The organism is Streptomyces sp. NPDC057854 (assembly GCF_042797055.1).
Classification (GTDB): Bacteria; Actinomycetota; Actinomycetes; order Streptomycetales; family Streptomycetaceae; genus Streptomyces.
Genome location: NZ_JBHVMF010000030.1, coordinates 1 through 54161, shown reverse-complemented (window position 1 = coordinate 54161; position 54161 = coordinate 1). Strand labels below are relative to the sequence as shown.

Sequence of the window (54161 nt, the reverse complement as noted above, 5' to 3'; positions counted from 1 at the left end):
CGCCGCCCGCGAGGACGGCGAGGGCGGCGGTCAGCCGGGCGCCGGGCCAGCCGGCCAGGTCGTCGAGGCGGGCCGACGCCCAGCCGTAGCGGCGGTACCGGGGCGACCGGTGGCCGACCATCGCGTCCAGGGTGTTGACGGCCCGGAAGCCGAGCAGCCCCGGCACGCCGGCGACCGCGCCCCAGACGAGGGCGCCGACGACGGCGTCGGAGGTGTTCTCGGCGACGGACTCGACCACCGCGCGGGCCATCGCGGGACCGTCCAGGGCCTCCGGGTCGCGCCCGACCAGGTGCGGCATCCGCTCCCGGGCGACCTCCAGGTCGCCGGCGGCGAGCGCCCCGCCGATGGCCCGCGCCTCCCGGCCCAGCGTCGTGCCGCCGACGACGGCCCACACGGCGGCGGCGGTCAGCGCGGCGGAGCCGGTACGGCTGCCCCGGACGGCGCGGGCGGCCAGCGCCCCGGCGGCGGCGGCGCCTCCGGCGCAGACGGCGGTGTGCAGGGCGCCGTGGCCGCGGTGGTCGCGGTAGAGGCGTTTCTCGACGGCGGCGGCGGCCCGGCCGAAGGCGGCGACGGGGTGGCCGCGGCGGGGGTCGCCGAGGACCAGGTCGACGGCGAGGCCGGCGGCCGCTCCGTACGCGAAGACTGCGGTGGCTCGGGAAGCCACGGGGGTGCGGCCGGGCATGGCGGCGTGTCCTCACTCAGGGTCCGCGCCCTGGGTCGACGTGACGGGCGGCGAGAGTTCCTGGCTTCCGGCCCGGGCTGTTCACCGGGGCCGGTCACAGTGGCGGGACCGCGCCGGAATCGCACCGGGCTTCCTCTCCATTGCCGCCGTACTGGCTCCGGCAGTCCACCACGCCCCGCGAACGGCCGTCAACTCACCTTGACCTGCGACGGGTCACTGTGCGGAGCGCCACAGACACGAGGGCCGGGCCCGCCCTCGTGCGAGGTGCGGGCCCGGCCCCGGGGGTGTCGCGGGTCAGGCGACGATGAGGTAGATGCCGTACGCGACGGCCGCCGCGCACAGCGCGAAGCAGGCGTACGCGCCGGTGCGGGCCAGGACGGCGGAGCCGCCCGCGGCGGCGGCCTTCTCCTGCTTGCCGAGGCCGACGATCCCGAGGGTGAAGAGGCCCACGAGGGCGACGGTCGCCACGAGGCTGACTCCGAAGACGGAGCCGAGAGCTGCCCAGTCGATCTTCATGGCTGGTTCCGGTTTCCTTAGGGGGTGCGCGGGAGGGGGCTCAGACCGCGGCGGCGGGGGCCGGGGGAGCGGCGGGGTCGTTCGGACCCGGCGCGGGGATGGTGGTCTTGAGGCCCTCGTCCGCGACGGCGGCGACGGAGCCGGCCGGCGGCGGGGTGACGGCGGCGATGGCCGTGGTCACGACGCCCGCGGACTGGCCCGGCGTGTCGTCGTCGTTGACGTTGGTGTGGTCGACGACCTGGCGGCGGGAGTAGAGCCAGATGCCGAGGCAGGAGGCGACCAGGAAGCCGGCGACGAGGAAGACGCCCCAGTCGCCCTGGCGGGCGACGAACTCGGCGCCGGCGGCGACGAGGCCGGCGGCCGGCAGGGTGAGGCCCCAGGCGGCGAACATGCGGGTGGCGGTCGACCAGCGGACGACGCCGCCCTTGCGGCCGAGGCCCGCGCCCATCACGCCGCCGGAGCAGACGTGCGTGGTGGAGAGGGAGTAGCCGAGGTGCGAGGAGGCCAGGATGACCGTCGCGGCGCTGGTCTGGGCGGCGAAGCCCTGCTGCGGCTGGAGGTCGGTGAGGCCCTTGCCCATGGTGCGGATGATGCGCCAGCCGCCGAGGTAGGTGCCGAGCGCGATCGCCAGACCGGCGGAGACGATGACCCACAGGGGCGGGTTGGAGCCGGGGACGAGCGCGCCGCCGGCGACCAGGGCGAGGGTGATGATGCCCATGGTCTTCTGGGCGTCGTTGGTGCCGTGGGCGAGGGAGACGAGACCGGCGGAGGCGATCTGGCCGGCGCGGTAGCCCTTCTCCGTGGTCTTGGCGTCCGCGTTCCGGTCGATCCGGTACGTCAGCCGGGCGGCGAGCATCGAGGCCACGCCGGCGACGATCGGGGCGGCGATCGCCGGGAGGAGGACCTTGGTGACGACGACGTCGCCGTTCACGCCGCTGAAGCCGATCGAGGCGACGGTCGCGCCGATGAGGCCGCCCATGAGGGCGTGCGAGGAGCTGGAGGGCAGTCCGACCAGCCAGGTCAGCAGGTTCCAGAGGATCGCGCCGACGAGCGCGGCGAGGATCACTTCGGGCTGGATGCCCTCCTCGTTCACCAGTCCCTTGGAGATCGTGTTGGCGACCTCGACGGACAGGAACGCGCCGACCAGGTTCAGCACGGCGGACATGGCCACCGCCGTCTTGGGCTTGAGAGCACCGGTCGAGATGGTGGTGGCCATCGCGTTCGCGGTGTCGTGGAAACCGTTCGTGAAATCGAACACGAGAGCTGTCACGACCACAATGGCGAGCAGCAGCGTGATGTGTTCCATTTACCCAGGCAATCGTTTGACGTCAGTGGCTGGACGAACGTAGGCAACCTGAGTGAACGGAAGGTGAACTGGGCAGGGCATCACGGTGTCCCGAACCGGGGTCGTGAGGTTCCGCTTCGCCTCCCGGACGCCGCCGTGTCCACCATCCGGTCACCCCGCGACCCCGGTGAATCCCGGACGCCACGGGACGCATCGGGCCCACGCCGCCTTCGTCGCGATCGGGGCGTTCCACCCTCTGGACGGCGTCACCCGCACGGGGCACGCGCCGAGGAGACCCATGTCACTCCCCCGGGGGGCGCTTCCGAACCCCCCGCGCGCCGTCCCCCGGCACCCGCCCCGCACCCGCCCGGCCCCGCCCCGGTGGCAGCCCGCCGCCCCCGTGCCGAGACTGGGGGCGTGCGCCCGGCTACAGCGACGGCAGCGGCCGTCACCACCCTGATCGGTGTCGGCGCGGCCGCGGTGGCGGCCGGCCGGTACGCCAGCGACGTCGCCCTCAAGGCCGCCTCCGGGCGGCCCCTTCCCGGCGACCCCAAGCTCACCGTGCACGCCACGGGACCCGAGCGGGTCACCCTGACCCGCAGCCTCGCCTCGCTCCGCCCCGGCACGTACGGGATGGCGGGGCCCGGCCTGCACGCGGTCGCCGGACCGGTCCTCGACCGCGTCCCGCACACCGCCGACACCGTCGTCCGCCGCCTGGAACGCGTCGAGACCGGGGCGCTCGCCCCCGGCAGCCGCGTCCGGCTCACCCCGCAGCTGCACACCGGCACCCCGGAGACCGCGCTCGGCCTGCCCCACGAGGACGTCGAGATCCCCGGCGAGCTCGGCCCCCTCCCCGCCTGGCTGGTCACCGGCCCCCGCGCCACCTGGGTCGTCGCCCTGCACGGCATCGGCGCCGGCCGCGAGCACGCGCTGAACCTCGTCCCCTTCTACGCGCGCCGCCGCGTCCCCGTCCTCGTCCCCGCCTACCGCGGCGACGCGGGCGCCCCCCGGCCGGCCGACGGCCTCGCGCAGCTCGGCGACACCGAGTGGCGGGACGTCGACGCGGTCCTGCGGTACGCCGTCCGGCGCGGCGCGGCGAAGATCGTCGTCCACGGCTGGGGCACCGGCGCCACCATGGCGCTGCGCGCCGCCGCCGAGTCGGGGGTACGGGACCGGATCGCCGGCCTCGTCCTCGACTCGCCGGTCCTCGACTGGGAGGCGACCGTCCGCAACCTCGCCGCGGCGCGCGGCGTGCCGGCCCCGCTGGTCCCGCTCGCGGTCCGCGCCGCGCTCGGCCGCACCGGGCCGCACCCCGACCACACGACGGGCCTGCGCGTCCCGGTGCTGCTGGCGCACGGCCCCGACGACACGATCGCCCCCTGGGAGCCGTCGGTCGACCTGGCCGCGCGCCGGCCGGACCTGGTGACCCTCCTCCCGGTGCGGCAGGCGCCCCACGCGGCGATGTGGAACGCCGACCCCCTCCGCTACGAGGAAGCCCTCCGCCGCTACCTCACCCCCCTCCTGTAACCCCCTGCGCGCGGGCAGGCGTTCCGCGCGGGGCGGCGCGGCGGCCCGCGGCGCGGCGGCGGCCCGGGCCGCGGACGACCGGCCCGGTGCGGGGCCCGGGGGATTCCGATTGGGCTTTCGGGGCGTCAGCGGGAAGACTGCACCCCGTGACGTCTCGAAAGCCCGATGAACCATTGGCGCGCAACTCCAGACTCCGACTCGTCCGTCCGCGGTCGCTGGCCACCGCCCGACGGGCCGCGACGACGCGGCGCACCCGGCCTGCCCCGAGGCCGCCGGAGGGCACCCCGCCCCGGGCGGAACTGGCCCGGCAGGCGCGGCTGGTCCTCGCCGACGCCGTACGGATCGCCCGCTGGGCCGCCGCGCCGCGCGGCCCGCAGACGGGTCCCCGTGCCGTCGCCGACGCCGCTTCCGCTTCGGCCGCCGGCCCCCTCGACGGCACCGCCGCCGTCGAACGGGCCGCCGCCGACCTCGGCCTGACGCCGGATCGGGTCCGGGCCGGCTGGGACCGGGCCCGGCTCGCCGGTCTCGTCGAGCTGCACGGCGCCACGGTCCGCCCCGGCTGGCGGCTCCAGGCCTGGGACCGGGACGACTCCGCGGTGCTCCGCGGCTGGGTCGCGCTGCTCGACGCCTGGTCACTGGTGCATCCGGCGCCGGAGGGCGTGGCGCCGGGCGCGGTCGCCGAGGTCGTGGAGGCGGTGCCGCAGGTCCTGTCGCTGCTCCAGCTCTCCCACGGGCCCGTCCTCGTACCGGTCCTGCTCGACCTGCTGGGCCAGCGCGTGGACGAACTCCGCGAGGAGCGCTGCGAGGTCCCGGGCGACGGCGTCCCCGGTGCCGCACCCGCCGCCGTTCCCGCGCAGGAGCGGCCGACCGCCCCCGCCGAGGGGCTGCCCGCCCTCCTCGACTGGGCCCTGGAGGGCCTCGCGGAGGTCGGCGCGCTCACCCTGGACACGCCGGCCGGGCCGGACGGGCCGGAGGGACGTCACGCGACCCTGACGCCGCTCGGCAACTGGGCGGTCTGGGTCAAGCTGGAGCAGATCTGCGTCGCCGCCCAGAGCCCCGCCGGCAACATCGAGCAGTCCGCCGCCGATATGCTCCGCGGCTGCGCCCGGCTCACCCCGGGCCCGGCCCGCGACGAGTACCGCGCCTGGCTCGCGGCCCGCACCCTGTCCAGCGCGGTCGCCGAGCTGCTGGCCGCCGCGCGCGGCGAGGACGCCCTGCTGCGCGGGCTCGCGTTCGAGGCGCTGCGGGTCGTCGGCGCCCCCGCGGAGGCGGAGGTCCGGGCCGCGCTCGCGGAGCCGTCGCTGCGCCCGTACGCGCTGCTGTGGCTCGCCGAGTACGAGGGCACCGACCCCGACGACGCCCCGGAGGTCCTGACCCGCGAGGAGGCGACCTGGCTGTGGGTGGACACCGCGGCGGCCGTCGCGGACCACGGCGAGAGCGAGCTGCTGGTGCGGCACCTGGACTCGGCCGTGCAGGGCACGGTGCCGGCGCTGCTCGACGAGATCAGGGCCGTCGGCCATCCGCGGACCGTGCAGGTGCTGGTGGCGCTGGCCGCCGCCCACCCGGACCCGGCCCTGGCGAAGGCGGTCCGCCGGGCCGCGTTCCAGGTGCACACCGGCGGCGCCTGACGGAGCGGCGAGGGGGCGGCGGGTCAGCCGCTGCCGGGGGCGTACGTGCCGAAGCTCCACACGTTGCCCTCGGCGTCCTTCGCCATGTAGTCCCGGGAGCCGTACTCCTGGTCGGTGGGCGGCATCACGATCTCCACGCCGTGCTCGACGGCCCGGGCGTGGTGCTCGTCCACGTCCCGCACGCGGACGTAGACCCCCACCGGCCCGCCCGCGCCCATCGCCTTGTCGAAGACGCTGTCGGTGCCGGTGCTGCCGAGCATCACCGTGCCGTTGCCGTAGCTGAGCTCGGCGTGCGCGACCAGGCCGTCCTCGCCCTCGTACACGGCCGTCGCGGTGAAGCCGAACGCCTCCGTGAGCAGCCGGATCGCCGCCTTCGCGTCCCGGTACTTCAGGGCCGGACAGATGTCGGGTGCCTCGGACATCCCGCTCACTCCCTCTCGGTCGGTCGGGCTCCAGGTCGCATGTGACCTGGAACACAGTCTGTCAGGCGGCGTCCGCCCGCGCGGGCACCGGCGGCCCGCCGGCCGGTCAGCGGAAGGTGTTGCACCGTGCCATGTCGCCGGTCCGGTAGCCGGTGGCGAACCATTCCTGGCGCTGCGCCGCCGAGCCGTGCGTCCAGCTCTCCGGGGTGACCCGCCCCTGGAAGCGCTCCTGGATCCGGTCGTCGCCCACGGCCGCCGCCGCGTCCAGGCCGTCCCGGATGTCCGTCTCGTCGAGGCGCGTGATCAGTGGCCGGCCGGTGGACTCGTCGGGGGTGCTCGTCGCGTGCCGGGCCCAGACGCCCGCGTAGCAGTCCGCCTGGAGCTCGACCCGGACCGCGTTGGAGTCCGCGCCGGTCCGCCCGTCCTGGGCCCGGCCGAGCGTCCCCATCAGGTTCTGCACGTGGTGCCCGTACTCGTGGGCCACCACGTACGCCTGGGCGAAGGGGCCGCCGCTGGAGCCGAACCGGGTCCGCAGCTCCTCGAAGAAGCCGAGGTCCAGGTAGACCTTCCGGTCGCCGGGGCAGTAGAAGGGTCCGACGGCGGAGGTCGCCGCGCCGCAGGCCGTGCCGACCCGCTGGCTGAACAGCACGGTGGAGGCGTCGGTGTAGGCGCCGCCGCGGCGGGCGTACTCCCCGCGCCAGTAGTCCTGGAGGCTGTTGACGACGGCGACGGTCCGGCAGTCCTCGCGGGTGTTGGCGTCCGCGCCGGTCCGGCAGGACCGGTTCACCTCGGCCGCGGAGGAGGCGGAGGCGGCGGGCTCGTCCTCGCCGCCGCCGGAGAGGCCCAGCTGGTCGGGGCCGACCCCGAAGAGGACGCCGAGGACCAGGGCGATGAGGCCGACGAGGCCGCCGCCGACGGTCGCCTTCCCGCCGGGGATGCGGCTGCCGCGGACGTCCTTCACCTCGGAGGTGTCCAGACGGGCGTCGTCGTCGAACTGCACGGTCCACCTCCGCGTCACCGCGGCGGCGCGACCGCCGCCCTCCGCCGAGTATCGGCCGCTCTCGCGCGCACCGCCCCTTTTGTTCCCCCTGGTGAGCGATGAGGGGAAGGTCCCGAACACGGTCCCGTCGCCCGCGTGGCCGAAAACCAGTTGCATGCGCCCGATAGAATGGCCGCATGGGCATTCTTCACTGGCTGATCCTCCCCTGGGTGCACTAGCGGGGCCGCAGCCCGTCACCCGCCGTCGTCCACCGCATTCCCCCACTGGAGTCTGTCCGTGATCACCGCTTCCGGCATCGAGCTGCGCGCCGGCGCCCGCATCCTCATCGAGAACGCCTCGTTCCGCGTCGCCAAGGGCGACCGCATCGGCCTCGTCGGCCGCAACGGCGCCGGCAAGACCACCCTCACCAAGTGCCTGGCCGGCGAGGGCCAGCCCGCCGCCGGCACCATCACCCGCTCCGGCGAGGTCGGCTACCTCCCGCAGGACCCGCGCACCGGCGACCTCGACGTCCTCGCCCGCGACCGCGTCCTGTCCGCCCGCGGCCTCGACGTCCTGATCCGCAAGATGCGGCAGAACGAGGAGCGGATCGCGAACGGCTCCGGCGCCACCCGCGAGAAGGCCCTCAAGCAGTACGAGCGCCAGGAGACCGAGTTCCTCACCAAGGGCGGGTACGCCGCCGAGGCCGAGGCGGCCACCATCGCCGCCGCCCTCGGCCTGCCCGACCGCGTCCTCGGCCAGCCGCTGCACACCCTCTCCGGCGGTCAGCGCCGCCGGATCGAGCTGGCCCGGATCCTCTTCTCGGACGCCGACACCCTGCTCCTCGACGAGCCCACGAACCACCTCGACGCCGACTCGATCACCTGGCTCCGCGACTACCTCAAGACCTACCGCGGCGGCTTCATCGTGATCTCCCACGACGTCGACCTGGTCGAGACCGTCGTCAACAAGGTCTTCTACCTGGACGCCAACCGCTCCGTCATCGACGTCTACAACATGGGCTGGAAGCTGTACCAGCAGCAGCGCGAGGCCGACGAGAAGCGCCGCAAGCGCGAGCGCCAGAACGCCGAGAAGAAGGCCGCCGCGCTCAACTCGCAGGCCGACAAGATGCGCGCCAAGGCCACCAAGACGGTCGCCGCGCAGAACATGGCCAAGCGCGCCGAGCGCCTGCTCTCCGGCCTGGAGGCGGTCCGCGTCTCGGACAAGGTCGCCAAGCTGCGCTTCCCGGAGCCCGCGCCCTGCGGCAAGACCCCGCTCACCGCGGAGGGCCTGTCGAAGTCGTACGGCTCCCTGGAGATCTTCACCGACGTCGACCTGGCCATCGACAAGGGCTCCCGCGTCGTCATCCTCGGCCTCAACGGCGCCGGCAAGACCACCCTGCTGCGCCTCCTCGGCGGGGTCGAGCAGCCCGACACCGGCCAGGTCACCCCCGGCCACGGCCTCAAGCTCGGCTACTACGCGCAGGAGCACGAGACCCTGGACCCCGACCGCACGGTCCTGGAGAACATGCGCTCCGCCGCGCCCGACCTCGACCTGGTCGAGGTCCGCAAGGTGCTCGGCTCCTTCCTCTTCTCCGGCGACGACGTCGACAAGCCGGCCGGGGTGCTCTCCGGCGGCGAGAAGACCCGGCTCGCGCTGGCGACCCTGGTCGTCTCCTCGGCCAACGTGCTGCTGCTCGACGAGCCGACCAACAACCTCGACCCCGCGAGCCGCGAGGAGATCCTCGGCGCGCTGCGCACCTACAAGGGCGCGGTCGTCCTGGTCACCCACGACGAGGGCGCCGTCGAGGCGCTCGACCCCGAGCGGATCATCCTGCTCCCGGACGGCGTCGAGGACCTGTGGGGCCCGGACTACGCGGACCTGGTCGCCCTGGCCTGAGCCCGCACTGGATCATTCGGCTCATCGCCGGATCCGTCATCTGAGTGAGAAGGTCTCGTACCCACGGCGCGGGCCTCTGCCGAATCCTTCCGGCAGGGCTCGTGCCGTACGCATGTTCGGACGATGGTGCTGACCTGCCGGTCCCTTGATCCATTCATCCGACCGTCGGGTTCCAGCCGCGCGGAATGACAGCTTCCGATCGTGAGGACGCCGTACTCGTCCGCAAACCCGGCAGGACGGACCTTGTCGAATGGGTGGCCAGGAGGACGGGGAGGGGTGATCATGAGAAGTCCAGAGCGCACTTCCCATGAGGAGGCACGGGTGGCCGAGACTCTGAAGAAGGGCAGCCGGGTGACCGGCGCCGCGCGCGACAAGCTCGCGGCAGACCTGAAGAAGAAGTACGACTCCGGTGCGAGCATCCGGGCGCTGGCCGAGGAAACGGGCCGCTCCTACGGATTCGTCCACCGGATGCTCAGCGAATCCGGAGTGACGCTGCGTGGTCGCGGCGGAGCGACCCGGGGCAAGAAGGCAGCCTCGGCCTGACGCCGGGGGCGGCTCGACCGGTCCACCGGGACCCTCCCGGTGGGCACCCGGTCGGTCCTGCGACCGACCCGGTGGTTACTGTGCAGTCACTTAGCATCGGATGCAGTGCTGCACCGGAACCGGAGGCGCCCCATGACCACGCCCGACGACTCCCAGCTCGTCTTCGACAAGGACGGTGTACGGCTCACCGTCGAGGACGCCGTTGCCACGGTGACCCTGACCAACCCGGCGAAGCGCAACGCCCAGTCTCCCGCTCTGTGGCGGGCGTTGACGGAAGCCGGCCGGTCTCTTCCGGGCAGCGTGCGGATCGTCGTCCTGCGGGGTGAGGGCAAGTCCTTCTCCGCCGGACTCGACCGGCAGGCGTTCACGCCCGAGGGCTTCGACGGGGAGCCGTCCTTCCTCGACATGGCGCGCGGGTCCGACGCGGACCTCGACGCGGTCATCGCCGAGTACCAGGAGGCGTTCACCTGGTGGCGCCGCAGCGACCTCGTGTCCATCGCGGCCGTCCAGGGCCACGCCATCGGTGCGGGCTTCCAGCTCGCCCTCGCCTGCGACCTGCGGGTCGTCGCCGAGGACGTGCAGTTCGCGATGCGCGAGACCAGCCTGGGCCTCGTCCCCGACCTCACCGGGACGCACCCGCTCGTGTCGCTCGTCGGCTACGCCCGCGCGCTGGAGATCTGCGCCACCGGCCGCTTCGTCCACGCCGACGAGGCCGAGCGCATCGGCCTGGCCAACATCGCCGTGCCCGCCGCCGAACTCGACGCGACGGTACGGGACCTGAGCGCCGCCCTGCTCGCCGCGCCGCGCGACGCGGTCGTCGAGACCAAGGCGCTGCTCCAGGGTGCCGCCGGCCGCTCGTACGAGGAGCAGCGCGTCGCCGAGCGCGCCGCCCAGGCCCGCCGCCTGCGCGACCTGGCCGGCCTCGGCGACTGACGCCCGCCCGGGCCGGCCCGCGCGCCGGCCCGGACCCCGGCGCGTCAGCGCAGCTCCGTCACCACCACCGTGACCGCGGCACCCTCCGGGGCCGCCGTGGCCGCCGCCGCGCGCGCCGCCCGGGCCACCTCCGCCGGCGGGCGCCCCACCGCCACCGCGCACTCCACCCGGACCGCGTCCGCCGTCCGGTGCACCGGCGCGCCCAGTGCGTCCGCCAGCGCCACCACGCCCGGCACCGCCAGCACCGCCCGGCCCGCCGGGTCCTCGGACGCGGGCGGAGTCCGGTCCGGCGGCGGGGGAGCCGGTTCTCCGGGCGCGGGCGCCTCCTCCAGCAGCTCCGCCACCCGCAGGTCGACCTCCGTCACCGCCAGGTCGAGCCCCCGCGCCGCCGCGAGCAGCGCCTCCCGCACCTCCCCCGCCGTCTCCGGCAGCGGCCGCCCGGACGCCACCACCGCCAGCTCCGCCGTGATCCGCAGCGGTCCCGCCGGCACCCCGCCCGGCGGCACCGGGAACGGCCCCGGCACCGCCTCAGGAGCCTCCTCCGCCGCGCCGATCCGCAGCGGACCCGGCACCGCGCCCCGTACCGCGAGCACCGCCCGCTCCAGCACCTGCCGGGCCGCGCGCTCCGCGAGCCACACGCCGTCCGCCGCCGTGCCGAGCGGCAGCAGCCTGCCCGGCGCCAAGCGGTCGCGCACCACCTCGGCCCATCCGTCACCCATCGTCATTGCCCCAGCCTGCCGTATCCCCGGAGCGGTGTCGGGGAACCGCCCTTAGTGTGGGCCAAGAAGCCCGAAATAACCCGAAAGGGGCTGAATCTAGATGACGGACAGCGAACGCAGCGCCGAGAGCACCCAGATCACCCGCAAGGGCGGCGGTGCCGCCGCCACCCGGGGCCGCACCACCATCGCCGACGGCGTGGTCGAGAAGATCGCCGGAATGGCCGCCCGGGACGTCGTCGGCGTCCACGCCATGGGCAGCGGCCTCTCCCGCACCTTCGGCGCCGTGCGCGACCGGGTCCCCGGCGGGGGCGGCGGCAAGTCGAGCGTCACCCGCGGCGTGAAGGTCGAGGTCGGCGAGGTGCAGACCGCCCTCGACCTGGAGATCGTCGTCGACTACGGCGTCTCCATCAACGACGTCGCCGGAGCCGTCCGCGAGAACGTGATCGCGGCCGTGGAACGGATGACCGGCCTGGAGGTCGTCGAGGTCAACATCGCGGTCAGCGACGTGAAGCTGCCCGACGACGAGGAAGAGGAGCCCGAGTCGCGGCTCCAGTAGCCGTCCACGGGCAAGGCACCCGCACACCTCGGAAAGGGGTTCAGCACATGAGCATGGCGGTGGTCGGCCTGCTGGCCGGCATGGGTCTCGGCTTCGCCGGATACTTCGGCGGCTTCGGGGCGTTCCTGCTGGTCGCGGCCTTGGGGGCGATCGGCTTCGTGGTCGGCCGCTTCCTCGACGGCGACCTCGAACCCGGCGACCTGCTCCGGGGCCGCGACCGTGGCGACCGGCGGCGGTGACGCCGGGTGCCCACGGATCCGACGGCACGGCCTCCGGTACGTGAACGGGGCGCGACCACGATCGCCGACCGGGTGGTCGCGAAGATCTCCGCGCAGGCCGCCCGGGAAGCCCTGGGCGGCGTGCCGGAGGGCGGCCACGGGCCGCACGCCTCGGTCGTCGTCCACCGGGACGCCGCCCGCATCTCGGTCAGCCTCGAACTCGGCTACCCGACCGACATCGGCCGTCGCTGCGGAGCCGTACGCGGCCGGGTCCGCAGCCGGGTCGAGGAGCTGGTCGGGATGGAGGTCCACGAGGTCTCCGTGCACGTCGAGCGGCTCCACTCCCCGCACACCACTCCCGCCGCCAGGAAGGGCCGGCTCGCATGACGACACCCGAACGGCCCCTCGACCCCCGGCGGACCGGCCCCGGCACCGACCCGGGCCCCGGCCCCGGCGACGGCACCGACGGCGGGGACGCGGGCGGCCCGGGCGGCGCGAGCGTCGCCGGCGGCGTCCCCGTCCTCGCCGACGACCCCGGCACCGCGCGGGTCCGGCGCTTCTGGTCCGTCCGGCGCGTCCCCGCCGCGCTGCTCGCCGCCGCCGTCCTCGCCGGCACCGGTCTGCTGCTGTACGACGTCGCCGCCGTCCGCGCCGACCGCACCGCCATGAGCTGGCGGCGCGAACTCGCCGACGCGCTCGCGACCCGGCCCCTCGACAGCGCCGCCACCCTCGCGGTGGCCGCCGCCGTCGTCCTCCTGGGCCTCTGGCTGCTGGTGCTGGCGGTCACCCCCGGCCTGCGGGGCGTGCTGCCGATGCGCCGCACCCACCCCGACGTGCGGGCCGGCCTCGACCGGGACGCCGCCGCGCTCGCCCTGCGCGACCGCGCCATGGAGGTCTCCGGCGTGCAGTCCGTGAAGGTCCGGGTCGGCCGCGCCAAGGTCGCCGTCCGGGCCGTCTCCCACTTCCGCCCGCTCGACGACGTCCGCACCGACGTCCGGAACGTCCTCACCGCCGGCATCGCGGAGCTCGGGCTGGCCCGCCCGCCCGCGCTGACCGTCCGGGTCGACCGCCCGTCCCCGAAGGGGTGACCCGCCCGTGAACGCACCCGTCACCGCCGTCCTGCGGCGGGTCAACCGCGTCCTGCTCGGCCTCGCCGGGCTGCTCCTCGTCGCCGCCGGCGGCGCCGTCCTCGCCGCCGGCCTCGACCTGCCCGTCCCGTCCTGGTGGCCCTGGTCGGGCCCCGACGACGTGCTCCTGACCGCCGCCGACCGGACGCGGTGGCGCGACGAGGGCTGGTGGTGGCCGACCGTCATCGCCGTCCTCGGCGTCCTCGTCCTGCTCGCCCTGTGGTGGCTGCTCGCCCAGTTCCGCCGCGCGCGGCTCGCCGAGGTCCTGGTCGACACCGGCGACGGCGAGGCCGCCGCGGTGCGCGGCCGGGCCCTGGCGGGCGCCCTGGAGGCGGACGCCGCCGCCCAGGACGGCGTGGCCCAGGCCAAGGTGGCCCTCACCGGCCGCCGCAGCGCCCCCCGCACCCGGATCGCGCTCCAGCTGGAGCCGTACGCCTCCCCGGGCGAGGCGCTGGCCGGCCTCAGCGGCGAGGCGCTGGCCCGCGCCCGTTCCTCGGCGGGCCTGGACGCCCTGCCCACCGAGGCCCGGCTCCGCGCGGTCAAGCACCGGGCCCGCCGGGTCACCTGACGCCCGGCCCCCCGCCGGACCGCCGTCAGAAGCCGCGGCGGGCGCCGCCGTCCACCGGCAGCATCAGCCCCGTCAGGTAGGACGCGGCGGGGGAGAGGACGAAGGCGGCCGTGCGGCCGAACTCCTCCGGGGTGCCGTAGCGGCGCAGCGGGATCGCCAGCTCGTTGGCCGAGCGGGCGGCCTCCGCGTCGCCCGACAGCGCGTCGAGCTGCCGCACCCGGTCGGTGTCGATCCGGCTCGGCAGCAGACCGACCACCCGGATCCCGCGCGGCCCCAGGTCGTTGGCGAGGGACTTCGCGAAGCCGGCGAGGCCGGGGCGGAGCCCGTTCGAGATGGTCAGGCCCGCGATCGGCTCGTGCACCGACTGCGACAGGACGAAGCCGATCACCCCGCCCTCGCCCAGCGTCTCGGCCGCCGCCCGGGCGAGCCGCACCGCGCCGAGGAAGACGGTGCCGAAGGCCGCCGCCCACTCCTCGTCGGTGTTGTCCGCGGCGAAGCCCGGCGCCGGGCCGCCGACGCTGATGAGGATGCCGTCGAAGCCGCCGAACCGGGCGCGGGCCTCCGCGATCAGCCGGGCCGGGGTCGCCGGGTCGTCGTTGTCGGCGGCGACGCCCGCCGCGCCCTCGCCCAGCTCGGCGACGGCCTCGGCGACGGTCGCCTCCCGGCGGCCGGTGATCAGCACCCGGGCGCCCTCGGCGAGCAGCGCCTCCGCGGAGGCCCGGCCCAGTCCCCGGGTCGCGCCGGTGACGACGTACACGCGGTCCTTCAGTCCAAGATCCATGGGCCTATCCTGCCGTCTCGTCCCAGGGCAGCGCGAGCGCCGTCCCCACCAGGCCGACGTGGCTGAACGCCTGCGGGAAGTTGCCGAGCTGCCGGCCGCTCACCGGGTCGTACTCCTCCGCCAGCAGCCCCACGTCGTTGGTGAGCCGCACCAGCCGCTCGAACAGCTCCCGGGCCTCCTCCCGGCGCCCGGTCATGCGCAGCGCGTCGGCGAGCCAGAAGGAGCAGACGAGGAAGGTGCCCTCGCGCCCCGGCAGTCCGTCGATCGTGCGGGAGTCGGGGGTGTAGCGCCGCAGGAAGCCCTCGTGGGTGAGCTCGGCCCGGACCGCGTCCACCGTGCCGACCACCCGGGGGTCGTCCGGCGGCAGGAACCCGACCCGGGGGATCAGCAGGGTGGCGGCGTCGAGCCCCGCCGAGCCGTACGACTGGGTGAAGGTGTTCCGGACCGGGTCGTACGCCTTCGCGCAGACGTCCGCGTGGATCGCGTCCCGCAGCGCCCGCCAGCGGTCCGGCTCCCCGGGCAGCGACCGGTCGGCCTCCAGGGTCCGCACCGCCCGGTCGGCCGCGACCCAGGCCATCACCTTGGAGTGGGTGAAGTGGCGGCGCGGGCCGCGCACCTCCCACAGTCCCTCGTCGGGTTCGCGCCAGTGCGACTCCAGGAAGCCGAGCAGGCTCAGCTGGAGGTTCCAGGCGTGCCGCTCGGGCGGGATGCCGGCCTCCCGAGCCAGGTGCAGGGAGTCCATGACCTCGCCGTACACGTCGAGCTGGAACTGCTCGACGGCCGCGTTCCCGATCCGCACCGGGGCCGAGCCGGCGTAGCCGCGCAGCCAGGGCAGCGTGAGTTCGGGGAGCCGCCGCTCGCCGGCCGGGCCGTACATGATCTGGAGGTCGGCGGGGTCGCCGGCGACCGAGCGGAGCAGCCAGTCGCGCCAGGCGGCGGCCTCGTCGGCGTATCCGGCCGCGAGCAGCGCGCCGAGGGTGAGGGAGGAGTCGCGCAGCCAGCAGGACCGGTAGTCCCAGTTCCGCACGCCGCCGATCTCCTCCGGCAGCGAGGTGGTGGGGGCGGCGACGATCCCGCCGGTGGGGGCGTAGGTGAGCGCCTTGAGGGTGATGAGGGAGCGGACCACTGCGGAGCGGTACGGGCCCCGGTAGGCGCAGCGGGCGGTCCAGGCGCGCCAGTCGGCGAGCGCGTGCTCCAGGGCCTCGAAGGGGTCGACGAGCGCGGGCCGGTGTTCGTGCGAGGGGTGCCAGGTGAGCACGAAGGCGACCTTCTCGCCGGCGGCGACGGTGAAGGAGGAGCAGGTGGCGTACTGCTGGCCCCAGGTCTTCACGGCGGGTTCGCTGCGCAGCCAGACGGCGTCGGGTCCGGCGACGGCGACGCGGTGGCCTTCCGAGCGCCGCACCCACGGCACGACGGAGCCGTAGTCGAAGCGGAGGCGGAGCACGGCGCTCATGTCGACGCGGCCGCTGAGGCCCTCGACGATCCGGACGACGTCCGGGGCGCGGTCCCGCTGGGGCATGAAGTCGACGACCTTGACGCTGCCGGTGCGGGTCTCCCAGAAGGTCTCCAGGACCAGGGTGTCCTCGGCGTACCGGCGGGAGGTGCAGGTGCCGGCGCCCCGGGGGGCGATCCGCCAGTGGCCGTTGTCCTCGTCGCCGAGGAGGGCGGCGAAGCAGGCGGCGGAGTCGAAGCGGGGGAGGCAGAGCCAGTCGATCGAGCCGTCGCGGCCGACGAGCGCGGCGGTCTGGAGATCGCCGATCAGGGCGTAGTCGTCGATGCGTCGGGTCACGCTCTGGGCTGTTCCCGCGCGCGGCGGCGGTCAATCAGCGGGGCGTCGCGGCCCGGGCCGCTCCGTCGTCCTCGCGCGGGGCTCCGGGACCGTCCGGGCCGTCTCCGGGGGTGGTGTCGCCGGCCGCCGCTGCCGCCTCCCGGTCGCGCTTCTCGCGGCGGACGAGGACGAACCAGCCGACCGGCACGCCGGCGGCGAAGAGCCACCACTGGACGGCGTACGCCATGTGGGCGCCGATCGAGTCGTGGTCCGGCGCGGGGATCTGCTCGGGGGAGCCGCCGGTCGCCTCGGGCTCGGTCTGCTCGATGTACCCGCCCAGCACCTCGCGGCCGATGAGCTCGGCCTGCTGGCCGCTGCTGATGAGCATCACCTGACGGTCCGGCAGGCCCTTGAGGTCCTTGATGCCGCTGGCGCCGGTGGTCTCGTCCGCCTTGAGGCGGCCGGTGACGGTGACCTCGCCCTTCGGGGCGGGCGGGACGTCGGGGTAGTCGCGCTGGTTCGCGGCGGCGGGCACCCAGCCCCGGTTGACGAGGACGACGGTGCCGTCCCGGAGGACCAGCGGGGTGAGGACGTGCGCGCCGATCCGGTCGTCGGAGGAGGTGCGGCGGCGGACGACCACCTCGTGGGCGGTGTCGAAGGTGCCGGTGGCGGTGACCTGGCGCCAGTAGTCGGCGCGGGGGACGACGTGGCCGGGGGAGGTGAGCTCCTCGACCGGGACCGGCCGGGCCTTCAGGTTGTCCTCGATCAGGGTGTTCTGGGCGACCCGGCGTTCGTGCCGGTGGAACTGCCAGAAGCCCAGCTCGACCATCACGGGGATGAGCACGAGGGCGACGAGGGTGAGGATCACCCACTGCCGGGACAACAGGAAGCGGTACACCCCACGACCGTACAGTCCGGCCCGGGAGCGCCCGCACAGGGGGTCGGGTGACGGGCGCCACGGGGGCGGGGCGCCCTCGCCGGCGGGTGCCGCCCGCCGGGGCGGTCGCCCGCCGGCGCCCAGGATCGTTTCTTCGCTTGTTCCTCAGGGACCGGGAAAGGGGCTCACACCCGGTCGACGATGCCCGCCTTCCCCTCCGCGCGGGCGCAGTGGGCGCCGCAGTACCAGTTCCCCTCGACCTCGACGCCCTGCCCGATGATCTGGACCCGGCAGTGCTCGCAGATGGGCGCCATGCGGTGGATGGCGCAGGCGAAGCAGTCGAAGACGTGCACCGCCCCTTGGGCATGGACCTCGAAGGACATGCCGTAGTCGTTTCCGCAGACCTCACAACGTGCCATGCGCCACAGGGTGGGCCCCCGGCTCCGCGCGCGCCGCGCGGCACGCCCGCCGGGGCCGGGGTGTCACCCGTCTGCCGGGGCGACGTCGCGCAGCAGGTGGGCGTAGGCGGCCTCGTCGAGGATCGGGGTGCCGAAGCTCTTCGCCTTGACCGTCTTGGAGGTGCCGGCGTCCGGGTCGTTGGTCACCAGCAGGCTGGTGAGCCGGGAGACCGAGGTCGCGACATGCAGCCCGGCCTCGACCGTGCGGTCCTCCAGGAGTTCGCGGTCGACGGAGGTGTCGCCGGAGAAGGCGACCCGCATGCCCTGCTTGAGCGGCTTGTCGCTCTCGTACCGGCCGGGGTTGGGGTACGGGCAGGCCGGCCGCTTCCGCGAGGGGCGCCAGCCGCCCGCGCGGTACGAGGACTGGTGGCCGATCAGCGGGCGGGCCGGCGCGGCGGCCCACTCGGTGAGCGGGCGGCACTCCAGCAGCGGCAGCCGGACGCCCCGCTCCGCCGCCGCGTGCAGGCTCGGGCGGAACGCCTCGGCGAGCACGCGCGCGTCGTCGAGGGCGTCGTGCGCGCGCTGCTGCACCACGCCGAAGTGGGCGGCCAGCGAGGACAGCTTGTGGTTGGGCAGCGGCAGCGCCAGCTCCTTGGCGAGCGCGATGGTGCACAGCCGCTGCCTCACCGGCGCGGTCAGCTCGGCGCGCGCGTACTCCCGGGCGATCATCTGCCAGTCGAACATCGCGTTGTGCGCGACGAGGACGCGGCCGTCGAGGCGGGCCGAGAACTCCTCGGCGATCTGCGCGAAGAGCGGCGCCCCTTCGAGGACGTCGCTGGTGAGGCCGTGGATCCACACCGGTCCCGGATCCCGCTCCGGGTTCACCAGCGTGTACCAGTGGTCCTCCACGTGTCCCTGCGCGTCGAGGCGGTAGACGGCGGCGGACACGATCCGGTCGTCGCGGGCGAGACCGGTGGTCTCCACGTCGACGACCGCGTAACCCTGGGGGTACGCGGCCGGCCATGTCGCTGCTGTCGTGCGGTCGTCGAGCATGGTCACTGAGAATACGGCCCGCGACCGACACTCCCGTCCCCGGTGTCCGGCTTGTCCCTGATGTCCCCTGTGGTGGTGGCCGGTACGGCGACCTGCCGGCCCGTCACCCCGCGCGCGGACCGACGCCGCGCGGCTGCCGGCGCGCTGACGCGCGGGCGCGCGGCGGTCGGCGCGGGCGGTCCCGGGGTCCCCCGCCGGCCGGCGACGGGGCCGGGGCCCGCTCCCTCTCTGACGCCCGGTCAGCCATCTGCGCGCGTTCCCGGGGACGGGGGAGAGGCACGCGCGCGTGCGGGTCGCTCCCCGCCCGGCGGGCCGGCGGGTGCGACCCTCCAGGGGTGACCGCACCCCCCGCCCCCGACCCGGCCCACGGCGGCGGCCTCGGTTCCCGGCTCAACTGGCTCCGGGCCGCCGTGCTCGGAGCCAACGACGGCATCGTCTCCACCGCCGGCCTGGTCGTCGGCGTCGCAGGCGCCACCGAGTCCCAGGCCGCCCTGCTCACCGCCGGACTCTCCGGCCTGCTCGCCGGCTCCCTCTCCATGGCCGCCGGCGAGTACGTCTCCGTCTCCGTCCAGCGCGACTCCGAGGACGCCGCCCTCGCCACCGAGAAGCGCGAGCTGCGCGACAGCCCCGCCGCCGAACTCGACGAGCTGACCGACCTCCTCACCGCCCGCGGCCTCAGCCCCGACGTGGCCCGCGAGGCCGCCGAACAGCTCACCGCACGCGACGCCCTGCGCGCCCACGCGCGCGTGGAGCTCGGCATCGACCCCGACGACCTCACCAACCCGTGGCACGCCGCCTGGGCCAGCTTCCTCGCCTTCACCGCGGGCGCCCTCCTCCCGCTCCTCGCGATCGTCCTCCCGCCCGCCTCCGTCCGCCTCTGGGTCACCGTCGCCTCGGTCCTCGCCGCCCTCACCGCCACCGGCTGGTGGGCCGCCCGGCTGGCCGCCGCCCCCGCCGCCCGGGCCACCCTCCGCACCGTCGCCGGCGGCGCGCTCGCCATGGCCGTCACCTACGCGGCCGGCTCCCTCCTCGACGTGGCGGGGGTCTGACCCCGCGAGAGACCTCGTGAGCCCGCGAGAGACCTCGTGAGCCCGCGAGACCTCGTGACCCCGCGACGGCCCGCGCATACTCGTCGGTAACGAGGTCTGTCCCCGCCCCGGGTCCGCGTCGTACCGTCGGCGCCATGCCGCACCCGACCGCCCCGGAGCCCGCCGCGTGACGACCCCGACCGCCGTCCCCCGCCCGGCCGCGGCCCGCCCCGCCCTCACCCGTGCCCTGGCGGCCGCCTTCCTCCTCGCCGCCGCCGTCGACCTCGGCTCGCTGCTCGCCGGCGCCGACACCGGGCACCTGATCGCCAAGCCCCTCCTGATGCCGCTGCTCGCCGCGTACGCCGCCACCCTCGGCGCCCCGCGGCTGCTCCTCGCCGCGCTCCTCCTCGGCTGGGGCGGCGACGTCCTGCTGCTGCTCGACGGCGACGCGGCCTTCCTCGCCGGCATGGGCTCCTTCGCCCTCGGCCACCTCTGCTACCTGGCGCTCTTCGGCCGCCGCCGCACCTCCCCGGCGCTCGGCGCCCTCTACGCCGCCGCTCTCGCCGGCACCCTCACCGCCCTCTGGCCCGACCTCCCCGCCGACCTGCGGATCCCGGTCGCCGGCTACTCCCTGCTGCTCGCGGCGACGGCCTGCCGCGCCGGTTCCCTCGGCGTCCTCGCCGGCACCGGCGGCGCCCTCTTCCTGCTCTCCGACACTCTCATCGCCACCGGCATCGCCGGCTGGCCCGCGCTCCCCGCGCCCGACTTCTGGGTGATGCTGACCTACCTCGCCGCCCAGTCCCTGCTGACCGCCGGAATCCTGCGGGCGGGCCGGCTCGGGGCGAGCGATGTACGGTGAATGTCGTACGAACTGCTGACAGCGAGGAACCATGCGCGCCACCACCATCCATGCCCCGTACGACATGCGCGTGGAGGAGGTGCCCGACCCGGTCGTCCAGGACCCCACGGACGTCGTCGTCCGGGTCCTGCGCGCCTGCATCTGCGGCAGCGACCTGTGGGCCTACCGCGGCGAGTCCGCCCGGCAGCCCGGCCAGCGCATCGGCCACGAGTTCCTCGGCGTCGTCGAGGAGACCGGCTCCGAGGTCCGCGGCTTCACCCCCGGCGACCTGGTCGTCGCCCCCTTCGTCTGGTCCGACGGCACCTGCGAGTACTGCGCCGAGGGCCTCCAGACCTCCTGCCCGCGCGGCGGCTTCTGGGGCTCGGTGGGCTCCGACGGCGGCCAGGGCGAGGCCGTGCGCGTCCCCTTCGGCGACGGCACCCTCGTCAAGCTCCCGGCCGGCGCCGCCTCCGACGACCGGCTGCTGACCGCCCTGCTCGCGCTCTCCGACGTCATGGGCACCGGCCACCACGCCGCCCTCGGCGCCGGCGTCCGCCCCGGCTCCACCGTCGCCGTCGTCGGCGACGGCGCCGTCGGCCTCTGCGGCGTCCTCGCCGCCCGCCGCCTCGGCGCCGAGCGGATCATCGCGCTGGGCCGGCACACCGCCCGTACCGACATCGCCCGCGCCTTCGGCGCCACCGACGTCGTCGCCGAGCGCGGCGAGGCCGCCGAGGCCGCCGTCCGCGAACTCACCGGCGGGCAGGGCGCCCACGGCGTCATCGAGGCCGTCGGCACCGAGCAGTCCATGCGGACCGCCGTGAACATCACCCGCGACGGCGGCTCCATCGGCTACGTCGGCGTCCCGCACGGCTCCGGCACCGGCCTCGACCTCTCCGTCATGTTCGACCGGAACATCGCGCTGCGCGGCGGCGTCGCCCCCGTCCGCGCCTACATCCCCGAACTGCTCCCCGACGTCCTCGACGGCACCATCGACCCGTCGCCGGTCTTCGACCTCGCCGTCGGCCTCGACGGCGTCCCCGGCGGCTACAAGGCCATGGACGAGCGCACCGCCCTCAAGGTCCTCGTCACCCCGTAGCCCACACCGGGGCGTCCGCCCCCGCGACGCCCGGCGGGCGCGACCAGCCCGCCGGGCCGCCCTCGTACGCCACCGGCGACACCGCGTGCCGCAGCCGCCCCAGCGGCCCCTCCGACTCCGTGAGGTACCGCCCGGGGTCGTACCGGGGCAGCCCGTGCGCCAGCCAGTGCCCGGTCTGCGCCAGCGCCAGCCGGACCAGCCGGCTGCCGCCGTCCCGCTCCTGCTCCGTCAGCGACCGCAGCACCGCCGCCGCCAGCAGATACCCCGTCCCGTGGTCCAGCGCCTGCGCCGGCAGCGCGCCCGGCTCCTCCGCCGACCCCTCCACGACCGCGATCCCGGTGGCCGCCTGCACCAGGCTGTCGAAGCCCCGCCGGCCGCCCCACGGCCCGTAGTCGCCCCACGCCGACAGCCGGGCCGTCACCAGCCCCGGCCGCTCCAGGCCGTACCGCTCCAGCGCCCCCGGCCGGTAGCCGGTCACCAGCACGTCCGCCGCGTCCAGCAGCTCGTCGAAGGTCCGCCGGTCCGAGCGCCGGTCCAGGTCCAGGGCCGCCGTCCGCTTCCCGACGTCCGTGTCCGCGTGCTGGTCCGGCAGCTCCGGGCGGCCCGGCGGGTCGATCCGCAGCACGTCCGCGCCGAGCAGCGCCAGCGTCCGGGTCGCCACCGGCCCCGCGATGACCCGGGTCAGGTCGAGCACCCGCAGCGGCCCGGTCCGCCGCCGGGGCGGCGCGTCGTCCAGGCGCGACCGGCTCAGCACCGGCCGCGCGGCCACCTCCCGGCCCTGCTCGTGGGCGGCCCACGCGCCGGGCGTCCGCAGCGCCACCGCGAGGCCCCCGGAGGCGTACACCGCCTCCTCCACCCCGGCCGCCGTCCGTCCGCCGACCGCCTCCGCGACCGCCTCCACCGCGTCGGGCACGCCCAGCGCCGCCAGCAGCGCGGCCTTGTGGTGCGGGTAGTTGGCGTGGGTGCGGACCCAGCCGTCGGAGGCCCGCCAGAACCGGGACAGCGGCGCGAAGCTCACCGGCGCGCGCCCGTCCACCCGCAGGTGACGCTCGCTCACGAAGGCGGTGGCCACGGCCCCGTCGTCCACCCGCACCGGTCCCGCCACGCGCGCGTGCTCCACGGCCGCGAGCCCGCAGACCGCGACCGTCGCCCGCGCCAGGTCCATCACCGGCAGCCGGGCCGGCAACAGCCCCGCCACCCCGCCGTACTCCACCCGGTCGACCAGGGCGGGATCGCCGCCGAGAGCCGCCCACAGCGCTTCCGTACCGCTCCGAACCGTGCTGTCCATGCCCGCACTATGGCACCCGGTGCCACCCTCCGGACAGGCGCGAGGGCCCCGGTGTGGCAGACCACACCGGGGCCCTCTTCCGGCGACGGGCGTCAGTGCTTGCGGACGGCGTCCAGCGCGTCCACCAGACCGGCCCCGTAGAAGCCGTTCTTCTGCTTGCCGCCCTCGCAGACGGCGTCGACGGTGCCGTTGCCGTCGATGTCGTACGGGTTGGTGCAGGAGCGCTCGTCGGCCTGCGCGTACAGCAGCGCCTTCAGCGCGGCCGGGCTCGCGTTCGGGTGCGTCGACTTCAGCAGCGCGAGCACACCGGCGGCGTGCGGCGACGCCATCGAGGTGCCGGCCTTGTAGTTGTAGCCGCCCTTGACCGTGGTCGACAGGATGCGGCCGTTGACCGCCGGGGCGTCCGGGGTCTGGAACTCGGTGCGGTCACCGCCGGGGGCGGCGATGTCGATGACGCCGTGACCGTAGTTCGAGTACGACGCCTTCAGGTCCTTCGCGCCGGTCGCCGAGACCGTCACGACGCCCGGCAGCTGGGCCGGGTAGTCGAAGCACTCGCTCGGGTCGATGTCACGGGTGACCGCCGTGCTGTCGTTCGGGCTGGAGGTGTCCGTGATGGTGTCCGCCGCCAGGTCGAACTTGGAGTTGCCGGCCGCGGCCACGTTGACCGTGCCCTTCTTCTCCGCGTACCGGGTCGCCCGGGTGACCGCCTCGACGAGGGCCTTCTGGTCCTCGTCCGTCTTGCAGGCGAACATCCACGGGTCGGTGTAGTAGCTGTTGTTCGTGATGTCGACGCCGTGCTCGGCCGCCCACACGAAGCCGCAGACCACGGCCTCCGTGTAGAAGAAGCCGTCCGGGGTGGACACCTTGATGCCGGAGACCTTCACGCCCGGGGCGACACCGGTGACGCCGACGCCGTTCTTGGCGGCGGCGATCGTGCCGGCCACGTGGGTGCCGTGGTCCGACTCGCCCGGGTTGGGGCGCCACGAACCGGCCGTGGTGTCCGGCTTGCCGGAGACGCAGTTGGCGGAGGCGGCGGTGTCGAAGTTCGGCGCCAGGTCCGGGTGGGTGTCGTCCACGCCGGTGTCGATGACGGCGACCGTCACCTTGCTGCTGCCGAGGGTCTTCTGGTGCGCCTGGTCCGCCTTGATGGCCGGCAGGTCCCACTGCAGCGGCTCCAGCGGGTCCTGCCCGTCGGAGGCGGTCGCGGCGGCGGCGGTGGCCTCGGCCGCGGTCAGCTCCTGCGAGGCGTCGCCCACGGAGTCGTCGCCCTGGACCTTGAGCGGGGCGGTACGGGTCGCACCCGCCGACACCACACCGCGGACCGCGCGGATCTGCTGCGCGAAGGCCGGGTTCTGCGAGTGGACGACGATCACGCCTATCTGGTCGTACGCGATCACGACCTCGCCGCCGGCGGCGGCGATCGCCTTCTTCACCGAGGCGGCGGTCCAGCGACCGCCCTCGATGTTGACGACGTACGAGAGCTTCTCGCCCGTCGACGCGGCGGTGGCGGCCGCCGGGGCATCGCTCAGCTCCGCGGCGGAGGCGGCGCCGGAGGGGAGGAAGCCGAGCGAAGCGGTGAGCGCGAGACCAGCAGGCAGAGCGAGTACTCGGCCGCGCCTCGATCCCAGATGAGCCATGGGTTCTCCACATCATCCGTATGTACTGACCGGGCACGGGGTTGCGCACGGTCAGGTGCATGACGAGTGAAGCTATCGCCCCCCTCCCCGCGCATCAATGAGTTGAGAAGACTTCATGAAGATTCCCGCGGAGAAATCCACTCCGCTGAACCACTTCGCATCCGGCTCCGTGCCGTTGAGCAGGGGAGGGGCTCCAGCAGGCGCCCCGTTCCCGCACCCCCCGGTGAGGCCCCCTTGACCATGCCGTCCGTCCCCGCGTCACGAGGAGATTCCGTGGCTACCGAAGCACCGCCGCCGCAGAGAAAGGGCTCCGGGACCGACCCCGGCCCCGCCCGGCCCACCACGGAGCAGTTCGTCGAGGTCCAGGCGAGCGAGGAGTTCGGCGAACTCCGCCGCACCTACCGCTCCTTCGCGTTCCCCCTCACGATCGCCTTCATCGCCTGGTACCTGCTCTACGTGCTGCTCTCCAACTACGCGGGCGGCTTCATGGGCACCCGCCTCTTCGGCAACATCAACGTGGCGCTCGTCCTCGGCCTCGGCCAGTTCGCCACCACGTTCCTCATCGCCTGGCTCTACTCCCGCCACGCCGCCCGCAGCCTCGACCCCAAGGGCGAGGCCATCAAGGCCCGACTGGAGGGCGACGCATGAGCAGCACCCTCGCCACCGCCCCCGCCCTGCTCGCCGCCGGCAACGCCACCACCGAGCACCGGCCGCTGATCATCGCCCTCTTCGCGGCCTTCGTGATCGCCACCCTCGCCATCACCGTCTGGGCCGGCCGGCAGACCCGCAGCGCCGCCGACTTCTACGCCGGCGGCGGGCAGTTCACCGGCTTCCAGAACGGCCTCGCGATCTCCGGCGACTACATGTCCGCCGCGTCCTTCCTCGGCATCTCCGGCGCCATCGCCCTCTACGGCTACGACGGCTTCCTCTACTCCATCGGCTTCCTCGTCGCCTGGCTCGTCGCCCTGCTCCTGGTCGCCGAACCGCTCCGCAACTCCGGCCGCTTCACCATGGGCGACGTCCTCGCCTACCGGATGCGCCAGCGCCCGGTCCGCACCGCCGCCGGCACCTCCACCATCGTCGTCTCGATCTTCTACCTGCTCGCCCAGATGGCCGGCGCCGGCGTCCTCGTCTCGCTGCTCCTCGGCATCTCCAGCGACGGCGGCAAGATCGCGATCGTCGCCCTCGTCGGCGTCCTGATGATCGTCTACGTCACCATCGGCGGCATGAAGGGCACCACCTGGGTGCAGATGGTGAAGGCGGTGCTGCTCATCGCCGGCACCCTCCTCATCACCTTCCTCATCCTGCTGAAGTTCGACTTCAACCTCTCCGACCTGCTCGGCGCCGCCGCCACCAACAGCGGCAAGGGCGACGCCTTCCTGGAGCCCGGCCTCAAGTACGGCGTCACGGAGATCTCGAAGCTCGACTTCCTCTCCCTCGGCATCGCCCTCGTCCTCGGCACCGCCGGCCTGCCGCACATCCTGATCCGCTTCTACACGGTGCCGACCGCCAAGGCCGCCCGGAAGTCGGTCAACTGGGCCATCGGCATCATCGGCGCCTTCTACCTGATGACGATCGTCCTCGGCTTCGGTGCCGCCGCCCTGCTGAGCCCGGAGACCATCACCTCCTCCAACAAGGCCGGCAACACCGCGGCCCCGCTGACCGCCCTGGAGGTCGGCGGCGGCGCCGACTCCACCGCCGGCGCCATCCTCCTCGCCGTCATCTCGGCCGTCGCCTTCGCCACCATCCTGGCCGTCGTCGCCGGACTGACCCTCGCGTCCTCCTCGTCCTTCGCGCACGACATCTACGCCAACGTGATCAAGCGCGGACAGGCCACCGAGAAGCAGGAGATGCGGGCCGCCCGCTGGTCCACGGTCTTCATCGGCATCGTCTCGATCGCCCTCGGCGCCCTCGCCCGCGACCTCAACGTCGCCGGCCTGGTCGCCCTCGCGTTCGCGGTCGCCGCCTCCGCCAACCTGCCGACGATCCTCTACTCGCTGTTCTGGAAGCGGTTCACCACCCAGGGCGCGCTCTGGTCGATCTACGGCGGCCTGGTCTCCTCCGTCGTCCTCGTCCTCTTCTCCCCGGTCGTCTCCGGCGGCCCGAGCTCGATGTTCAAGGGCGTCGACTTCCACTGGTTCCCGCTGGAGAACCCCGGCCTCGTCTCCATCCCGCTCGGCTTCCTCCTCGGCTGGCTCGGCTCCCTCCTCTCCAAGGAGGAGCCGGACGCGGGCAAGTACGCCGAACTGGAGGTCAAGTCCCTCACCGGCGTCGGCACCGCCGCCGCCGTCCAGCACTGACGCGTCGCACCGCTCCGAGGCCGGCCGCGTCGTAGGGTCCTACGACGCGGCCGGCGCCGTCCTCGTGACAATCGGGCCCTGCCCGATGTCCGCGCCGTCACGTAGGCTCGGGAAAAGAAGCGAACCTGGAGAAGGGGAGGGGGACCGTGCTCCTCGACACGTACGGCCGAGTCGCCACCGACCTGCGCGTTTCCCTCACGGACCGGTGCAATCTGCGCTGCACCTACTGCATGCCCGAAGAGGGCCTGCAGTGGCTGGCCAAGCCCGACCTCCTCACCGACGACGAGATCGTCCGGCTCATCCGGATCGCCGTCACCGACCTCGGCGTCACCGAGGTCCGCTTCACCGGCGGCGAGCCGCTGCTCCGCCCCGGCCTCGTCGGGATCGTCGAGCGCTGCGCCGCCCTGGAGCCCCGCCCGAAGATGTCCCTGACCACCAACGGCATCGGACTGAAGCGCACCGCCGCCGCCCTCAAGGCCGCCGGCCTCGACCGGGTCAACGTCTCGCTGGACACCCTGCGGCCCGAGGTCTTCAAGACCCTCACCCGCCGCGACCGCCACCACGACGTCCTCGACGGCATGGCCGCCGCCCGCGACGCCGGCCTCACCCCCGTGAAGGTCAACGCGGTCCTGATGCCGGGGCTCAACGAGGACGAGGCCCCCGACCTCCTCGCCTGGGCGATGGAGCAGGGGTACGAGCTCCGCTTCATCGAGCAGATGCCGCTCGACGCCCAGCACGGCTGGAAGCGCGACGGCATGATCACCGCCGGCGACATCCTGGACTCCCTCCGCACCCGCTTCACCCTCACCGAGGAGGGCGCCGACGAGCGCGGCTCCGCCCCGGCCGAGCGCTGGGTCGTCGACGGCGGACCGCACACGGTCGGCGTCATCGCCTCCGTCACCCGCCCGTTCTGCCGGGCCTGCGACCGCACCCGGCTCACCGCCGACGGCCAGATCCGCACCTGCCTCTTCGCCACCGAGGAGACCGACCTGCGGGCCGTCCTCCGCTCGGACGCTCCGGACGCCGACGTCGCCGCGCTGTGGAAGAAGGCGATGTGGGGGAAGAAGGCCGGCTCGGGCCTGGACGACCCGAGCTTCCTCCAGCCCGACCGTCCGATGTCAGCGATCGGCGGCTGAGTCCCCGGCCTCCGGCCCGCCCGTCCCGTCCTCGTCCCACTCGGCGAACGGAACGACGTCCTTCAGGAACCCCCGCACGCCCAGGAACTGGGAGAGGTGCTCGCGGTGCTCGTCGCAGGCGAGCCAGGTCTTGCGCCGCTCCGGCGTGTGCACCTTGGGGTTGTTCCAGGCGAGCACCCACACGGCGTCGGCCCGGCAGCCCTTCGCGGAGCAGACCGGCTTCTCGTCACTCACGGGACCATTGATCACCGGAACATTGTCCAGCAAGGGCGATGCCGAGCAGCCACGGGGGGAGCTGCCCGGCATCGGTCCGTCGCTCCGACGGGGGATGCGGAGCGCGTACGCAGTATGTCACGGCACCCCCGGTGCGGTGCACCGGAACTTCATGATTGATCTGAGCTTTTCTTGAGGTTCCCGGCGGCGTTCCCGCCACGTTCCGTGACCGGGGCACAGGGGTCCGCCTCAGGCGTGCCCGTACGGCCGTTCCGCTCCGGATTCCGCCCCGCCGTCGGCCGGGCCGAGGGCCGGCCGCACCGGCGCGGACAGATACGCCGACGGCAGCTTCGGCGTCGACTCGCGCCCCGCGTTCGCGATCACCACCGCGATGTAGGGCAGCAGCACCCCCAGCGCCAGCGCGACGATCGCCACGTGCCGCTCCACGTTCCACAGCACCGCCGCCGCGATCACCGAGAGCGTCCGGACCGACATCGAGATCACATAGCGCCGCTGCCTGCCCCGGACGTCGTCCGCGAGCCCCTGCCGGGCCCCGGTGATCCGGAAGACCTCCGGCTCTCCGCGCTTCCGCATCGCGTTCCACCACCCGCAGCTCACGCCGGACCTCCCCGTCCGGACCTCTTTTCCACGGTACGCCCCGCCCTCCGGGCCGACGAGACCGGGGCTCGTACGGTGGCGCCCGACATGCGCCGTATGGCTTACGGGTCGAAACTGGGGCCACATGCGCAAAGGAGGCGGATATGAGTTGGTTGTGGGCGATCGTCGTCGGTCTGGTCCTGGGTCTGCTCGCGAAGGCGATCCTCCCGGGGAAACAGCAGATCCCACTCTGGCTGACGGTGATCTTCGGCATTCTGGGCAGCGTCCTGGGCAACGCGGTCGCCACCTGGATCGGCGTCAACGACACCAAGGGCATCGACTGGATCCGGCACCTGCTCCAGCTCATCGGTGCCGTGGTCGTGGTCGGCGTCGGCGACATGCTCTGGGCCTCGATGAAGGGCACCAGAAGGCGCGCCTGACCGGCGCCTGGCCGGCGCGCAAGAACACGGAAGACACCGGAGGCCCGGTACGGCAGTCGCCGTACCGGGCCTCCCGGGCGTGATGACCCGCCGGGCTCAGGCGCCCGCGTACTCGATCGCGGCCAGGTTCTTCTTGCCACGCCGCAGCACCAGCCACCGGCCGTGCAGCAGCTCGCCGGCCTCGACGACGGCGTCCTCGGCGGTCACCTTCGCGTTGTTCACGTAGGCGCCGCCCTCCTTCACCGTGCGCCGCGCGGCCGACTTGCTCGCCACCAGACCGACCTCGGCGAACAGGTCCACGACCTGGCCCAGCTCGGTCACCCGGGCGTGCGGCAGCTCGGAGAGCGCGGCGGCCAGCGTCGCCTCGTCCAGCTCGGCCAGGTCGCCCTGCCCGAACAGCGCCTTCGACGCGCCGATGACGGCCGCGCACTGCTCGGCGCCGTGCACCAGCGTCGTCAGCTCCTCGGCGAGCGCCCGCTGGGCGGCCCGCGCCTGCGGCCGCTCGGCGGTCTGCGCCTCCAGCTCCTCCAGCTCCTCGCGGGACTTGAAGGAGAGGATCCGCATGTAGGTGGAGATGTCCCGGTCGTCCACGTTCAGCCAGAACTGGTAGAACGCGTACGGCGTCGTCATCTGCGGGTCCAGCCAGACGGCGCCGCCCTCGGTCTTGCCGAACTTGGTGCCGTCGGCCTTGACCATCAGCGGCGTCGCCAGCGCGTGCACCTCGGCGCCCGGCTCCAGCTTGTGGATCAGGTCGAGACCGGCCACCAGGTTGCCCCACTGGTCCGAGCCGCCCTGCTGGAGCGTGCAGCCGTAGCGCCGGTACAGCTCCAGGAAGTCCATGCCCTGGAGCAGTTGGTAGCTGAACTCGGTGTAGCTGATGCCCTGCTCGGACTCCAGCCGGCGGGCGACGGAATCCTTGGTCAGCATCTTGTTGACCCGGAAGTGCTTGCCGATGTCGCGCAGGAACTCGATCGCCGACATGCCGGCGGTCCAGTCCAGGTTGTTCACCATGACCGCCGCGTTCTCCCCCTCGAAGGAGAGGAAGGGCTCGATCTGGGACCGCAGCCGGTTCACCCAGTTCGCGACCGTCTCCGGATCGTTCAGGGTGCGCTCGGCCGTCGGCCGCGGGTCGCCGATCTGACCGGTGGCCCCGCCGACCAGCGCCAGCGGCCGGTGACCGGCCTGCTGGAGCCGGCGGACGGTGAGCACCTGGACCAGGTGGCCGACGTGGAGACTGGCCGCGGTCGGGTCGAAGCCGCAATAGAACGTGACGGGACCGTCCGCGAGAGCCTTGCGCAGGGCGTCCTCATCGGTGGACTGGGCGAAGAGCCCACGCCACTTCAGCTCGTCGACGATGTCCGTCACGGTCGTCAGTCTCCTTGGCTAGTTACGGGATGACAGCCCAGTCTAGGCGGGTCAGACGCCCTTGCTGACCGAGCTCATGTTGAAGTCGGGCACCCGCAGGGCGGGCATCGCCGCCCGGGTGAACCAGTCGCTCCACTCGCGCGGCAGCGTCCGCTCCGTCCGGCCCGCCTCGGTGGCCCGCGACAGCAGGTCCACCGGCGACTCGTTGAACCGGAAGTTGTTGACCTCGCCGACCACCTCGCCGTTCTCGACCAGGTACACGCCGTCCCGGGTCAGACCGGTGAGCAGCAGCGTCGCCGGGTCCACCTCGCGGATGTACCAGAGGCAGGTCAGCAGCAGCCCGCGCTCGGTGGCGGCCACCATCTCCTCCAGCGGGCGCTCGCCGCCGCCGTCCAGGATCAGGTTCCCCGCCCCCGGCGCCACCGGCAGACCGGTCAGGCCCGCCGTGTGCCGGGTGGTGATCAGCCGGTCCAGCGCGCCGGCCCGCATCCACTCCACCGGACCGACCGGCAGGCCGTTGTCGAACACCGAGGCGTCGTCGCCGGAGGCGTGCGCGATCACGAAGGGCGCGGACTCCAGGCCCGGCTCGTTCGGGTCGCTGCGCAGCGTCAGCGGCAGCGGCGACAGGGTCTCGCCGAGCCGGGTGCCGCCGCCGGGCCGGGAGAAGACCGTACGGCCCTCCACCGCGTCCCGCGCCATCGACGACCACAGCTGGTAGATCAGCAGGTCGGCCACGGCGGTCGGCGGCAGCAGCGTCTCGTACCGCCCGGCCGGCAGCTCGATCCGCCGCTCGGCCCAGCCCAGCCGGACCGCCAGCTCGGCGTCGAGCGCCGCCGGGTCGACGTCCTTGAAGTCGCGGGTGGAGCGCCCGGCCCAGGCGGAGCGGGACCGGTCGGGCGACTTGGCGTTGAGCTCCAGGGTGCCGTTGGGCTGGTCGTGCCGGAGCCGCAGCCCGGTCGAGGTGCCCAGGTAGGTGGAGGTCAGCTCGTGGTTCGCGAAGCCGTACAGCTCCCGGCCGCCGGCCCGGGCGCGGGCGAACGCCTCGCCGAGCGCCGGCGCGAAGTCGGCGAAGACGGCCGAGGAGGTCTCGGCGGGCGCGTCGGTGAAGTCGGGGGAGGAGGGCACCCCCTCCACCAGCGGCTGCGCGTCCTCGGCGGGCCCCGCCGCCCGCGCCGCCTCCTCCGCGGCCCGCACCAGCGGCTCCAGGTCCTCGGCGGTCACCGCGGAACGGGACACCACTCCGGAGGCGGTGCCCTCGGCGCCGTCCACGGTGGCGATCACGGTGAGGGTGCGGCCCCGGGTCACGCCGTTCGTGGTGAGCGCGTTGCCCGCCCAGCGCAGGTTGGCCGAGGACTCCTCGTCCGCGATGACGACGCACCCGTCCGCGCGGGACAGCTCCAGCGCCCGCTCGACGATCTCGTACGGCTTGCTGGCGCGGCTGCTCATCGTCCGGCCTCCTGCGTGGTGTTGAGGATGTTGACGCCCCGGAAGAGGGCGGAGGGGCAGCCGTGCGAGACGGCCGCGACCTGGCCCGGCTGGGCCTTGCCGCAGTTGAAGGCGCCGCCGAGGACGTACGTCTGCGGGCCGCCGACCTGCTCCATGGAGCCCCAGAAGTCGGTGGTGGTGGCCTGGTAGGCCACGTCCCGCAGCTGGCCGGCCAGCCGGCCGTTCTCGATGCGGAAGAAGCGCTGGCCGGTGAACTGGAAGTTGTACCGCTGCATGTCGATCGACCAGGACCGGTCGCCGACCACGTAGATGCCCCGCTCGACGCCGCCGATCAGGTCCTCCGTGGACAGGCCGCCCGGGTCGGGCTGGAGCGACACGTTCGCCATCCGCTGCACCGGCACGTGCGCGGGGGAGTCCGCGTAGGCGCAGCCGTTGGACCGCCCGAGGCCGGTCAGCGCCGCGATCCGCCGGTCCGTCTGGTAGCCGACGAGCGTGCCGTCCTTCACCAGGTCCCAGGACTGCGCCTCGACGCCCTCGTCGTCGTACCCGATCGTCGCCAGCCCGTGCTCGGCCGTGCGGTCGCCCGTCACGTTCATCACCGAGGAGCCGTACGCCAGCTTGCCCAGCTGGTCGAAGGTGGCGAAGGAGGTGCCCGCGTACGCCGCCTCGTACCCCAGCGCCCGGTCCAGCTCGGTGGCGTGGCCGATCGACTCGTGGATCGTCAGCCACAGGTTGGACGGGTCGACCACCAGGTCGTAGCGGCCCGCCCGGACGCTCGGCGCCCGCATCTTCTCGGCGAGCAGCTCCGGGATCTCCTCCAGCTCCTTGTCCCAGTCCCAGCCCGTCCCCGTCAGGTACTCCCAGCCGCGTCCGACCGGCGGCGCGATCGTCCGCATCGAGTCGAACTCGCCGGTGGTGCCGTCCACGGCGACCGCCGTGACCTCCGGGTGGAGCCGCACCCGCTGCTGGGTGGTGACGGTGCCCGCCGTGTCCGCGTAGAACTTGTTCTCGAAGACCGTGAGCAGCGAGGCGTCCACGTGCGCCACCCCGTCCGCCCGCAGCAGCCGCGCCGACCAGTCGGCGAGCAGCGCGGTCTTCTCCTCGGCGGGGACGGAGAACGGGTCGATCCCGTACGAGGAGACCCACGTCCTGTCCGCGTGCACCGGCTCCGGCGCGAGCTCCACCCGCTCGTCCGACCCGGCCGCCGCGATCACCCGCGCCGACAGCTGGGCCATGGCCACCGCCTGGGAGGCGACCCGGGCGGCGCCGTCCATGGTGAGGTCGACCCCGGAGGCGAACCCCCAGGCGCCGCCGTGCACCACCCGCACCGCGTAGCCGAGGTCGGTGGTGTCCGACGAGCCCGCCGGCTTGGCGTCCCGCAGCCGCCAGGAGGCGGAGCGGACCCTTTCGAGCCGGAAGTCCGCGTGCTCGGCACCGAGCGCCCGCGCCCGCGCGAGCGCCGCGTCGGCGAGCGCCCTCAGCGGCAGGGCCGTGAAGGCCGGATCGATGGAATGGGCCTCAGTTGGCACAGCTGTCTCCTGTCGTGTACGACCGGTCGCCCCGATCATGTCGCGCTTCGGGCCGGATTGCCCAGGGGGTTTATGTAGGGACCCGACAGTGACATCCGTACGCCACTGTCGGGGACCGATTCCGCGGATCGCGGAGGGGACCGATAGATTTTCGAGGTACCAGACCGCTGATCGAAAGGGTGATCCGTTGAGCCGCTCGGTTCTCGTCACCGGAGGAAACCGGGGCATCGGCCTCGCCATCGCCCGCGCGTTCGCCGAGGCGGGCGACAAGGTCGCGTACACCTACCGGTCGGGGGAGCCGCCGGCCGAGCTCGCCGCGCTGGGCTGCCTGGCCGTCCGCTGCGACATCACCGACAGCGAGCAGGTGGAGCAGGCGTACAAGGAGATCGAGGAGAAGCACGGCCCGGTCGAGGTCCTCGTGGCCAACGCCGGCGTGACCAAGGACCAGCTCCTCATGCGCATGTCCGAGGAGGACTTCACGTCCGTCCTCGACACCAACCTCACCGGCACCTTCCGCGTCGTGAAGCGCGCCAACCGCGGCATGCTCCGCGCCAAGAAGGGCCGCGTCGTCCTGATCTCGTCGGTCGTCGGTCTGCTCGGCTCCGCCGGCCAGGCCAACTACGCCGCCTCCAAGGCCGGTCTGGTGGGCTTCGCCCGCTCGCTCGCCCGTGAGCTCGGCTCGCGGAACATCACCTTCAACGTCGTCGCGCCCGGCTTCGTCGACACCGACATGACCGCCGTGCTCACCGACGAGCAGCGCGCGGGCATCGTGTCGCAGGTCCCGCTCGGCCGCTACGCGCAGCCGGCGGAGATCGCGGCCGCCGTGCGGTTCCTCGCCTCCGACGACGCCTCGTACATCACTGGAGCCGTCATCCCGGTTGACGGCGGACTGGGAATGGGTCACTGATCATGGCTGGAATCCTCGAGGGCAAGAAGATCCTCATCACCGGTGTGCTGATGGAGTCCTCCATCGCCTTCCACGCCGCGAAGCTGGCCCAGGAGCAGGGCGCGGAGATCATCCTCACCGCCTGGCCCCGGCCGACGCTGACCGAGCGCATCGCCAAGAAGCTGCCCCAGCCGGAGAAGGTCAAGGTCCTGGAGCTCGACGTCTCCAACGACGAGCACCTCGCCCGCCTGGAGGGCCAGGTCCGCGAGCACCTCGGCGACCGCATCGACGGCGTCGTGCACTCCATCGGCTTCGCGCCGCAGGACGCCCTCGGCGGCAACTTCCTCAACACGCCGTTCGAGTCCGTCTCCACCGCCATGCACGTCTCGGCCTTCTCCCTGAAGTCCCTGACGATGGCGCTGCTGCCGCTGATGAGCGAGGGCGGCTCGGTCGTCGGCCTCACCTTCGACGCCAAGTTCGCCTGGCCGCAGTACGACTGGATGGGCCCGGCCAAGGCCGCCCTGGAGGCCACCAGCCGCTACATGGCCCGCGACCTGGGCAAGCAGAACATCCGCTGCAACCTGGTCTCAGCCGGCCCGCTCGGCTCCATGGCCGCCAAGTCCATCCCGGGCTTCGGCGAGCTGGCGAAGGTCTGGGACAGCCGCTCCCCGCTGGAGTGGGACCTCTCCGACCCGGAGCCGGCCGGCCGCGCGATCGTCGCGCTGCTCTCCGACTGGTTCCCGAAGACCACCGGCGAGATCGTCCACGTCGACGGCGGCCTGCACGCGATCGGCGCCTGACCGCCCCGCGTACCGTCCGGCCCGGGGCCGGGCCCGCGTCCTCCACGGGACCGCGGGCCCGGCCCCGGCCGTTTCCGGCCTCCCCGAGCCCCGACTCGAAAAGTCGGGCGGATCACCGCAGACTGGTCGAAGCGTGTCGTTCCGGCTACTCACGGGGAGGAGGTACGGGCATGCGCGCGCTTCACCGCGGCTTCGCCGCCCATGCCTCGGTCGCCGCCCTGCTTCTCGGCACCGCCGTCGCCGCGGAGGTCCACGCGGCCCCCGCGCCCGCCGAGGAGATCGCCGTGACCGTCCCGGCCGCCGAGGGGCCCGAGGGCTTCGGCGCCTCCTGCCACACGGTCGTCGAGGGCAGCCGGGTCACCGCCCACTGCCGCAACCCGTATCCGCGGACCGACCGGATACGGCTCCACGTCGAATGCGACCCCTGGTGGGACCTCGACGCCGACAGCGCGCCCGTGGACGTCGCCCCCGCCGACCACGCGACCGTCACGGCCCGCTGCTGGAAGGACGTCCGCGCCGCGTGGGTCACGCACGAGCCGGCGGATCCTGCTCCTTCCGGCCGCCCAGGCACATGAACGGGTAGCCGGCCGCCTCCTCCGCCGCCCGCTCCGCGTCCCCGTCCCGGATCGCGTCCACCAGGCGCGCGTGGTCCATGTGGTTCTCCGGCCGCAGCACCTGCCCGACGTCGTCGCGCAGCCACTCCCGCAGGAGATCGCCCAGGTCCGCGTAGAGCTCGGTCAGCACCTCGTTGCCGGACGCCGACACCACCGCCTGGTGGAAGGCGGCGTCCACCGTCACGAACCGCTCCGCGTCCCCCGACTCCCACGCCTCCTCGCGCCGCAGCAGCAGCGCGTCCAGCTGCTTCAGGTCCCGCTCCGAGCGGCGCAGCGCCGCGAACCGCGCCGCGGCCGACTCCAGCGTGGAGCGCAGCTCGGCCACGTGCCGCGGGTCGGAGCCCGCGAACCGCCGGTGCATCACCCCGGCCAGCTCGCTCGTCGCGGCCACATAGGTCCCCGAGCCCTGCCGGATGTCGAGCAGCCCGTTGTGGGCCAGCGCGCGCACCGCCTCGCGGACCGTGTTGCGGGCCACGCCCAGCTGCTCGACCAGCTCGGGCTCGGTCGGGATCCGCGAGCCGACGGGCCACTCGCCGGAGGTGATCTGGTTCCGCAGCTCGGCGATGACCTGGTCGGTCAGACCGGTGCGCCGGGGGTGGCCGAGGGCCATGGGGGACTCACCTTCCGCAAGGGTCGAAGGAAATGTTCGAGATTGGACAACCAATCATCCCATGATTCTATGATGGTTCCATGTCAGACGAGCCGAAGACCCTCGACCCCGCCGCCACCCGGCCGGCCCCCACCCCGGAGCACCCCGCCCCCGCCGCCCCGGAGGGCACCCGCACCCCCCGCTGGACCCTCGGCCTCGTTTCCGTCGGACTCGTCCTCGCCGCGCTCAACCTGCGCCCCGCGATCACCAGCCTCGGCGCCCTCCTCGAAGAGGTCAGCGCCGGCCTCCACATGAGCGGCACCGTCGCCGGCGTCCTCACCTCCGTACCGCCGCTCTGCTTCGCGATCTTCGGCATCGCCGCCCCGCGCCTGGCACGCCGCTTCGGCCCCGCCGCCGTCGTCTGCGCCGGCATGGCCGCCATCCTCGCCGGCCTGCTGCTGCGCCCCTTCGCGACCGGCACCGCCGCCTTCCTCGCCGCCAGCGCCCTCGCCCTCATGGGCATCGCTGTCAGCAACGTCCTCATGCCGGTGATCGTCAAGCGGTACTTCCCCGACCGCATCGGCAGCATGACCGGCCTGTACTCGATGGCCCTGGCGCTCGGCACCTCCCTCGCCGCCGCGCTGACCGTCCCCGTCACCGACGCCCTCGACGGCGACTGGCGCCTCGGCCTCGGCGTCTGGGCGGTCCTCGCCGCCCTCGCCGTCCTGCCCTGGCTCCCGCTCGTCAAGGACCGCGCCGGCACGGCCCGTACCGAACAGGGCGCCCCGGCGTCCCCCGGCGCCGCGCAGACCCCGGCCGCGCCCCGCCCCATGTACCGCAGCCGCACCGCCTGGGCCCTCGCCTGCTTCTTCGGCCTCCAGGCCACCGGCGCGTACATCACCATGGGCTGGATGCCGCAGATCTTCCGCGACGCGGGCGTCCCCGCCTCCACCGCGGGCGTGCTGCTCGCGGTCACCATGGTCATGGGCGTCCCGCTCGCCTTCGTCATCCCGCGCCTGGCCACCCGCATGCGCCACCAGGGCCCGATCGTCGTCGCCCTCGGCACCTGCGGCCTCGTCGGCTACACCGGCCTCTTCCTCGCCCCCGCCGCCGGCGCCTGGGTCTGGGCGGTGCTCCTCGGCATCTCCAACTGCTCCTTCCCCCTCGCCCTCACCATGATCGGCCTGCGCTCGCGCACCGGCGCCGGCGTCGTCCGGCTCTCCGCCTTCGCCCAGAGCGTCGGCTACCTCATCTCCATCCCCGGCCCCCTCCTCGTCGGCGTGCTCTACCAGCACAGCGGCGGCTGGGGCGTGCCGATCGCCCTCATGGGCGGGCTGATGGTGCCGCAGATGATCGTGGGCTCGCTCGCCGGACGGGACCGGACGGTCGAGGACGAATCCTGAGATGCGAGACTGGGTCCATGCCCGTTCTCGAACCCAATCCCCAGGGCGGCCAGAAGAAGCTGCTCGTCGTGCTCGGCGCGATGCTCGGCATCACGGTCGTCATCGCCGTCATCGCCTCCTTCGCGTCCCCCTGACCCCCGGCCCGGCCCCCGGCCGACCGGGCCGCGGCCGACCGGGCCGCGGCCGACCGGGCCGCGGGGCGGAGGGCTGACGGAAGCGCCCGCCCCGGGCCGCCGACCAGGCCGTTCGGCCGAGGGGCGGGGGAATCCGGCCGAGGGACAGGGAAATCCAGCCGGGGGGGGTAGGGAAAACCCCCGCCGTCCCCTAGGGGAAAGACTCAGGGACGACTGGGTGGATCACCGGATGGGCCGCGGCCCCCGCGCTCCCTACGGTGGAGACACACCGCGGTTCCGCGGCACCCACCTCCCCCGAGGACCGCGTCCCGGGGTATCCACCACGGAGGCGGCCATGGCGGCCCTCACCCGCACCGGAGACCGGACCACCACCACCGCCGGCGTCGACACCCGGCTGCCCTGGTGGGCCCTCGCCCTCCCGGTGGCCGCCTTCACCGTCCTCCTCGTGCTCGTCACCGGCCCCGGCGAGGCCGCCGCGGCCACCGGAGGCGACGGGATCGGCAGATTCCTCCAGCTCATCGGGCAAACCCTCGCTCTCTGAGTCAGGACGGGCGGATCCGTGCCAAGCTGTGGACCATGAGCGTCGAATCAACCCGCACGATCGTGCTGCTCCGGCACGCGAAGGCAGACTGGGGCCAGGAGACCGACCACGAGCGCCCGCTCGCCGAGCGGGGCCGCAAGGACGCCCCCGCGGCGGGCCGCAGACTCGCCCAGACCGGCATCCACTTCGACCTGGCCCTCTGCTCGACCGCCGCCCGCACCCGCGAGACGTGGAAGCTCGCCGTCCACGAGCTGCCCGAGCGCCCCAGGACGGTCTACGAGGAGCGGATCTACGAGGCGTCCCTCGGCGAGCTCATCGCGCTCCTCAACGAACTCCCGGACGACGTGTCCGACGTCCTCCTCATCGGCCACAACCCCGGCATGCACGCCCTGGCCGACGCGCTCGCCGGCGAGGCGGAGGGCGACACCCTCGCCCGCATGAACCGCAGCGGCTACCCGACCGCCGCCTGCGCCGTCCTCACCTTCACCGGCACCTGGAAGTCCGTGGAACACGGCGTGGCCCGCCTCACCACCTTCTGGACGCCCCACGACTGACCCGCCCGCACCGGGGGAGCGGTACGCGGCCCCGGAGCGCGTACGCGAAGGGGCCCGGCCGCCACGAGGACGGCCGGGCCCCTTTCCGTACGCGGCGCCCGTACAGGACGCCCGTACGCGACGCCCGTACGCGAAGCCCGTACGGGACGCGCTCAGTGCTCGCGCGGCTCCTCGCCGACGTCCGCCGCCTCGACCTCCTCGCGGGTGATCCCGAGCAGGTACAGCACCGTGTCGAGGAACGGCACGTTCACCGCGGTGTGCGCCGCCTCGCGGACCACGGGCTTCGCGTTGAACGCCACGCCGAGCCCCGCCGCGTTCAGCATGTCCAGGTCGTTCGCGCCGTCGCCGATCGCCACGGTCTGCGCCAGCGGCACCCCGGCCTCCGCCGCGAACCGGCGCAGCAGCCGCGCCTTGCCCGCCCGGTCCACGATCTCGCCCGTCACCCGGCCGGTCAGCTTCCCGTCGACGATCTCCAGGGTGTTGGCCTGGGCGAAGTCGAGGCCCAGCCGCTCCTTCAGGTCGTCGGTGACCTGGGTGAAGCCGCCCGAGACGACGCCCACCTGGTAGCCGAGCCGCTTCAGGGTGCGGATCAGGGTCCGCGCGCCCGGCGTCAGCCGCACCTCGGACCGCACCTTGTCCACCACGGACGCGTCCAGGCCCTCCAGCAGCGCCACGCGCGCGTGCAGCGACTGCTCGAAGTCCAGCTCGCCGCGCATCGCCGCCGCCGTCACCTCGGCGACCTTCTCCTCGCACCCGGCGTGCGCCGCGAACAGCTCGATGACCTCGTCCTGGATCAGCGTCGAGTCCACGTCCATCACGACGAGCCGCTGGGCCCGCCGGTGCAGCCCGGCGGACACCACGGCCACGTCCACGCCGATCGTGTGCGCCTCGGTGGCCAGCGCCGTCCGCAGCACCTCCGTCGCGCAGCCCGAGACGGCGAACTCGACCGCCGTCACCGGGTACTTGGCCAGCCGGAAGATACGGTCGATGTTGCCGCCCGAACCGGCGATCCTGGCCGTTATGGCCGCCGTCTGCTCGGCCGTCAGCGGGTGCCCCAGCACCGTCACGTGCGAGCGGCCCTCACCGCGCGGCCGGTTGTCACCGATGCCGGAGATGATCTCGGCCTGGAGCTTCAGGGACTCGGCCCAGCTGTGCACCGTGGCGCGCAGCTCGCCCTGCGAGGCGACGGTCGGCTCGGTGACCAGCGCGCACAGCACGAGCCGGCCGCGCGAGACGACCTGCTCGATGTCGACGACGTCCACGGAGAAGGCGGCCAGGGTGTCGAAGAGACCGGCGGTGATCCCGGGCCGGTCCTTGCCGAAGATCTTGACGAGAAGCGTGGGAACGTCCGCGGCGGGAACGGCGGGAACGTCCGGTGTCTGCGATGCGCTCATGGTGCCTCCACCGTATCGGGCCCCCACGCCCCCCCGACCCCCCGTCCCGCGTACCGGACACCCCTCCGGACCGTACCGTCGCCCCGCACCCCGACGCCCCGCTCCCACGCCGCCGACACCCCGCCCGCACCGCCCCCCCCGGAGACCCCCGACCCCGCCGGCCCGCCACCCCGCCCCGCCCGCCCGCAGGGCGCCCCGTGTCCCTCCGCCGGGTCTTCACGGCGCCCGACTTTCGGATCCGGGACCCGGCCTGAAATAGTTCCCCAGGATGATTCGCCATCCCTAGGGCCCCCGCGACGGGGGTGCATCGGGGGACACACAGTGGGGCATGGAGTGCCAGAACTCGTACTCGAACTCAACGGCAGGACCTGGACGCTGGAGCCGTCCCGGTCGTACACCCTGGGCCGGGATCCCCAGGGGGACCTGGTCATCGACGACGCCAGGGTCTCGTGGCGGCACGCCACGATCAGCTGGAACGGCCGGAGCTGGGTCATCGAGGACCACGGCTCCACCAACGGCACCTTCGTCGCCGGGCAGCGGCTCCAGCAGCTGGAGGTCGGCCCCGGCACCGTCGTCCACCTCGGCAACCCGACGGACGGCCCGCGCCTCGACCTCGCCGCCGGCCAGACGGCCCAGGCCGCACAGGCCCAGGCACAGGCCGCCCAGGCCGCCCCGCACGCCGCGCACGTCGGCCACGCGGGACAGCAGCAGCCCCCGCAGGGCGGCCACGTCCCGCACGGCGGCGCCCCGCAGCAGGACGCCTGGCAGCAGCCCGGCCACCACCAGCCGCAGGTGCCGCACCAGGGCTCGTACCCGGCGCAGTACCCGGTCGAGCAGCCGGTCCAGAAGACCAACGCCGCCGCGGGGGCGTCGTCGGCCTACTCCGACCGCAGCCCGACCACCTTCCACCAGCTGGCCCTCGGCCACGTGATGCGCATCGGCCGTGCGCTCGAGAACGAACTGGTCGTCTCCGACCTCCAGGTCTCGCGCCACCACGCCGAGTTCCACGCCACGCCCGACGGCCGCATGGAGATCCGCGACCTCGGCTCGCACAACGGCACCTACGTCAACGGCCAGCCGATCCCCAAGGGCGGCACCGCCCTCCTCGGCCCGCAGGACATCGTCGGCGTCGGCCACTCCACCTTCCGGATCGTCGGCGGCCAGCTCGAGGAGTTCGTCGACACCGGCTCGGTCTCCTTCTCGGCCCGCCACCTCACGGTCACCGTCGACGGCGGCAAGCAGATCCTCAAGGACGTCTCCTTCGGCGTCCCCGAGAAGTCGCTCATCGGCGTCATCGGCCCCTCCGGCTCCGGCAAGTCGACCCTCCTCAAGGCGCTCACCGGCTACCGGCCCGCCAACGAGGGCGACGTCCTCTACGACAACCGCAGCCTGTACAAGCAGTTCGCCGAGCTGCGCCAGCGCGTCGGTCTGGTCCCGCAGGACGACATCCTGCACAAGGAGCTGACCGTCCAGAAGGCGCTCAAGTACGCGGCCAAGCTCCGCTTCCCCGCGGACACCAGTGAGCGCGAGCGCGCCGACCGCATCGACGAGGTGCTGCGCGAGCTCAAGCTCGACATCCACAAGGAGAAGAAGGTCACCTCCCTCTCCGGCGGCCAGCGCAAGCGCGTCTCGGTCGCCCTGGAGCTGCTGACCAAGCCGTCGCTGATCTTCCTCGACGAGCCGACCTCCGGCCTCGACCCGGGCATGGACCGCGACGTCATGCAGCTGCTCCGCGGTCTCGCCGACGACGGCCGCACCGTCCTCGTCGTCACCCACTCCGTCGCCGAGCTCGCCCTCTGCGACAAGCTGCTCGTGATGGCGCCCGGCGGCTCCGTGGCGTACTTCGGCCCGCCGGACGAGGCGCTGAACTTCTTCGGCTACTCCTCCTGGGCCGACGTCTTCTCCGCCTTCGAGAACTACCGCGACTACGACTGGGCCGGCCGCTGGAAGGGCTCGCAGCACTACCAGCTGTACGCCGCCGACATCGACGCCGTCGCCGCCCAGCCCGTCCACATGCCGCAGCAGGCGATGTCCCGCCCGCCCAAGCCGCAGGGCTGGGGCTCCCAGCTGTGGACGCTGATCCGCCGCTACACCTCGGTGATCGCCTCCGACAAGGGCTTCCTCGCCCTCATGGTGATCCTCCCGGCGGTCATCGGCTCGGTCTCCGTCGTCATCCCCTCCGACTTCGGCCTCGCCCCGCCGACGCCCCCGGCCCGCTTCAACGGCGACGCTGGCATCATCATGCTGATCCTCACGGTCGGCATGTGCTTCTCCGGCGCGGCCAACTCCGTCCGAGAACTGATCAAGGAACGGGTCATCTACGAACGGGAGCGCGCCACCGGCCTCTCCCGCTCGGCCTACCTGATGTCCAAGGTCATCGTCCTCGGCGTCATCACGGCCTTCCAGGGCGTCATCCTCTGCGCCATCGGCTTCGCCATCCGCGACCTGCCCGCCGAGGGCCTGCTTATGCCGCCGGCGGTCGAGCTCTGCCTCACCGTCATCGCGCTCGGCCTCACCTCGATGATGGTCGGCCTGGTCATCTCCTCGCTGGTGAAGACCGCCGAGAAGACCATGCCGCTGCTGGTGATGTTCGCGATCGTCCAGGTCGTCTTCACCGGCATCCTCTTCAAGGTCTTCGGCTCGCCGGGCCTGGAGCAGTTCGCCTGGCTCATGCCGTCCCGCTGGGCCATCGCCGGCGCCGGCTCCACCCTCGACCTCGCGCACCTCATGGCGCCGTGGGACCCGAAGAACCCCACCGACCTGGACCCGCTGTGGGAGCACAGCGCCGGCCAGTGGGGCTTCAACATCGGCGTCCTGCTCGTCATGACCACCGTCCTCGGCGTCGTCGTCGCGCGCCTGCTGCGCCGCCACGAGCCCGAGGTCATGCGCAAGTAGCGGCCCCCGGAGCACCGACGCCGGGAGGGCGGCACCCCGCACGGGGTGCCGCCCTCCCGGCATGCTCGGGACGACTCAGTACGCGCTGTTGACGTTGTCGATCGAGCCGTAGCGGTCGGCCGCGTAGTTGGCGGCGGCGACGATGTTGGCGACCGGGTCGTACTGGTCGAACTTCGTGCCCTTCACGTGGTACGCCTTGAAGGTCGGGTAGATCACCTGGAGCAGGCCCTTGGACGGAACGCCGTTGCGGGCGTTGATGTCCCAGTTGTTGATCGCGTACGGGTTGCCGCTGGACTCGCGCATGATGTTCTTGTGCAGGCCGTGGTACGTGCCCGGGATGTTGTGCTTGTCCATGATGTGCAGCGCCTCGCGGATCCAGCCGTCGAGGTTGTTCGCGAAGACCGGGGTCCGGGTGACCGAGCGGCTCGCGGCCGTCTTCTTCGCGGCGCGCTTCTTCGCGGCGGCGGTGGCCTTGGCCTTCGCGGCGGCCTTCGCCTCGGCGGCCCGCTTCTTCGCGGCGGCCTCGGCCTTGGCCTTCGCCGCGGCCTTCGCCTTCGCGGCCTTCGCCTTGGCGGCGGCCTCGGCCTTGGCCTTCGCCGCGGCCTTCTGCTTGGCCTTGAGGCCGATGGAGGTGTGCTGGTCGGTCAGGCTCGACGCCAGCGCCTTCGCCTGCGGGCTCGCGGCGTCATAGGACCACGCCACGCGCTGGCTGGTGTGCAGCGCCTGCGGCTCGGTCTCCGTCGAGCCGTTGCCGGGCACCAGGGAGAGCGTGATGGCGGCGGCGCCCAGGGCGGCCACACCGGCGATCGTGGCCTTGTGGGTCTTCTTCAGACCACGACTGTGGCCAGGGGTGTTCTGAGACATGCAGGACTACCTCTTCGAATCGCTGGGGGTCGCTGGGCCGGGGCGGCGCTGCGCCTGCTCGGCGGCGACGGGGGCAATTCTTAGCGGCAGCAAAAACCCGAGGCAAAGGTGTGACGTACGATCCCGGGTAGTGGATCAGGGACCGGTGTATACGCCCGAAACCACCCCGCTGGCCCGCTTCACCCCGCCCCGAACCACCCCGAAACGCTCCACTAACGCGCTTCGTAAGTGACCTGGGTCCTATGCGCGGGCTCACACGGGACGCGACACAACCTCACCGGACGTTGCGCCAGCAATGCGGACAGTGAGCCGTCTCCTCCTCCAGGAGGAGACCGCCCGGCACCGCCCTACTCCTCTCGGAGAAGGGCGGCCCTCCCGCCCCCCCTGCCGGGGCACCTCCCACGCGCACGCGCGCGCGTGCCCCTCCTACGTACCCCTGGGGACTACGGGTCCTGGCGACGCCCCCCCGGTACGACGACCTAGGTCTCACGACCCGGTCCCTCGCCGTCCACAGCCCCATACGGGGTGTCGCACCCCGCCGGTACGGTGAGGCCATGAGTCACCGACCCGGCTCCGGTCTCGCCGCCGTGAGCAGCGCGCTCCTGGCGATGAGCCGGCAGATGGAGGTCCGCGACGTCCTGAAGACGATCGTGGTCTCGGCCCGCGAGCTGCTCGACGCCGAGTACGCGGCGCTGGGCGTGCCCGACGACCACGGCGGCTTCGCCCAGTTCGTCGTCGACGGCGTCAGCGACGCGCAGTGGCGGGCCATCGGCCCCCTGCCCCGGCAGCACGGCGTGCTCGCCGCGATGCTCCACAAGGCCGAGCCGGAGCGGCTCGCGGACGTCCGCGAGGACCCCCGGTTCGGCGGCTGGCCCGACGCCCACCCCGAGCTGTCCGACTTCCTCGGCCTGCCCGTCCGGGACGGCGACGAGACCCTGGGCGCCCTCTTCCTCGCCAACAAGCGGTGCCCCAAGCCGGAGGGCGGCTGCGGCTTCACCGCCGAGGACGAGGAACTGCTCGGCATCCTGGCGCAGCACGCCGCCATCGCCCTCACCAACGCCCGGCTGTACGAGCGCAGCCGCGAGCTCACCATCGCCGAGGAGCGCTCCCGGCTCGCGCACGAGCTGCACGACGCCGTCAGCCAGAAGCTGTTCTCCCTCCGCCTCACCGCCCAGGCCGCCGCCGCGCTCGTCGACCGCGACCCGGCCCGCGCCAAGGGCGAGCTCCAGCAGGTCGCCGCCCTCGCCGCCGAGGCCGCCGACGAGCTGCGCGCCGCCGTCGTCGAGCTCCGCCCGGCGGCCCTCGACGAGGACGGCCTCGTCCACACCCTCCGTACCCAGGTCCAGGTCCTCGACCGGGCCCACACCGCCACGGTCGTCTTCGACGGCTCCGGCGTCCGCGCCCTGCCCGCCGCCCAGGAGGAGGCCGTCCTCCGGGTCGCGCAGGAAGCCCTGCATAACGCGCTGCGGCACTCCGGGGCGGCCCGGGTCGCCGTCACCCTCGCCCGGCACGGCCAGGGCGCCCGGCTCACCGTCGCCGACGACGGCCGCGGCTTCGACCCGCGGGCGGTCCGCCGCGCCGGCCGCCACCTGGGCCTGGTGTCCATGCGCGACCGCGCCGCCGGAGTCGGCGGCGCCCTCACCGTGACCTCCGCCCCCGGCGAGGGCACCACGATCGAGATGGAGGTCCCCGGTGGCTGACAAGCCCATCCGCGTGCTCCTGGTCGACGACCACCAGGTCGTCCGCCGCGGCCTGCGCACCTTCCTGGAGGTCCAGGACGACATAGAGGTGGTCGGCGAGGCCGCCGACGGCGCCGAGGGCGTCGCCCGCGCCGAGGAGCTCCGCCCCGACGTCGTCCTCATGGACGTGAAGATGCCCGGCACCGACGGCATCGAGGCCCTGAAGCGGCTCCGGGCCCTCGCCAACCCGGCGAAGGTGCTCGTCGTCACCAGCTTCACCGAGCAGCGCACGGTCGTCCCCGCGCTGCGCGCCGGCGCCTCCGGATACGTCTACAAGGACGTCGACCCCGACGCCCTCGCCGGCGCGATCCGCTCCGTCCACGCCGGGCACGTCCTGCTCCAGCCCGAGGTCGCCGGCGCCCTCCTCGCCCAGGACGAGCCCCAGGGCGGTACGGGCCGCGGCACCACCCTCACGGAGCGCGAGCGCGAGGTTCTCGGCCTGATCGCCGACGGCCGCTCCAACCGCGAGATCGCCCGCGCGCTGGTCCTCTCCGAGAAGACGGTGAAGACCCACGTGTCGAACATCCTCATGAAGCTGGACCTCGCCGACCGCACCCAGGCGGCGCTCTGGGCGGTCCGCCACGGCCTCACCACCTGAAACGCTCCGTTCACGCGCCGGGGCGCACGCCCGTTCAGAAGGTCATACCGTCGGGTGTACATCCCCCGTTCGGCGCAACCAGGCGGGGCGGGCGGCGTTCTCCATGGCGTGCTGCGGCGGACCTGCCGCAGCGATGACCAGGAGGAAATACCAAGTGAAGAACCTCAAGAAGGCCGCTGCCCTCACCATGGTCGCCGGTGGCATCGTCGCCGCCGGTGCCGGTGTCGCCTCCGCCCACGGCGCCGAGGCCGACGGCAAGGCCCTCAACTCCCCGGGTGTCGCCTCCGGCAACCTGGTGCAGGTCCCGGTCCACGTCCCCGTGAACGCCTCCGGCAACACGGTCAACGTGATCGGCCTGCTCAACCCCGCCTTCGGCAACGGCGCCTTCAACGGCTGACCCGCCCCGGCGAAGGCCCCCGGAACCCTCCCTCCGGGGGCCTCCCCATGCCCCCACCAGGGAAACGCCTCACCCACCCCGCCCCGTCCCCCTGCCCGCGGACGCCGTCCGCCAGAACCCGCGGCACCGGGTTCAGTAACCTCGCTCCCGCTCCTCGACCCACGCGTTGTACGCCGCGACCTGCGCCCGGCGCGCCACCCGCTCCACCGGCGCCAGCACCGCCCCCCGCGCCGCCATTTCGGAGGCGCTGACCGCGCCGCCGTGGCCGTTGCCGTACGCCAGGTCGACCATCAGACCGATCCGCTGGGCCAGCTCCAGCACGCGGACCGCCCGCGGCGGGTAGCCGGGGGCCAGCAGCTCCCGGCCCGCCTCCGCCCGCGCCCGGTACGCGTCCCGAGCCGCCTCCGCCGCCGGACCCGACGCCGCCACGTCCAGCCGCGTCAGCGCCGCCGTCGCGTCCCGCAGCGCCTCCGCCAGCTCCCGCTCCGCCTCGCCCAGCGACGGCACGTCCGCCGGCGGCGCCTCCCGCACCGCCAGGCAGTGCCACACCACCTCCACGTGCACGTCGCCCGCGGGACCCGCCTCCGTGACCTCCGGCACCAGCCCGTACGGCGCCCCGAACCCGACCACCGCCTCCTCCGCCTCCAACGCGCGCGCGTTGAAGTCCGGCGGACCGCTCAGCCCCAGCGGATGCCCCGGCGCCGGCAGCGCCACCCGCCACCCGGTCACCCCGAGCCGCCGCAGCCGCCCCAGCGCCAGCGTCAGCCCCACCGGACCCGCCTCACCCGGCAGCCCCGCCACCCGGTGCACCGAGTCCCCCCCGACAATCGCCAGCGCCGCGTCGTCCGGCGACACCGCCCCGGCCAGCAGGGCATTGCCCCAGGCGGCCAGGCGTCCTGAACGTGGTTCCGAAAGCATCCCCCCAGAGTAGGGACCCGAACGACGCCCTAGGGACCGGCCCGCCTCGCCGATGACGTAGGTTTTCCCGTGGACGCCGCGCCCGCGGCGCAAGGCGACGACACGAGCCGACACGACTCGACGGCAAGGGGAGACAACGCGCTCATGAGCGATGTACTGGAGCTGGTGGACGTATCCGTGGTCCGCGACGGACGGGCTCTGGTGGACGGGGTCTCCTGGTCGGTCAAGGAAGGAGAGCGCTGGGTCATCCTCGGCCCCAACGGCGCCGGCAAGACCACCCTCCTCAACGTCGCGTCCAGCTACCTCTACCCGACCACCGGCACCGCCACCATCCTCGGCGAGCGCCTCGGCGGCGTCGACGTCTTCGAACTGCGCCCCCGCATCGGCATGGCCGGCATCGCCATGGCGGAGAAGCTGCCCAAGCGCCAGACCGTCCTCCAGACCGTCCTCACCGCCGCGTACGGCATGACCGCCACCTGGCACGAGGACTACGACCCGGTCGACGAGGCCCGCGCCAAGGCGTTCCTCGACCGCCTCGGCATGACCGAGTACCTGGACCGCCGCTTCGGCACCCTCTCCGAGGGCGAGCGCAAGCGCACCCTGATCGCCCGCGCGATGATGACCGACCCCGAGCTGCTGCTCCTCGACGAGCCCGCCGCCGGCCTCGACCTCGGCGGCCGCGAGGACCTGGTCCGCCGCCTCGGCCGCCTCGCCCGGGACCCGTACGCCCCCTCCATGATCATGGTCACCCACCACGTCGAGGAGATCGCCCCCGGCTTCACCCACGTCCTGATGATCCGTCAGGGCAAGGTCCTCGCCGCCGGACCCATGGAGACCGAGCTCAACTCCCGCAACCTGTCCCGCTGCTTCGGCCTCCCGCTCGTCGTCGAGCGCGTCGGCGACCGCTGGACCGCCCAGGGCCTGCCCCTCGGCTGACCCGCCCCCGCAGGAACCGGGAACCGCCGTGACCCGCACAGCCACGGCACCGCACCGCGCCCTGTCCCATCCGGCCCCACCCGCCCTACCATGACCGTGTGGACATCGACGCATGGACCTGGTGGCTGATCGGCGCGGTGGGGCTCGGCATTCCCCTGGTCCTCACCGCCATGCCGGAGTTCGGCATGTTCGCCGTCGGCGCCGTCGCGGGCGCCGTCACCGCCGCCCTCGGCTTCGACGTCGTCGCCCAGGTGATCGTCTTCGTCGTCGTCTCCGTCGCCCTCATCGCCGTCGTCCGCCCCATCGCCGCCCGCCACCGCGCGGGCACCCCCGAACTCGCCACCGGCATCGATGCCCTGAGAGGCCGTCAGGCCAGCGTCGTGGAACGGGTCGACGCCGAGGGCGGACGCATCAAGCTCGCCGGCGAGATCTGGTCCGCCCGCTCCCTCGACGCCACCCGCGTCTTCGAACCGGGCGAGGAGGTCGACGTCGTGGAGATCGAGGGAGCCACCGCCGTCGTCATCTGACCGAAGGCCGCCCATGACGCCCAGGCGTCTGGGAAACTCGATCATCAGAAGAGAAACCCGAGACGAACCCGGCACACGACCGGCAGCGAAGGGCACGGGGAACACGATGTCAGCAGTCATCATCGTCCTGATCATCCTGGTGGTGCTCGTCTTCATCGCCCTGATCAAGACGATCCAGGTCATCCCGCAGGCCAGCGCCGCGATCGTGGAGCGCTTCGGCCGCTACACCCGCACCCTCAACGCCGGCCTCAACATCGTCGTCCCGTTCATCGACACCATCCGCAACCGCATCGACCTCCGCGAACAGGTCGTCCCCTTCCCGCCCCAGCCGGTCATCACCCAGGACAACCTGGTCGTCAACATCGACACCGTCATCTACTACCAGGTGACCGACGCCCGCGCCGCGACCTACGAGGTCGCCAGCTACATCCAGGCCATCGAGCAGCTCACCGTCACCACGCTGCGCAACATCATCGGCGGCATGGACCTGGAGCGGACCCTCACCTCCCGCGAGGACATCAACGCCGCCCTCCGCGGCGTCCTCGACGAGGCCACCGGCAAGTGGGGCATCCGCGTCAACCGCGTCGAGCTCAAGGCCATCGAGCCCCCGACCTCCATCCAGGACTCGATGGAGAAGCAGATGCGCGCCGACCGCGACAAGCGCGCCGCCATCCTCCAGGCCGAGGGCGTCCGCCAGTCCGAGATCCTCCGCGCCGAGGGCGAGAAGCAGTCCGCGATCCTCCGCGCCGAGGGCGAGGCCAAGGCCGCCGCCCTCAAGGCCGAGGGCGAGGCCCAGGCCGTCCGCACCGTCTTCGAGGCCATCCACGCCGGCGACCCGGACCAGAAGCTCCTCTCGTACCAGTACCTCCAGATGCTCCCGAAGATCGCCGAGGGCGACGCCAACAAGCTCTGGATCGTGCCCAGCGAGATCGGCGACGCCCTCAAGGGCCTCTCCGGCGCCCTCGGCAACATGGGCCCGAGCGCCCCCTCCTTCACCAAGGACGTCCCGTCCGCCAGGCGAGAAGAACCCACGGTTGACTGACACGTACACGTAATTCCGTGCATGATCGGTGCGAGCCCCTCGACCCTCGCCGCACGCGGGGCGGGGAGGCGAGCCACTGACCATGTGAGGAAACGGCTGTGTCCATCTGGGAAGCCCTGGCGGTCTTCGCCGCAGGCATCGGCGCCGGGGCCATCAACACCATCGTCGGATCGGGGACGCTCATCACGTTCCCCGTCCTCCTCGCGACCGGACTCCCCCCGATCACCGCGAACGTCTCCAACGCCCTCGGCCTCGTCCCCGGCTCCATCAGCGGCGCCATCGGCTACCGCCGCGAACTCAAGGGCCAGACCCGCCGCGTGCTCCGCCTCGGCTCCGCCGCCCTCGCCGGCGGACTCGTCGGCGCCGTCCTGCTCCTCGCCCTCCCCTCCGAGGCGTTCGACGCGATCGTCCCCGTCCTCATCGGACTCGCCCTGCTCCTCGTCCTCTTCCAGCCCCGCATCGCCGCCGCCGTCCAGCGCCGCCGCGAACGGACCGGCACCGAGGCCCACCCCGACGGCGGCCCCGCCCTCCTCGTCGGCCTCACCCTCGCCAGCGCGTACGGCGGCTACTTCGGCGCCGCCCAGGGAGTCCTCTACCTCTCCCTCATGGGCCTGCTCCTCCACGACGACCTCCAGCGGATCAACGCGGTCAAGAACATCCTCGGCGCCCTCGTCAACGGCGTCGCCGCCGTCTTCTTCCTCTTCGTCGCCGAATTCGACTGGACCGCCGTCCTCCTCATCGCCGTCGGCTCCACCCTCGGCGGCCAGATCGGCGCCAAGGTCGGCCGCCGCCTCAAGCCCGCCGTCCTCCGCGGCGTGATCATCGCGGTCGGCGTCGTCGCCATCCTCCAGCTCACCCTGAAATGACGGAGGGCCCGCCCCCCGAGGGGCGGGCCCACACCGTCCGTACGGCTCAGGCGGCGGTACGCGCCAGCCACTCCGGCAGCTCCGACCGCTCACCGGCCCGCATCGCCAGCAGCATCGCGTCCGCCGGCGTCGGCACGAACGGCTCGAAGAGCAGCGGCATCCCCGCCTGCTCCGGCGTCCGGTCCGCCTTGCGGTGGTTGTCCTCCGCGCACGAAGCGACCGTATTCAGCCAACTGTCCCCGCCGCCCTGCGCCCGCGGCACCACGTGGTCCACCGTCGTCGCCCGCTTCCCGCAGTACGCGCACCGGTGCTGGTCCCGGACCAGCACCCCCCTCCTCGACCACGGCGCCTGTCTTCGGAACGGCACCCGGACGAAACGGCACAGCCTGATCACCCGGGGCACCGGAAGGTCCACGGCGGCGGCACGCACCCGCAGTTCGGGATGGGAGTGCTCAACGACGGCCTTGTCCTGCAGGACGAGCACGACCGCGCGGTTGAGCGTCACCGTCGACAGCGGCTCGAAGCTCGCGTTCAGTACCAGGGTGTCCCTCATGGTGCCCACCTCCCGTTGTGCCGGCCCGGCCCCCCACAGGACTCTCGGGCGTGGATCAAACGATGGCCGGGCCGGCCGGGGTCGGACAACGCAATTTCGTGCGCAACAAAAGATGCCCGCTTCTGATCTCTCCAAGACCAGAAGCGGGCAAACAACAAACGAACGATCAGCCTGCCGCGGGAGCCGCGTACTCACCGACCAACTGGGCCCGGCCCAGCGTGTGGAAGCGCAGGTTGAACCCGACCGCGGCCGGCGACGCGTCCGCGTCCGGCCCCAGCTTCTCCGTGTCCACCGCGTACACGGTGAACACGTAGCGGTGGGCCGGGTCGCCGGCCGGCGGGGCCGCCCCGCCGAACTCCTTCGCCCCGTAGTCGTTCCGCGCGTGCACCGCCCCGGCGGGCAGCCCCTCGAAGGAGCCCGAACCGGCCCCGGCGGGAAGCTCGGTCACCGACGCGGGGATGTCGAAGAGCACCCAGTGCCAGAACCCGCTGCCGGTCGGCGCGTCCGGGTCGAAGCAGGTCACCGCGAAGCTCTTGGTCCCCGCGGGGAAGCCCTCCCAGCGCAGCTGCGGGGACACGTTCCCCTCCGCGTACACCTGAGCGTCCTTCAGCACCCCGCCGGGGGAGACGTCGTCGCTGGTCACGGTGAACTCGGCCACCGGCGGATGGAAGGCGTGGGGGAGCGGTGCCCGCTGTCCCTCGGTCATGTCGAAACCTCCGGATCGTCCGTACTACATCCAGTTGCGACGGCCGCCGACCTCGGCGAGCCACTGGTTGAGGTAAGCGTTCCAGTCGGTGCCCTGGTAGTCGTTGAGACCCACCTTGAACGCCCGGAAGGAGTCGCTGCCCTCGGTGAAGAGACCCGGCTTCTTGTCCATCTCCAGGACGACGTCCATCTCGCGCTCGTCCGCGACGAAGCTGACCTCGACCTGGTTCAGGCCGCGGTACTGCTGCGGCGCGAAGAACTCGATCTCCTGGTAGAAGGGCAGCTTCTGGCGGGTGCCGCGGATGTGCCCGCGTTCCATGTCCGCGCTCTTGAAGCGGAAGCCCAGCTGGATGAACGCGTCGAGGATCGCCTGCTGCGCCGGCAGCGGGTGCACGTTGATCGGGTCGAGGTCGCCCGAGTCGACCGCGCGGGCGATCTCCAGCTCGGTGCTCACACCGATGTCCATGCCGTGCAGCCGCTGGCCGGCGATCGTGTTGACCGGCGTCTCCCACGGGATCTCCAGCCCGAACGGCACCACGTGCACCGCGCCGGCCTTCACCTCGAAGGCACCCCCGAGCCGCACCTTCACGAACTCGATGTCCTGCTTGTGCTCCTGGTCGCCGCCCTCGACCTCGACCCGCGCCTGGAGGCCGACGGACAGGCCCTCGATCTGCTGGTCGACGCTGCCGCCCTGGATCCGGACCTCACCCTGGACGACCCCGCCCGGGACGACGTTCTCCTCGGTCAGCACCGTCTCCACCGTCGCCCCGCCGGCACCGAGGCTGGCCAGCAGCTTCTTGAATCCCATGTCACTCTCTCCTCAGTCGGTCCTGTCCCTTACATACGCGCCACGACCGTAGCGGGTTCCGCCGCGTTCCCGGTTACCCTCGGACGCCATGAGCGAGAGCCCCGACCGTACGCCGCTCCCGCGGAGCTTCTTCGACCGCCCCGTCCTGGAGGTCGCCCCCGACCTCCTCGGCCGCACCCTCGTGCGCACGACCGAAGAGGGACGCATCGAACTGCGTCTCACCGAGGTGGAGGCGTACGCCGGCGCGATCGACCCCGGCTCCCACGCCTTCCGCGGCCGCACCCCCCGTAACGCCGTCATGTTCGGCCCGCCCGGTCACGCGTACGTCTACTTCACGTACGGCATGTGGCACTGCCTGAACCTGGTGTGCGGCCCCGAGGGAGAGGCGAGCGGAGTACTGCTCCGAGCAGGAGAGATCCGGTACGGCGCAGAGCTGGCTCGCCCCCGCCGCCGCTCGGCCCGCAAGGACGCCGAACTGGCGAAGGGCCCGGCCCGCCTGGCCACCGCCCTGGACGTCCCCGGCTCCCTGAACGGCACCGACGTCTGCGCCGGCCCCGACGCCCCGCTCGCCGTCCTCACCGGCACCCCGCCGGCCCGCTCCCTCATCCGCACCGGCCCGCGCACCGGCGTCGGCGGCGACGGAGCCCCGCACCCCTGGCGCTTCTGGATCGACGAGGACCCCACGGTGAGTCCGTACCGTCCCCACACGCCCCGGAAGCGGCGAGTTGACCCGGCCCGAGCCGACGCGTAATGTAGTCCGAGCCGCTTGAGACGGTGGTGCTTCTCCAGCACCCCGAGAGCGGCCAACCCACATCACTGCAACGAATCCCAACGGGACCTGTTTCGGCATGCCGAAATTCGTTCTCAAAGGCTCGATTATGAGCCGCCAGGGAAATCGGCTAAGGTAGTGGACACGCCGGAAGGCCCCGAGAAAAACAATTCGGGACCGGAAAGCACCGAGGAAATCGGATCGGAAAGATCTGATAGAGTCGGAAACGAAGGAAGCGCC

The 54161-nt window shown here is 73.3% G+C and carries 58 protein-coding genes and 1 riboswitch (1 of these 59 running past the window's edge); of the genes, 33 read left to right on the top strand and 25 right to left on the bottom strand.

The features are described 5' to 3' along the window. From ACFVQZ_RS32250 to ACFVQZ_RS32240, 3 genes are all read right to left on the bottom strand, one after another. Positions 1–682: the 5' portion of a cobalamin biosynthesis protein gene (locus ACFVQZ_RS32250; RefSeq protein WP_383628312.1), read on the bottom strand. Its footprint begins 293 nt before the window's first position; the window shows 682 of its 975 coding nt (coding positions 1–682); the start codon lies at positions 680–682; its stop codon lies off the left edge, out of view. 54 nt (positions 683–736) lie between these two features. Beyond that, positions 737–819, bottom strand: a riboswitch (cobalamin riboswitch). 157 nt (positions 820–976) lie between these two features. Next, complete coding sequence (locus ACFVQZ_RS32245; protein WP_030492788.1) at positions 977–1198, bottom strand: hypothetical protein; 222 nt, start codon at positions 1196–1198, stop codon at positions 977–979. Between the two features lie 40 nt (positions 1199–1238). Next, positions 1239–2504: an anion permease gene (locus ACFVQZ_RS32240; protein ID WP_383628310.1), complete on the bottom strand. Its 1266-nt coding sequence runs from the start codon at positions 2502–2504 to the stop codon at positions 1239–1241. A 396-nt stretch (positions 2505–2900) separates the two neighbouring features. On the opposite strand from ACFVQZ_RS32240, the gene ACFVQZ_RS32235 reads away from it, so the two are divergent. Both ACFVQZ_RS32235 and ACFVQZ_RS32230 read left to right on the top strand, forming a co-directional pair. Next, entirely contained in the window at positions 2901–4010 is a 1110-nt protein-coding gene (locus ACFVQZ_RS32235; RefSeq protein WP_030492786.1) for an alpha/beta fold hydrolase, read from the top strand. A gap of 146 nt (positions 4011–4156) precedes the next feature. Further along, a complete protein-coding gene (locus ACFVQZ_RS32230) occupies positions 4157–5638 on the top strand; it encodes a hypothetical protein (protein ID WP_081958886.1) in 1482 nt (493 codons plus the stop codon). A gap of 23 nt (positions 5639–5661) precedes the next feature. On the opposite strand, the gene ACFVQZ_RS32225 is transcribed toward ACFVQZ_RS32230, so the two are convergent. Both ACFVQZ_RS32225 and ACFVQZ_RS32220 read right to left on the bottom strand, forming a co-directional pair. After that, complete coding sequence (locus tag ACFVQZ_RS32225; RefSeq protein WP_030492784.1) at positions 5662–6060, bottom strand: VOC family protein; 399 nt, start codon at positions 6058–6060, stop codon at positions 5662–5664. A gap of 106 nt (positions 6061–6166) precedes the next feature. After that, the gene (locus tag ACFVQZ_RS32220) at positions 6167–7060 is read right to left on the bottom strand and encodes a neutral zinc metallopeptidase (protein WP_383628307.1); all 894 of its coding nucleotides are present in this window, start codon (positions 7058–7060) and stop codon (positions 6167–6169) included. Positions 7061–7336: 276 nt separating this feature from the next. On the opposite strand from ACFVQZ_RS32220, the gene abc-f reads away from it, so the two are divergent. The 3 genes from abc-f (at position 7337) to ACFVQZ_RS32205 (ending at position 10411) form a co-directional block, all read left to right on the top strand. After that, a complete protein-coding gene (gene abc-f, locus ACFVQZ_RS32215) occupies positions 7337–8935 on the top strand; it encodes a ribosomal protection-like ABC-F family protein (protein ID WP_030492782.1) in 1599 nt (532 codons plus the stop codon). A gap of 321 nt (positions 8936–9256) precedes the next feature. Then, positions 9257–9478: a helix-turn-helix domain-containing protein gene (locus ACFVQZ_RS32210; protein ID WP_006123601.1), complete on the top strand. Its 222-nt coding sequence runs from the start codon at positions 9257–9259 to the stop codon at positions 9476–9478. A gap of 132 nt (positions 9479–9610) precedes the next feature. After that, on the top strand, positions 9611–10411 hold the full coding sequence (locus ACFVQZ_RS32205; protein WP_030492781.1) for an enoyl-CoA hydratase/isomerase family protein: 801 nt from the start codon (positions 9611–9613) through the stop codon (positions 10409–10411). Between the two features lie 44 nt (positions 10412–10455). On the opposite strand, the gene ACFVQZ_RS32200 is transcribed toward ACFVQZ_RS32205, so the two are convergent. Continuing rightward, positions 10456–11136: a hypothetical protein gene (locus ACFVQZ_RS32200; protein ID WP_030492780.1), complete on the bottom strand. Its 681-nt coding sequence runs from the start codon at positions 11134–11136 to the stop codon at positions 10456–10458. Positions 11137–11230: 94 nt separating this feature from the next. On the opposite strand from ACFVQZ_RS32200, the gene ACFVQZ_RS32195 reads away from it, so the two are divergent. From ACFVQZ_RS32195 to amaP, 5 genes are read left to right on the top strand one after another with little or no spacing between them, the layout of a single operon-like run. Then, positions 11231–11686, top strand: a complete 456-nt coding sequence (locus ACFVQZ_RS32195) for an Asp23/Gls24 family envelope stress response protein (protein ID WP_030492779.1) — start codon at positions 11231–11233, stop codon at positions 11684–11686. A 47-nt stretch (positions 11687–11733) separates the two neighbouring features. Then, positions 11734–11925 (top strand): hypothetical protein, encoded by a 192-nt coding sequence (locus tag ACFVQZ_RS32190; RefSeq protein WP_030492778.1) that lies wholly within the window; start codon positions 11734–11736, stop codon positions 11923–11925. A gap of 6 nt (positions 11926–11931) precedes the next feature. Further along, positions 11932–12291, top strand: a complete 360-nt coding sequence (locus ACFVQZ_RS32185; protein WP_030492777.1) for an Asp23/Gls24 family envelope stress response protein — start codon at positions 11932–11934, stop codon at positions 12289–12291. Further along, complete coding sequence (locus ACFVQZ_RS32180) at positions 12288–12992, top strand: DUF6286 domain-containing protein (RefSeq protein WP_030492776.1); 705 nt, start codon at positions 12288–12290, stop codon at positions 12990–12992. Before ACFVQZ_RS32185 ends, ACFVQZ_RS32180 begins: the two co-directional genes overlap by 4 nt. A 7-nt stretch (positions 12993–12999) precedes the next feature. Beyond that, positions 13000–13599, top strand: coding sequence for an alkaline shock response membrane anchor protein AmaP (amaP, locus tag ACFVQZ_RS32175; RefSeq protein ID WP_030492775.1), 600 nt, complete (start codon positions 13000–13002; stop codon positions 13597–13599). A gap of 25 nt (positions 13600–13624) precedes the next feature. Here the strand turns inward: amaP and ACFVQZ_RS32170 are convergent, their stop codons facing one another. The 5 genes from ACFVQZ_RS32170 to ACFVQZ_RS32150 form a co-directional block, all read right to left on the bottom strand. Beyond that, on the bottom strand, positions 13625–14380 hold the full coding sequence (locus ACFVQZ_RS32170) for an SDR family oxidoreductase (RefSeq protein WP_030492774.1): 756 nt from the start codon (positions 14378–14380) through the stop codon (positions 13625–13627). A gap of 4 nt (positions 14381–14384) precedes the next feature. Further along, entirely contained in the window at positions 14385–16169 is a 1785-nt protein-coding gene (locus tag ACFVQZ_RS32165; RefSeq protein ID WP_383628302.1) for a glycoside hydrolase family 15 protein, read from the bottom strand. Between the two features lie 34 nt (positions 16170–16203). Then, the gene (locus ACFVQZ_RS32160; protein ID WP_030492772.1) at positions 16204–17046 is read right to left on the bottom strand and encodes an SURF1 family protein; all 843 of its coding nucleotides are present in this window, start codon (positions 17044–17046) and stop codon (positions 16204–16206) included. Positions 17047–17210: 164 nt separating this feature from the next. After that, complete coding sequence (locus tag ACFVQZ_RS32155) at positions 17211–17444, bottom strand: hypothetical protein (RefSeq protein WP_051787423.1); 234 nt, start codon at positions 17442–17444, stop codon at positions 17211–17213. A gap of 63 nt (positions 17445–17507) precedes the next feature. Further along, positions 17508–18482 (bottom strand): DEDDh family exonuclease, encoded by a 975-nt coding sequence (locus ACFVQZ_RS32150; RefSeq protein WP_030492770.1) that lies wholly within the window; start codon positions 18480–18482, stop codon positions 17508–17510. A gap of 329 nt (positions 18483–18811) precedes the next feature. Between ACFVQZ_RS32150 and ACFVQZ_RS32145 the strand changes: the two genes are divergently transcribed. The 3 genes from ACFVQZ_RS32145 (at position 18812) to ACFVQZ_RS32135 (ending at position 21438) form a co-directional block, all read left to right on the top strand. Further along, positions 18812–19525: a VIT family protein gene (locus ACFVQZ_RS32145; RefSeq protein ID WP_030492769.1), complete on the top strand. Its 714-nt coding sequence runs from the start codon at positions 18812–18814 to the stop codon at positions 19523–19525. Positions 19526–19691: 166 nt separating this feature from the next. Further along, complete coding sequence (locus ACFVQZ_RS32140) at positions 19692–20363, top strand: lysoplasmalogenase (protein WP_383628299.1); 672 nt, start codon at positions 19692–19694, stop codon at positions 20361–20363. 31 nt (positions 20364–20394) lie between these two features. Then, positions 20395–21438 (top strand): zinc-dependent alcohol dehydrogenase family protein, encoded by a 1044-nt coding sequence (locus ACFVQZ_RS32135; RefSeq protein WP_383628297.1) that lies wholly within the window; start codon positions 20395–20397, stop codon positions 21436–21438. Here ACFVQZ_RS32135 and ACFVQZ_RS32130 read toward each other — a convergent pair. Further along, a complete protein-coding gene (locus tag ACFVQZ_RS32130) occupies positions 21428–22726 on the bottom strand; it encodes a CoA transferase (RefSeq protein WP_383628295.1) in 1299 nt (432 codons plus the stop codon). The two genes, ACFVQZ_RS32135 and ACFVQZ_RS32130, sit on opposite strands and share 11 nt — an antisense overlap. Positions 22727–22818: 92 nt before the next feature. Beyond that, on the bottom strand, positions 22819–24363 hold the full coding sequence (locus ACFVQZ_RS32125) for a S8 family serine peptidase (protein ID WP_383628293.1): 1545 nt from the start codon (positions 24361–24363) through the stop codon (positions 22819–22821). Positions 24364–24636: 273 nt separating this feature from the next. Between ACFVQZ_RS32125 and ACFVQZ_RS32120 the strand changes: the two genes are divergently transcribed. From ACFVQZ_RS32120 to moaA, 3 genes are all read left to right on the top strand, one after another. Continuing rightward, positions 24637–25011: a DUF485 domain-containing protein gene (locus tag ACFVQZ_RS32120; RefSeq protein ID WP_030492764.1), complete on the top strand. Its 375-nt coding sequence runs from the start codon at positions 24637–24639 to the stop codon at positions 25009–25011. Continuing rightward, positions 25008–26663, top strand: a complete 1656-nt coding sequence (locus tag ACFVQZ_RS32115; protein WP_383628291.1) for a cation acetate symporter — start codon at positions 25008–25010, stop codon at positions 26661–26663. Before ACFVQZ_RS32120 ends, ACFVQZ_RS32115 begins: the two co-directional genes overlap by 4 nt. Before the next feature lie 146 nt (positions 26664–26809). Next, positions 26810–27799 (top strand): GTP 3',8-cyclase MoaA, encoded by a 990-nt coding sequence (moaA, locus tag ACFVQZ_RS32110; RefSeq protein WP_383628289.1) that lies wholly within the window; start codon positions 26810–26812, stop codon positions 27797–27799. On the opposite strand, the gene ACFVQZ_RS32105 is transcribed toward moaA, so the two are convergent. Together ACFVQZ_RS32105 and ACFVQZ_RS32100 are read right to left on the bottom strand one after the other, a co-directional pair. Next, positions 27782–28033: a hypothetical protein gene (locus tag ACFVQZ_RS32105; protein ID WP_036413664.1), complete on the bottom strand. Its 252-nt coding sequence runs from the start codon at positions 28031–28033 to the stop codon at positions 27782–27784. The genes moaA and ACFVQZ_RS32105 overlap by 18 nt on opposite strands. 228 nt (positions 28034–28261) lie before the next feature. Then, a complete protein-coding gene (locus ACFVQZ_RS32100) occupies positions 28262–28606 on the bottom strand; it encodes a DUF3099 domain-containing protein (protein ID WP_030492760.1) in 345 nt (114 codons plus the stop codon). Positions 28607–28773: 167 nt separating this feature from the next. Between ACFVQZ_RS32100 and ACFVQZ_RS32095 the strand changes: the two genes are divergently transcribed. Beyond that, a complete protein-coding gene (locus tag ACFVQZ_RS32095) occupies positions 28774–29049 on the top strand; it encodes a GlsB/YeaQ/YmgE family stress response membrane protein (RefSeq protein WP_030492759.1) in 276 nt (91 codons plus the stop codon). Between the two features lie 96 nt (positions 29050–29145). On the opposite strand, the gene tyrS is transcribed toward ACFVQZ_RS32095, so the two are convergent. From tyrS to ACFVQZ_RS32080, 3 genes are read right to left on the bottom strand one after another with little or no spacing between them, the layout of a single operon-like run. Continuing rightward, positions 29146–30414 carry a tyrosine--tRNA ligase gene (gene tyrS / locus ACFVQZ_RS32090; RefSeq protein WP_030492758.1) on the bottom strand — a complete coding sequence of 423 codons (1269 nt, stop codon included), beginning with the start codon at positions 30412–30414 and terminating at the stop codon, positions 29146–29148. 51 nt (positions 30415–30465) lie between these two features. Beyond that, complete coding sequence (locus ACFVQZ_RS32085) at positions 30466–31860, bottom strand: metallopeptidase TldD-related protein (protein ID WP_383628286.1); 1395 nt, start codon at positions 31858–31860, stop codon at positions 30466–30468. Beyond that, the gene (locus ACFVQZ_RS32080; protein WP_383628338.1) at positions 31857–33368 is read right to left on the bottom strand and encodes a TldD/PmbA family protein; all 1512 of its coding nucleotides are present in this window, start codon (positions 33366–33368) and stop codon (positions 31857–31859) included. The genes ACFVQZ_RS32085 and ACFVQZ_RS32080 overlap by 4 nt, the downstream gene beginning before the upstream one ends. Positions 33369–33576: 208 nt before the next feature. On the opposite strand from ACFVQZ_RS32080, the gene fabG reads away from it, so the two are divergent. The 3 genes from fabG to ACFVQZ_RS32065 all read left to right on the top strand — a co-directional run bounded on the left by fabG (position 33577) and on the right by ACFVQZ_RS32065 (position 35650). Next, complete coding sequence (gene fabG, locus ACFVQZ_RS32075) at positions 33577–34296, top strand: 3-oxoacyl-[acyl-carrier-protein] reductase (protein ID WP_030492755.1); 720 nt, start codon at positions 33577–33579, stop codon at positions 34294–34296. 2 nt (positions 34297–34298) lie between these two features. Next, the gene (fabI, locus tag ACFVQZ_RS32070; protein ID WP_030492754.1) at positions 34299–35075 is read left to right on the top strand and encodes an enoyl-ACP reductase FabI; all 777 of its coding nucleotides are present in this window, start codon (positions 34299–34301) and stop codon (positions 35073–35075) included. Between the two features lie 170 nt (positions 35076–35245). Then, positions 35246–35650 (top strand): hypothetical protein, encoded by a 405-nt coding sequence (locus tag ACFVQZ_RS32065; RefSeq protein WP_383628283.1) that lies wholly within the window; start codon positions 35246–35248, stop codon positions 35648–35650. Here the strand turns inward: ACFVQZ_RS32065 and ACFVQZ_RS32060 are convergent. Beyond that, positions 35601–36299, bottom strand: coding sequence for a FadR/GntR family transcriptional regulator (locus tag ACFVQZ_RS32060; protein ID WP_030492752.1), 699 nt, complete (start codon positions 36297–36299; stop codon positions 35601–35603). The two genes, ACFVQZ_RS32065 and ACFVQZ_RS32060, sit on opposite strands and share 50 nt — an antisense overlap. Before the next feature lie 80 nt (positions 36300–36379). On the opposite strand from ACFVQZ_RS32060, the gene ACFVQZ_RS32055 reads away from it, so the two are divergent. The 4 genes from ACFVQZ_RS32055 to ACFVQZ_RS32040 all read left to right on the top strand — a co-directional run bounded on the left by ACFVQZ_RS32055 (position 36380) and on the right by ACFVQZ_RS32040 (position 38910). Beyond that, entirely contained in the window at positions 36380–37681 is a 1302-nt protein-coding gene (locus tag ACFVQZ_RS32055) for a CynX/NimT family MFS transporter (RefSeq protein WP_383628281.1), read from the top strand. A 17-nt stretch (positions 37682–37698) separates the two neighbouring features. Next, a complete protein-coding gene (locus ACFVQZ_RS32050; RefSeq protein WP_268983046.1) occupies positions 37699–37815 on the top strand; it encodes an SGM_5486 family transporter-associated protein in 117 nt (38 codons plus the stop codon). Positions 37816–38149: 334 nt separating this feature from the next. Then, positions 38150–38356, top strand: coding sequence for a hypothetical protein (locus ACFVQZ_RS32045; protein WP_030492750.1), 207 nt, complete (start codon positions 38150–38152; stop codon positions 38354–38356). A gap of 35 nt (positions 38357–38391) precedes the next feature. After that, a complete protein-coding gene (locus tag ACFVQZ_RS32040; RefSeq protein ID WP_383628279.1) occupies positions 38392–38910 on the top strand; it encodes a SixA phosphatase family protein in 519 nt (172 codons plus the stop codon). Positions 38911–39062: 152 nt separating this feature from the next. Here ACFVQZ_RS32040 and serB read toward each other — a convergent pair whose 3' ends face one another. Then, entirely contained in the window at positions 39063–40304 is a 1242-nt protein-coding gene (gene serB / locus ACFVQZ_RS32035) for a phosphoserine phosphatase SerB (protein WP_030492748.1), read from the bottom strand. A 321-nt stretch (positions 40305–40625) separates the two neighbouring features. Between serB and ACFVQZ_RS32030 the strand changes: the two genes are divergently transcribed. Continuing rightward, positions 40626–43199, top strand: a complete 2574-nt coding sequence (locus ACFVQZ_RS32030; protein ID WP_030498597.1) for an FHA domain-containing protein — start codon at positions 40626–40628, stop codon at positions 43197–43199. Positions 43200–43274: 75 nt separating this feature from the next. On the opposite strand, the gene ACFVQZ_RS32025 is transcribed toward ACFVQZ_RS32030, so the two are convergent. After that, positions 43275–44063: a transglycosylase SLT domain-containing protein gene (locus tag ACFVQZ_RS32025; RefSeq protein ID WP_383628276.1), complete on the bottom strand. Its 789-nt coding sequence runs from the start codon at positions 44061–44063 to the stop codon at positions 43275–43277. Positions 44064–44617: 554 nt separating this feature from the next. Here ACFVQZ_RS32025 and ACFVQZ_RS32020 point away from each other — a divergent pair. The 3 genes from ACFVQZ_RS32020 to ACFVQZ_RS32010 all read left to right on the top strand — a co-directional run bounded on the left by ACFVQZ_RS32020 (position 44618) and on the right by ACFVQZ_RS32010 (position 46797). Beyond that, positions 44618–45763, top strand: coding sequence for a GAF domain-containing sensor histidine kinase (locus ACFVQZ_RS32020; RefSeq protein WP_030498599.1), 1146 nt, complete (start codon positions 44618–44620; stop codon positions 45761–45763). After that, a complete protein-coding gene (locus ACFVQZ_RS32015; RefSeq protein ID WP_030498600.1) occupies positions 45756–46400 on the top strand; it encodes a response regulator transcription factor in 645 nt (214 codons plus the stop codon). Before ACFVQZ_RS32020 ends, ACFVQZ_RS32015 begins: the two co-directional genes overlap by 8 nt. A 154-nt stretch (positions 46401–46554) precedes the next feature. Further along, positions 46555–46797 (top strand): chaplin, encoded by a 243-nt coding sequence (locus ACFVQZ_RS32010; RefSeq protein WP_030498601.1) that lies wholly within the window; start codon positions 46555–46557, stop codon positions 46795–46797. Between the two features lie 132 nt (positions 46798–46929). Here ACFVQZ_RS32010 and ACFVQZ_RS32005 read toward each other — a convergent pair whose 3' ends face one another. Beyond that, positions 46930–47715 (bottom strand): hypothetical protein, encoded by a 786-nt coding sequence (locus ACFVQZ_RS32005; RefSeq protein ID WP_383628273.1) that lies wholly within the window; start codon positions 47713–47715, stop codon positions 46930–46932. Positions 47716–47859: 144 nt separating this feature from the next. Here ACFVQZ_RS32005 and ACFVQZ_RS32000 point away from each other — a divergent pair, with 144 nt between their 5' ends. The 4 genes from ACFVQZ_RS32000 (at position 47860) to ACFVQZ_RS31985 (ending at position 51086) form a co-directional block, all read left to right on the top strand. After that, on the top strand, positions 47860–48651 hold the full coding sequence (locus ACFVQZ_RS32000) for an ABC transporter ATP-binding protein (protein ID WP_030498603.1): 792 nt from the start codon (positions 47860–47862) through the stop codon (positions 48649–48651). Positions 48652–48749: 98 nt separating this feature from the next. Then, positions 48750–49178 carry an NfeD family protein gene (locus tag ACFVQZ_RS31995; RefSeq protein ID WP_383628271.1) on the top strand — a complete coding sequence of 143 codons (429 nt, stop codon included), beginning with the start codon at positions 48750–48752 and terminating at the stop codon, positions 49176–49178. 106 nt (positions 49179–49284) lie between these two features. Further along, complete coding sequence (locus ACFVQZ_RS31990) at positions 49285–50220, top strand: SPFH domain-containing protein (RefSeq protein ID WP_030498605.1); 936 nt, start codon at positions 49285–49287, stop codon at positions 50218–50220. Between the two features lie 98 nt (positions 50221–50318). Beyond that, a complete protein-coding gene (locus ACFVQZ_RS31985; RefSeq protein ID WP_030498606.1) occupies positions 50319–51086 on the top strand; it encodes a sulfite exporter TauE/SafE family protein in 768 nt (255 codons plus the stop codon). A 46-nt stretch (positions 51087–51132) separates the two neighbouring features. Here ACFVQZ_RS31985 and ACFVQZ_RS31980 read toward each other — a convergent pair whose 3' ends face one another. From ACFVQZ_RS31980 to ACFVQZ_RS31970, 3 genes are all read right to left on the bottom strand, one after another. After that, complete coding sequence (locus ACFVQZ_RS31980; protein WP_030498607.1) at positions 51133–51639, bottom strand: HNH endonuclease; 507 nt, start codon at positions 51637–51639, stop codon at positions 51133–51135. A gap of 166 nt (positions 51640–51805) precedes the next feature. Next, on the bottom strand, positions 51806–52345 hold the full coding sequence (locus ACFVQZ_RS31975; protein WP_030498608.1) for a YbhB/YbcL family Raf kinase inhibitor-like protein: 540 nt from the start codon (positions 52343–52345) through the stop codon (positions 51806–51808). A 24-nt stretch (positions 52346–52369) separates the two neighbouring features. Then, complete coding sequence (locus ACFVQZ_RS31970) at positions 52370–53152, bottom strand: sporulation protein (protein WP_030498609.1); 783 nt, start codon at positions 53150–53152, stop codon at positions 52370–52372. Positions 53153–53240: 88 nt separating this feature from the next. On the opposite strand from ACFVQZ_RS31970, the gene ACFVQZ_RS31965 reads away from it, so the two are divergent. After that, positions 53241–53903, top strand: coding sequence for a DNA-3-methyladenine glycosylase (locus ACFVQZ_RS31965; RefSeq protein WP_383628267.1), 663 nt, complete (start codon positions 53241–53243; stop codon positions 53901–53903). The last annotated feature ends 258 nt before the right edge of the window (positions 53904–54161 follow it).

What these genes read in the sequence shown, in the direction of transcription:
- ACFVQZ_RS32245 (WP_030492788.1), bottom strand. Translation starts at nt 1,198, where the DNA reads ATGAAGATCGACTGGGCAGCTCTCGGCTCCGTCTTCGGAGTCAGCCTC.
- ACFVQZ_RS32240 (WP_383628310.1), bottom strand. Translation starts at nt 2,504, where the DNA reads ATGGAACACATCACGCTGCTGCTCGCCATTGTGGTCGTGACAGCTCTC.
- ACFVQZ_RS32225 (WP_030492784.1), bottom strand. Translation starts at nt 6,060, where the DNA reads ATGTCCGAGGCACCCGACATCTGTCCGGCCCTGAAGTACCGGGACGCG.
- ACFVQZ_RS32205 (WP_030492781.1), top strand. Translation starts at nt 9,611, where the DNA reads ATGACCACGCCCGACGACTCCCAGCTCGTCTTCGACAAGGACGGTGTA.
- ACFVQZ_RS32200 (WP_030492780.1), bottom strand. Translation starts at nt 11,136, where the DNA reads ATGACGATGGGTGACGGATGGGCCGAGGTGGTGCGCGACCGCTTGGCG.
- ACFVQZ_RS32195 (WP_030492779.1), top strand. Translation starts at nt 11,231, where the DNA reads ATGACGGACAGCGAACGCAGCGCCGAGAGCACCCAGATCACCCGCAAG.
- ACFVQZ_RS32190 (WP_030492778.1), top strand. Translation starts at nt 11,734, where the DNA reads ATGAGCATGGCGGTGGTCGGCCTGCTGGCCGGCATGGGTCTCGGCTTC.
- ACFVQZ_RS32180 (WP_030492776.1), top strand. Translation starts at nt 12,288, where the DNA reads ATGACGACACCCGAACGGCCCCTCGACCCCCGGCGGACCGGCCCCGGC.
- ACFVQZ_RS32170 (WP_030492774.1), bottom strand. Translation starts at nt 14,380, where the DNA reads ATGGATCTTGGACTGAAGGACCGCGTGTACGTCGTCACCGGCGCGACC.
- ACFVQZ_RS32155 (WP_051787423.1), bottom strand. Translation starts at nt 17,444, where the DNA reads ATGGCACGTTGTGAGGTCTGCGGAAACGACTACGGCATGTCCTTCGAG.
- ACFVQZ_RS32135 (WP_383628297.1), top strand. Translation starts at nt 20,395, where the DNA reads ATGCGCGCCACCACCATCCATGCCCCGTACGACATGCGCGTGGAGGAG.
- ACFVQZ_RS32130 (WP_383628295.1), bottom strand. Translation starts at nt 22,726, where the DNA reads ATGGACAGCACGGTTCGGAGCGGTACGGAAGCGCTGTGGGCGGCTCTC.
- ACFVQZ_RS32125 (WP_383628293.1), bottom strand. Translation starts at nt 24,363, where the DNA reads ATGGCTCATCTGGGATCGAGGCGCGGCCGAGTACTCGCTCTGCCTGCT.
- ACFVQZ_RS32115 (WP_383628291.1), top strand. Translation starts at nt 25,008, where the DNA reads ATGAGCAGCACCCTCGCCACCGCCCCCGCCCTGCTCGCCGCCGGCAAC.
- ACFVQZ_RS32100 (WP_030492760.1), bottom strand. Translation starts at nt 28,606, where the DNA reads ATGCGGAAGCGCGGAGAGCCGGAGGTCTTCCGGATCACCGGGGCCCGG.
- ACFVQZ_RS32095 (WP_030492759.1), top strand. Translation starts at nt 28,774, where the DNA reads ATGAGTTGGTTGTGGGCGATCGTCGTCGGTCTGGTCCTGGGTCTGCTC.
- ACFVQZ_RS32085 (WP_383628286.1), bottom strand. Translation starts at nt 31,860, where the DNA reads ATGAGCAGCCGCGCCAGCAAGCCGTACGAGATCGTCGAGCGGGCGCTG.
- fabI (WP_030492754.1), top strand. Translation starts at nt 34,299, where the DNA reads ATGGCTGGAATCCTCGAGGGCAAGAAGATCCTCATCACCGGTGTGCTG.
- ACFVQZ_RS32065 (WP_383628283.1), top strand. Translation starts at nt 35,246, where the DNA reads ATGCGCGCGCTTCACCGCGGCTTCGCCGCCCATGCCTCGGTCGCCGCC.
- ACFVQZ_RS32060 (WP_030492752.1), bottom strand. Translation starts at nt 36,299, where the DNA reads ATGGCCCTCGGCCACCCCCGGCGCACCGGTCTGACCGACCAGGTCATC.
- ACFVQZ_RS32055 (WP_383628281.1), top strand. Translation starts at nt 36,380, where the DNA reads ATGTCAGACGAGCCGAAGACCCTCGACCCCGCCGCCACCCGGCCGGCC.
- ACFVQZ_RS32050 (WP_268983046.1), top strand. Translation starts at nt 37,699, where the DNA reads ATGCCCGTTCTCGAACCCAATCCCCAGGGCGGCCAGAAGAAGCTGCTC.
- ACFVQZ_RS32045 (WP_030492750.1), top strand. Translation starts at nt 38,150, where the DNA reads ATGGCGGCCCTCACCCGCACCGGAGACCGGACCACCACCACCGCCGGC.
- ACFVQZ_RS32040 (WP_383628279.1), top strand. Translation starts at nt 38,392, where the DNA reads ATGAGCGTCGAATCAACCCGCACGATCGTGCTGCTCCGGCACGCGAAG.
- serB (WP_030492748.1), bottom strand. Translation starts at nt 40,304, where the DNA reads ATGAGCGCATCGCAGACACCGGACGTTCCCGCCGTTCCCGCCGCGGAC.
- ACFVQZ_RS32025 (WP_383628276.1), bottom strand. Translation starts at nt 44,063, where the DNA reads ATGTCTCAGAACACCCCTGGCCACAGTCGTGGTCTGAAGAAGACCCAC.
- ACFVQZ_RS32020 (WP_030498599.1), top strand. Translation starts at nt 44,618, where the DNA reads ATGAGTCACCGACCCGGCTCCGGTCTCGCCGCCGTGAGCAGCGCGCTC.
- ACFVQZ_RS32005 (WP_383628273.1), bottom strand. Translation starts at nt 47,715, where the DNA reads ATGCTTTCGGAACCACGTTCAGGACGCCTGGCCGCCTGGGGCAATGCC.
- ACFVQZ_RS32000 (WP_030498603.1), top strand. Translation starts at nt 47,860, where the DNA reads ATGAGCGATGTACTGGAGCTGGTGGACGTATCCGTGGTCCGCGACGGA.
- ACFVQZ_RS31990 (WP_030498605.1), top strand. Translation starts at nt 49,285, where the DNA reads ATGTCAGCAGTCATCATCGTCCTGATCATCCTGGTGGTGCTCGTCTTC.
- ACFVQZ_RS31980 (WP_030498607.1), bottom strand. Translation starts at nt 51,639, where the DNA reads ATGAGGGACACCCTGGTACTGAACGCGAGCTTCGAGCCGCTGTCGACG.
- ACFVQZ_RS31975 (WP_030498608.1), bottom strand. Translation starts at nt 52,345, where the DNA reads ATGACCGAGGGACAGCGGGCACCGCTCCCCCACGCCTTCCATCCGCCG.
- ACFVQZ_RS31970 (WP_030498609.1), bottom strand. Translation starts at nt 53,152, where the DNA reads ATGGGATTCAAGAAGCTGCTGGCCAGCCTCGGTGCCGGCGGGGCGACG.
- ACFVQZ_RS31965 (WP_383628267.1), top strand. Translation starts at nt 53,241, where the DNA reads ATGAGCGAGAGCCCCGACCGTACGCCGCTCCCGCGGAGCTTCTTCGAC.